Here is a 56062-nt window from a genome sequence, read left to right as displayed (position 1 = left end):
CGGCGCCGAGCCTGCTGCCCAGGCGGCGCATGCTGAGGTTGTCGGCGCCCTCCTCGTCGAGCAGGCGCACCGCCTCCGCCACGATGCTCTCGCGGGTGAGCAGCGGCTGCTGGCGCTCCTTGCGCGGGCGCGCCCATACCGAGGGGATCTGCTTGTCGTCGTCGGACATGCCCTTAGAGTACACCGTGCGCTGCGTGCGTACAGCGGACACGGCCCTTGACCGGGCCGTCCCGCGAACTAGATTCCTTGTACGGAGGTGACGCCCCCGTGGCAACGTACGCCTACCACTGCGCCGGCTGCGGCCCGTTCGAGGTGCGCAGGCCTATCGGCACCGCGGAGCCCGCCGAGCCGTGCGCCGCCTGCGGGGAGCCCGCCCCCCGCCGCTACACGCCGCCGCTGCTGGCCCGCACCCCCGCACCAGAGGCCCGCGCCCGGCAGGCGCAGGAGGCCAGCGCTCACGAACCCCAGGTGGTACGGCGGGCACCCGCCGCTCCCGAGCCGCCGCCGCCCGACCCCCGCTGGGCGGGCCTGCCCCGCCCATGACCGCCCCAAGGAGGGCCGTCCCATGCCGGAAGTCGTCTTCAGCGTCGACCAGACCCTGTCCATGGCCGCCCAGCTCGTCCCCGGGCACAACCGCTGGCACCCCGACATCCCGGCCGCCGCCACCGTGCGGCCAGGCTCGGAGTTCCGCGTCGAGTGCAGGGAGTGGACGGACGGGCAGATCGGCAACAACGACTCCGCGAACGACGTGCGCGACGTGGACCTGTCGGTCTGCCACATGCTCAGCGGCCCCATCGCGGTGGAGGGCGCAGAGCCGGGCGACCTGCTCGTCCTCGACATCCTCGACCTCGGCCCCGTGCCCCAGTCGGCCGGCGCCGCGCCAGGCGAGGGCTGGGGGTACACCGGGATCTTCGCCAGGGAGAACGGCGGCGGGTTCCTGACCGACCACTTCCCGCACGCGTACAAGGCGGTCTGGGACTTCCACGGCCAGCAGGCCACCTCCCGCCACATCCCCGGCGTGCGCTTCACCGGCATCACCCACCCCGGCCTGTTCGGCACCGCGCCGTCCGCCGGGCTGCTCGCCCGCTGGAACGCCAGGGAGCAGGCGCTCATCGACACCGACCCGGACAGGGTCCCGCCGCTGGCGCTGCCGCCGCTGCAGCAGGGCGTGCTGGCCGGCACGCTCAAGGGCCCCGAGCTGGAACGGGTCGGCAGGGAGGGCGCCCGCACCGTCCCCGCCAGGGAGAACGGCGGCAACCACGACATCAAGAACTTCACCCGAGGCGCCCGCGTCTTCTACCCGGTGCACGTGCCAGGCGCCCTGCTGTCGGGCGGCGACCTGCACTTCAGCCAGGGCGACGGCGAGATCAGCTTCTGCGGCGCCATCGAGATGGGCGGGTTCGTGGACTTCCACGTGGACCTCATCAAGGGCGGCATGGAGAAGTACGGCGTCACCACCAACCCGATCTTCATGCCGGGCAACGTCGAGCCGCGTTACACCGAGTTCCTGTCGTTCATCGGCATCTCCGTGGACCACGACACCGACACGAACCTCTACAACGACGCCACGATCGCCTACCGCAACGCGTGCCTGAACGCGATCGAGTACCTCAAGAAGTTCGGCTACAGCGGCGAGCAGGCGTACCTGCTGATCAGCGCCGCCCCTGTCGAGGGGCGGGTGAGCGGCGTGGTGGACATCCCGAACGCCTGCTGCACGCTCTACCTGCCCACCGCCGTCTTCGACTTCGACATCCGCCCCACCGCGCAGGGGCCGCGCCGCGCCGACCGGGGGTCGTGCGCGGTGAGCACCTGACTCAGTGCTTCATCCTGTGGGTCTCGGGGCCGTACCCGAGCGTGCCCATCATCCCCTGCTCCTGGTGGTAGAGGTTGTGGCAGTGGAACATCCACTCGCCGGGGTTGTCGGCCCGCACGTCGATGTTCAGCCGCTCGCGCGGCAGGATGTTCACGGTGTCCTTGCGCGGCCCCTGCGGCCCCGCCGACGTGCGCACCTGGAAGGTGTGGCCGTGCAGGTGCATCGGATGCCACATGGGCGACTGGTTGTCGAGCACGATCCTGATCGTCTCGCCGCGCTCCACCCGCAGGCGCATCGGGTCGGCGGCCAGCCGGTCGTTGAGCGTCCACTCGTTGCCGGACGGCCGCATGCCGAGCGTCACCGTGACGCTCCTCGACGGGCGCGGCAGCAGGTCCTGCCGCCGCGCCTTCAGGTCCGCGTACCTCAGCATCCGCTGCGTCAGCTCCCGCAGCCGCACGTCGCTGCTGGGCGCCGCCGCCCGGTGCGAGGTGCGCACGATCGCGAACGCCCGCGCCCCCTTCCCCTCCGCCTCCGCCACCAGCGGGAACGCCCCCTCACCCAGCCGGACGAGGAAGTCGTACCGCTCGCCCATGCCGATGAGGAACGTGTCCACGGCGACCGGCGCGCACGGGAACCCGTCGGTGTGCGTCACCGCCATCCGATGGCCGCCCAGCGCCACCCGGAACGCCGTGTCGGCCGCCGCGTTGATCACCCGGAACCTGACGAGCCGCCCCGGCTTGCTGGCGAACACCTCGGGCGCGTCCGCCGCCCTGCCGTTCACCAGATGGTACGGATGCCGCAACTCACCCACGACCCCGCCCAGCGCGGTGCTGCGCAGCGTGTCGTCGTGCGCGGTGCTGGCGTTCAGCCGCCGCAACGCCTCGTCCGGGGTGCCGATCACGCCGTCGAGCCAGTCGTCGAGCACGACCGTGAACTCCTCGTCGTACCCGAGCGGCTCGTGCGGGTCGGCCACGATGAGCGGCCCGTACAGGCCGCGGTCGTTCTGCATGCCGACGTGCGAGTGGTAGAAGTACGTGCCGGGGTCGGGCGCGGTGAACACGTAGTCGAACATGCCGCCCGGCCGCACCGCCTGCTGCGTGTAGCCGGGGGCGCCGTCCATCCGGTGGTCCAGCCTGATGCCGTGCCAGTGCACGGTGGTGTCCGCGGGCAACTCGTTGACCAGCCTGGCCCGCACCAGGCCGCCCGCCGTCGCCTCGATGCGCGGGCCGGGCAACCGGCCGTCGTAGGCCCAGGTGGAGACGGTGCGCTTGCCGATCGAGACCTTCGCGGGCCTGGCCCGCAGCACGGCACCCCGGTGCGGGCGGCCCGTCACGGCGCCCGCCGCCACGGGCGCCGCGCTGCTCAGTGCGGCGAACATGCCGGTCACGAACAACCTGCGGGACAAGCCCCGATACGAACCATTCACTGCCGATCCCCCCATTCACCTGGCAAGGTAACTGAGAGTGATCAAGAATGCGCCGCGCCACGCTGAAGATCAACCGGCTCCTGGCGGGGCGGTGGAGCCGCGCACGACCAGCGACACCGGCAGCAGCAGCGTGCGCGCCGGGCGTCCCGGGTCGTCGATGCAGTCCAGCAGCATGCGCGCCGCCTCCGCGCCCAGCTCGTGGTGCGGCACCGCGACCGTGGTCAGCGGCGGTCGCAGCTTGTCCAGGAACGGCATGTCGTTGAAGCCGATCACGCTCACGTCCCCCGGGCAGGACAGGCCGCGCTCGGCGAACACGTCGTAGCAGCCGAGCGCGATCAGGTCGTTGCCCGCCACGACAGCCGTGAACGCTGCGCCCCGCGACAGCAGGGCGCGCAGCGCGGCGGCGCCGTCGCTCTCGCTCCAGCGCGCGCACTCCGCCACCAGGTCGCCCGGCAGGCCCAGGTCGCGGACGGCGTGCCGGAACGCCTGGGCCCGCACCCGGCCGGTGGACGTGCTGAGGGGGCCCGACAGGTGGGCGATCCTGGTGTGGCCGAGGGCGGCGAGATGGCGGACGGCGGCTGTCACGCCGGTGGCGTCGTCGCCGGTGACGGCAGGGAGGCTGAGATGCTCGACCTGGCGGTTGATCAGCACCATTCGGACGCCCTGCTCGTGGAGCTGCTCCAGCAGCGGGTGCTCCAGGCGGGCGGTGGCGACGATGAGGCCCTCGACCTGCCGGGCGCGCAGCGACTCGATCTTGGCGCGTTCGCGTTCCGCGTCGTTGTCGGTGTTGACGATCCAGACGTTGTAGCCGCCGGACTCCAGCACGCTCTCCACCCCGCGCACGATCGGCGGGAACAGCGGGTTCGTCAGGTCGGGGATGACCAGGCCGACCGTGGCCGTGCGGGAGGTCTTGAGGCTGCGGGCCACCGAGTTGGGCTGGTAGCCGAGTGCCTGGGCGGCGCGCATGACGCGGCGGGCGGTCTCGGCGCTGATCTGCTGGCGGGTCTTCGGGTTGAGCGCGCGGGAGGCCGTGGCGGTGTGGACGCCGGCGGCCTCGGCGACGTCGCGGAGGGTGGGGGCGGGGTTCGGCTGGGTCATCGCGCACCCCGGTCGAGGAGGCCCCGCTCGAGGAGGCCCTGGGTGAGGAGGTCGCCGGGTGGGGCGGTGCCGTGGCGGCGGCGGAGGGTGAGGATCGTCGTCAGTGCCGCCGGGTCGGGGCGGCCGTCGGCGATCAGGCCCTCGTCGGGGTCCTTGAGGCGATTCAGGTAGCGGGCGGCGGTGTCGCGCGGCAGGTGCAGGGCCGCCATGGCCTCCTCCACGACGATGGTGTCGGCGTCACCCGCCAGGATCGCCCGCGCGGTGGCGGACAAAGCGCTTGCGAGCGCCCGCACGCCACCCCTGCCGCCGTCGCGCGTGCTGCCGTCGTGTGTGCTGCTGTCGCGCGTGGTGCTGTCGCGGGTGCCGCTCGCGGGGCCGTCCAGGGTGGGGCCCGGGGCGCACAGCACCGTTCCGAGGTACGGCCGGGGCGCCCCCGCCAGCCGCACCGCCCCCGCGTCCTCGGCCCGCAGCTCGGACCCCGCGTTCAGCATGGTCGCCGCGCACCCCCCGCCCAGCAGCGCGTCCAGGCGGCGCGGCGTGGACCCGAGCGCGACCGTGCGGTAGTCGCCGCGCGCCAGCCCCACCGCCTCCATCGCCGCGTAGAGCGCGAACGCGAACCCCGAGTCGGGCACGTCCACCCCCGCCACCTGCCCCTTCAGCTCCGCCGCCGACGCCAGCCCGGGCCGGGCGTAGAGCGCCAGCCCGAGCCCCCGGTCCACGGCGGAGACGATGCGCACGTCGAGCGGGTCCACTCGCACGAAGCGATGCGCGATGACGTTGTCCGGGCTGGTCAGGGCGGCGTCGAGGGTCCCGTCGAGCAGGGCGGCGAACTGGGCGGGCGAGGAGGCGACAGGCTGCTCGCGCACGCCGGGATCGACGAGCCCGAGCCGCCGCCCGGCGCGCAGCAGCACGCTCGGGCTGAAGACGCCCACCGTCAACGGCCCACCCGCCATCGGGTCCCTCCCGGAAGACTGCACTCGTTTGCACCGAAGTCACTTGACCCTTGACAGTAACCGCATCCCCACGGATGCTCCAGGGCAGCGCAATCGTTTGCGGGGGAAGCCCATCGAAGGAGGGCTCATGACCGCCCAACCCGCCCGCCTGTCCCTGACGATCGCGATGGTGGCCGCCCTGGCGCTGACGGCCTGCGGGCAGCGCCCCTCGCAGACGCGGGCGGGCGAGACGGCCGCGCCGCTCGTCATCGGCGTCTCGCTCCCGCTGACCGGCGACTTCGCGCAGCCGGGCAGCGAGGCCAAGCGCGGTTACGAGATCTGGCGCGACATGGTCAACCCCGCGGGCGGCGTCCTGGGCAGGCAGGTCGAGCTGAAGATCGTGGACGACGCGAGCAACCAGGACACGGTGGTCGCCGACTACACCAAGCTGATCACGCAGGACAAGGTGGACCTGGTGCTGGGCACGTTCTCCTCGCTGCTCAACTACCCGGCCTCGGCGGTGGCGGAGAAGAACCGGATGGTGTTCGTGGAGCCGGCGGGCGGCGCGCCCGACATGTTCACGCGCGGCTTCCAGTACCTGTTCTTCGCCCAGCCCGCCACCGCGCCCCGCCAGGCGGACGTGTTCGTCAACTGGGTGAAGTCGCTGCCGGAGGGCGAGCGCCCGAAGACGGCGGCCTACCCCAGCCAGGACGACCCGTTCGCGCTGCCCGTCATCGAGTCGATGCGGCAGCAGTTGGAGGCGCTCGGCGTGAAGACCGTCTACAACGAGGTCTACCCCGCCGACACCACCAACTTCCAGAGCGTCGCCAGCACGCTGGCCAGCAAGAAGCCCGACCTGGTCGCGCAGGGCGCGGTCTTCGAGGACGGCGTGGGCCTGGTGCGCTCGCTCAAGCAGCTCGGCTTCTCGCCGGAGATGTTGTTCCAGACGTCCGCGCCGAGCAACTCCAGCCAGTACAGCGAGGGCGTCGGCGAGGCGAACACCGAGGGCGTGTTCTACACGGTGAGCTGGAACGAGAAGGCGGACACGCCGCTGAACGCCGAGTTCGTGGCCGCGTACAGGAAGGCCTACGACGCGCCGCCCGCCGAGGACGCGGCCGACGCGTTCGCCGCCGCGCAGGTGCTGCAGGCCGCCGTGCAGGCGGTCGGCGTCGTCGACCAGGACAAGATCAAGGACTGGCTGCACGCGAACACCGTGCAGACCCTGCTCGGCCCGCTGAGCTGGAAGGACAACGGCGAGCCCGAGGGCAGCTTCCTGCTGGCCCAGTGGCAGGGCGGCAAGGTCGAGGTGGTCGGGCCGCCCGAGCTGGCGACCACGAAGACCGTGGTGAACCCCAAGCCCGGCTGGGAGTGAGGCGATGGCGCACTTCGTGCAGGCGGTCGCGCTGGGGCTGCTGATCGGCGGGGTCTACGCGCTCATGGCGTCCGGGCTGACGCTGATCTTCGGGGTGATGCGGATCATCAACGTGGCGCAGGGCGCGTTCCTGGTGCTGGTCGCGATGGTGACGTGGTGGTTGTGGAACAGGACGGGGATCGACCCGATCGTGGCGTCCGTGGTGACCACGCCGATGATGTTCGGGTTCGGGTGGCTGGCGTACCGGCTGCTCGTCTCGCGGATCCGGGGGGCGTCGCCGTCCATGTCGGTGCTGCTGACGTTCGGGCTGGCGCTGGTCATCGAGGGGGTGCTGAACCTCACGGCGGGCAACAAGTTCAAGTCGGCCGGGCCGTCGTACTTCGAGGAGTCGTTCAGGGCCGGCTCGATCTCGCTGCCGAAGGCGCAGGTGTTCGGGTTCGTGGCGGCGGTGGCGGTGCTGGCGGTGCTGCACGTCGTGCTGAACAGGACCTGGACGGGACGGGCGATCAGGGCGGCCACGCAGAACCCGTCGGGCGCCGCGCTGGTCGGGGTGGGCGCGGCGGGCACGGCGGCGCTGGCGTTCGCGATCGGCAGCGCGACGGCCGGGGTCGGCGGGTCCATCCTGTCGGTGCTGTATCCGTTCTTCCCCGCCTCCCACTACGAGTGGATCTCGCGGCTGCTCGGCATCGTGGTGCTCGGCGGCCTGGGCAGCCTGCCCGGCGCGGTGGTCGGGGCGATCGTCCTCGGGCTGGCGGAGACGCTGACCGCGACGTACGGCTCGCTCGGCTGGTCCACGCTCGTCTTCTACCTGGTGATCATGGCGGTGCTGCTGGTCAGGCCCCAAGGATTGTTCGGGGCGCGGCTGAGGGAGGACGCCGCGTGAAGGCCCATGCCGTCGCGGCGGCGTGCCTGGTCGTGCTGCTGGTCTATCCCGTGGTCAACCCGTGGCAGCCGTACCCGCAGGCGGTGCTGCTGCTCGGGTTCCTGCTGGCGATCCAGGCGTCGAGCTGGAACATCATCTCCGGGTACGCCGGTTACATCTCGCTCGGGCACAGCATGTTCCTCGGGCTCGGGTCGTACACGGTGGGCATCCTCGCGCTGCGCTGGGGGGTGAACCCGCTGTGGGTGGCGCCGCTCGGCGGCGTGGTGGCGACGGTGGTCGCGGTGCTCATCGGCTCGGTCGTGCTGCGCACCCGGGGCCACGCGTTCGTCATCATCACGATCGCGATGCTGCTCGCCGCGCAGATCATGGCGGTCAACCTCAGAGGGCTGACGCGCGGCTCCGACGGGATCACGCTGGAGCTGCCGTTCTGGCACCGCGACTTCCAGAACATCCCCTTCTACTACGCCTTCCTCCTGCTGCTGGTGCTCACGGTGCTGTTCAGCGCGTGGCTGCGGCGCACCAAGCTCGGCACGGGGCTGGTCGCGATCCGGCAGGACGAGGGCAAGGCCGCCTCCATCGGCGTCAACACCACCCGCTTCAAGATCGTCGCGTACGCGGCCAGCGCGTTCTTCATCGGCGTGGGCGGTGGCGTCTACGCCTACTACCTCACCTTCATCAACCCCGTCGGCTCCTTCGCCATCCTCGGCAGCGTCACGATCGTGCTGGCCGCGCTGGCCGGCGGGCGCGGCACGCTGTACGGGCCGGTCGTCGGCGCCTTCCTGGTCAACCTGGTCAGCGAGGCGGCCACCGTCTACGCGGGCGGCGTGCAGTCGCGGGTGCTGCTGTTCGGCGGGGCGCTGGTGCTGGTCGTGCTGTTCCTGCCGAACGGGCTGCTGCCGACGGCGGGGGAGTGGTGGCGGCGCAGGCATCCGGCACCGGTCGAGTACATCGAGCAGCCGGTCGTGTCCTCCGTGCGCGATCGGCTGCCCGAGAGACCCGCGAAGGGCGAGGTGCTGCTGTCGCTGCGCGGCGTCTCCAAGCGGTTCGGCGGGCTGGTCGCCGTGGAGGACGTCTCGCTCGACGTGCGGCAGGGCACGATCACGGCGCTGATCGGCCCCAACGGCTCCGGCAAGACCACCCTGTTCAACCTGATCACCGGCGGGCTGCCGGCCGACTCGGGCGAGATCCGCCTGGACGGGCGGCGCATCGACGGGCTGCGGCCCTGGCGGCGCTGCCATCTCGGGCTGGGCCGGTCGTACCAGGTGACCAGGCTGTTCCCCGACCTGACCATTCAGGAGAACGTGGTCGCCCCGCTCGCCGACTCCCGCTGGCGGACCATGCTGTCCGACGCCGTGCACGGCCACGAGGCCGAACGCGCCCGCGAGCTGCTCGACCTGGTCGGGCTCGGCCGCTTCGCCGCCCAGCCGGCGGGCGCGCTGTCGTACGGGCAGCAGAAGCTCGTCGAGCTGGCCCAGGTGCTGATGCTCGAACCCCGCCTGATCCTGCTCGACGAGCCGGCGGGCGGCGTGAACCCCGGCCTGCTCGGCCGCATCACCGAGGTGATCCGCGAGCTGAACGCGGCCGGCGTCACGTTCCTCGTCGTCGAGCACAACATTCCGCTCGTGCTCGACCTGTGCGACCCGGTCGCGGTGCTCGCGGGCGGCCGGGTGATCGCGGAAGGGACACCGGAGCGGATCAGGGAGGACCCGGCGGTGCTGGAGGCGTACCTGGGGGCCGGTTGGACGCCGGCGGTGAGATAGATGCTGCAGCTCAAGGCGGTGGTGGCGGGCTACGGCGGCGGCAGCGTGCTGCGCGGCGTGGACCTGGAGTGCGCCGAGCGCACGATCACCTGCGTGGTCGGCCCCAACGGCGCGGGCAAGTCCACGGTGCTGCGGGCGATCAGCGGCCTGATCGTCCCGACCGAGGGCGAGATCCGGCTGGACGGCGAGCCCATCGGCGGGCGCGCCCCCGACGAGATCCTGCGCAGGGGCGTCGCCCAGGTACCGCAGTCGCACGCGCTGTTCCCCGCCATGTCCGTGCAGGAGAACGTGCTGATGGGCGGCTACCTCATCCGCAAGGACAGGAAACTGCTGCGCGAACGCCTCGACCAGGTCAGGGAACGCATGCCCGTCGTCGCGCAGCGGGCCCGCGAGCACGCCGGCAACCTCAGCGGCGGCCAGCGGCGCATGGTCGAGATCGCCCGCTGTCTCATGCTCGACCCGCGCCTCATCCTGCTCGACGAGCCGTCGCTGGGCCTCGACCCGCGCGGGCTGGCCGGCGTCGCCGAGGTCGTCCAGCGGCTCAGCCAGGCCGGCACCACCGTGCTGCTCGTCGAGCAGAACGTCCGGCTCGGGCTGGGGCTGGCCACGCACGGCGTGGTGATGGAGGGCGGCCGGGTCCGCCTGACCGGCACGGCCGCCGCCGTCCGCGACAACCCCGAGATCGCGTCGCTCTACCTGGGAGGAGGTACACGGTGGACGAGCGAGTCGCCTCCGCCATCGCGCACTGGGGACCCCGGTTCACCGCCAACGGCGTGACCGTCTCCGACCTCGAGCGCATCACCCGCGACCTGGACTCCTGGGACGGCTGGTGCTCCGCCTGGTGGGCCGTCGCCGCCGAGCACGAACGGCTCGGCAGGCAGGCGCTGGCCACCGGGCGGCTGCTGTCGGCCGGCCGGCACCTGGCGCAGGCCGCGCTCTACTTCCACTTCGCCAAGTTCGTCTACACCGCCGACCTCGGCCAGGCCCGCCGCGCCCACCAGCGGGCCGTCACCTGCCTGGACGACGCCCTGCCCCACCTGTCGCCGCCCGGCAGGCGGATCGAGATCGACTTCGAGGGCGGCGCGCTCGTCGGCGTCCTCCGCCTGCCGCCGGGCCCCGGGCCGCATCCCGCCGTGCTCCTGCTGTCCGGGCTGGACTCGGCCAAGGAGGAGCACCGGGTCGTCGAGCAGCTCTTCCTCGAACGCGGGCTGGCCACCTTCACCGTGGACGGGCCGGGGCAGGGCGAGGCCGAGTACGACCTGCCCATCAGGGCCGACTGGTCGGGGCCGGGCAAGGCGCTGCTCGACACGCTGGCCGCCGAACCGCGCGTGGACGCCGCCCGGCTCGGCGTCTGGGGGGTCAGCCTCGGCGGCTACTACGCCCCCAGGGTGGCGGCGGCCGAGGCCGGCCGGGTTCAGGCGTGCGTGGCGCTGGCGGGGCCGTACGACTTCGGCGACTGCTGGGGCTGCCTGCCCGAGCTGACCAGGGAGACCTTCCGCGTACGGTCGGGAGCCCCCACCCAGGAGGAGGCCCGCCGCATCGCCGCCACCCTCACCCTGGAGGACACCGCGCCCGCGATCACCGCGCCACTGCTCGTCGTGTTCGGCCGCAAGGACCGGCTCATCCCCTGGCGGCAGGCCGAACGGCTGGCCGCCGCGACGGGCGGCGACAGCGAGCTGCTGATGCTCGAAGAGGGCAACCACGGCTGCGCCAACCTCACCCCCTGGCACCGTCCCTACACCGCCGACTGGCTGGCCCAGCGGCTCGCGAAAGGCACCCAGCGATGACTCGACACAGGGCCGGCTGGATCGGCACCGGCCGCATGGGCTATGCCATGGCCGAACGGCTGGCGGCGGCCGGGGTGGACCTGGCCGTGTGGAACAGGACCAGGGCCAAGGCGGAGCCGCTGCGCGCGCACGGCATCCAGGTGGTCGGCGACGTCGCCGCCCTGCGCGACCGCGACGTCGTCTTCACCACCGTCGCCGCCTCAGGCGACCTCACGGAGGTCCTGGACGAGCTGTTCGCCGACGGGGCGGGGCCCGGCGTCGTGGTGGACTGCTCCACCGTGTCCGCCGAGGCGTCGGCCGCCGCCCGCGCCACCTGCGCCAGGAACGGCAGCGGCTTCCTGGCCGCGCCGGTCAGCGGCAACGCCAAGGCCGTCAAGGCGGGGCTGATCAGCTTCGTCTGCTCGGGGCCGCGCGAGACGTACGAGCGGGTGTCGGAGCTGCTGGCGCACCTGGGCAGGTCGGCCACGTACGCGGGCGAGGGCGAGATCGCCCGCCTGGTGAAGATCGCGCACAACCTGCTGCTCGGCGTCGTCGCCCAGACGCTCGCCGAGGCCACCGTGCTGGCCGAGAAGGGCGGCGTGCCCCGGCACGCCTTCCTGGAGTTCCTGAACGACAGCGTCGTCGGCTCGCCGTTCACCCGCTACAAGTCGCCGGCGTTCGTGCACCTCGACTACACCCCCACCTTCACCCCCGTGCTGCTGCGCAAGGACTTCGACCTGGGCCTGGCCGCCGCCCGCGAGCTGGGCGTGCCCATGCCGGTCACCGCGCTGACCGCGCAGCTCGTGCAGGCCGCCATCGGCACCGGCAGGACCGGCGAGGACTTCGCCATCCTGCTCGACCTCCAGGCCGCCGCCTCCGGGCTGGAGCTCAAGCCCGAGGACGTGCCCGTGGACGACGGGCTCGGCTCATGAACACGCCGCTGCCCGCCCCCGGCCACATGGGCGTCGACTACGAGCAGCGCGTCGACTTCGGCCGCCTGCGCGCCCACCGCCTCGACCGGGCCCGCGCCGCGCTGGCCGGCAGCGCGTGCGGCGCGTTCCTGCTGTTCGACTTCTACAACATCAGGTACGTCACCCAGACCTGGATCGGCGGCGCCCTCGGCGACAAGATGACCAGGTACGCCCTGCTCACCCGGGGCGGCTCGCCCAAGCTGTGGGACTTCGGCTCCGCCGCCCGCCACCACCGCCTGCACAGCCCGTGGCTGGACCCGGCCGACTGCCACGCGGGCATGCTGGGCCTGCGCGGCGCCATCGCCCCGACCGCGGGCCTCATGGAGGACGCCGTCCGCCGCATCAAGGGCATCCTCACCGACGCCGGGCTCGACGGCGAGCCCGTCGGCGTGGACCTCGTCGAGCCGCCGTTCCTGTTCGAGATGCAGCGCCAGGGGCTGCGCGTCGTCGACTGCCAGCAGCTCATGCTGGACGCCCGCGTCATCAAGTCCACCGACGAGATCATGCTGCTCACGCAGGCCGCCGCCATGGTGGACGGCGTCTACCAGGACGTCGTCGAGGCGCTCAGACCCGGCATCCGCGAGAACGAGATCGTCGCCCTGGTCAACAAGCGCCTCTACGAGATGGGCTCCGACCAGGTCGAGGCCGTCAACGCGGTGAGCGGCGAACGCTGCAACCCGCACCCGCACAACTTCTCCGACCGCCTGATCAGGCCCGGCGACCAGGCGTTCTTCGACATCATCCACTCCTACAACGGCTACCGGACCTGCTACTACCGCACGTTCGGCGTGGGCAGCGCGACCGCGTCGCAGCGGGAGGCCTACGTCAAGGCCCGCGAGTGGATGGACGCCTCCATCGCGATGATCAAACCCGGGGTGGGCACCGACCAGGTGGCGGCCGTGTGGCCCCGGGCCACCGAGTTCGGGTTCGAGGACGAGATGGCGGCCTTCGGGCTGCAGTTCGGGCACGGCCTGGGGCTGGGGCTGCACGAGCGGCCGATCATCTCGCGGCTCAACAGCATGCGGGAGCCGATCGAGTTGCGGGCCGGGATGGTGTTCGCGCTGGAGACGTACTGTCCGGCCAGCGACGGGTTCTCGGCGGCGCGGATCGAGGAGGAGGTCGTGGTGACGCCGGAGGGGTGCCGGGTGCTGACGCTGTTCCCGGCCAAGGAGCTGATCGTCGCCAGCGCCTACTGAAACGATCACTGGATGGCCTTCAGCACCGCCTCGCGGTCCAGCGGGAGGTCACGGACGCGGACGCCGAGCGTCGCGGCGAGCGCGTTGGCGATGGCCGCCGCCACCGGCCCCTGCGCCGCCTCACCCGCGCCCACCGACGGCGTGCCCGGATGTTCGACCAGCTCCACCACCACCTCCGGCGCCTCGGAGAACCGCAGGATCGGGTAGCTCTCCCAGTCGCCGCTGGTGATCGCCCGCCGGTCGAACCGCACCCGCTCCTTCAGCGTCCAGCTCGTCGCCTGGGTGGCGCCGCCCTCGATCTGGTTGCGCACGCCGTCGGGGTTGACGACCTGGCCGACGTCCACGGCGATCGTCAGGCGGCGCACCCGCACGTCCTGCTCGGCCGCCACCTCCGCCACCGCCGCGCAGTACGCGCCGGTCCCCTTGTACCTGGCGAACCCCAGGCCCAGGCCTGGCGCGCCCCAGCCCGCCGCGTCGGCCGCGCGCTCCACGACCGCCCTGGCGCGGGGGTCGCTCAGGTGGGCCAGCCGGTACGCGAGCGGGTCCATGCCCGCGGCGGACGCCAGCTCGTCCATGAACGACTCGATGGCGAAGACGTTCATGAACGCGCCCAGCGAGCGCAGCGCCGACGACCGGATCGGCGTCTCCAGCACGCGGTGGCCGGTGACCTCCAGCCACGGGAAGTCGTAGCCCGGCACCGCGTTGCGCGCCATGCCCAGGCCCGACTGCGGCGACGGGTCCACGGCCGGCGGGTACGCCCAGGGCCGCTCCAGGTGGGCGCCGGCGAGCAGGCCGGGCACGCCGCCCGCGTAACCGGGGCGGCTGAGGTGGCCCTGGCTCCACACGTCGTGCCGCCAGGAGCGCACCAGCCCCGCCTCGTCCACGGTCGCCGCCACGTCCACCGACATGGCCGAGCCGAACGGGGCCCAGGTCAGCTCGTCCCGCCTGCTCCAGCGCACCTGCACCGGCCTGCCGCCGGCCTCGCGGGCCAGCAGGGCCGCGTCGAGCGCCACGTCGTCGGCGGCGTTGTGGCCGTAGCAGCCCGCGCCCTCGACGTGGTGCACCTCGACCTCCGCCGCCAGCAGCTCGGCGAGGGCTCTGCGCAGGGGGTGGACGCCCTGGGTGTGGCTCCAGACCTCCAGGCTCCCGCCGGAATTCCAGCGGGCGGCGGCGCAGCTCGGGGCGATCGAGGCGTGCGCGATGAACGGCCTGCTGTAGGTGGCCGCGTGCCGCTCTCCGTCGGGTGGAGGGCCGGTGGGGGTGCGCACGGTGATCGTCTCGTGCGGGCCCCGGCGGAGGAAGGTGTGCAGGTCGTGCTCGTCGGGGAGCGTGTCGTGGTCGGCCCACTCGGCGGCGCGGGCGAGGGCGGCCAGCGCCCGGTCGGCTTCGGCCTCCGTCTCGGCCAGGACGCCGACGAACGAGCCGTCGCGTACGACGTGCAGGCCCGGGGCAGGGGTGAGGCGGGTCAGGCGGGCGGCGGGGGAGGGCGGGCGCAGGACCCGGCCGTAGAGCTGGCCGGGTAGGCGCAGGTCGTGGATGAAGCGGGGGCGGCCCGCGACCTTGTCGGGAAGGTCCAGCCGGGGCACGCTCACCCCGACGAACCTCCCCGCCCCAGCACCCCCAGCCTGATCACGTACGCGCTCGCACGTCTCCCGCAGCGCCGCCCCCGCGACGGCCACGGACATGCTGCCCGCCGTGAACCCCTGATCGGGCCCCGCACCGGTAGAGGCGGGAAGCATCCGCACCCGGGACAGCTCGACCCCCAGCGCGTCGGCGGCGATCTGGGCCAGCGCCGTGAGCACCCCCTGCCCCAGCTCCGCCTTCCCGGCCCGCACGAAGACCACGCCGTCGTCCCGCACCGACACCACGCCGTCGTCCGAGACGAACACCATCTCCCGCCTCATCACTCGGCCGCCTTCAGCACCGCGCGCACGACCCGCCGCTGCACCCCGCACCGGCACAGATGCCGATCCAGCGCCGCCACCACCGCCGGCTCATCCGGTCGCGGCTCGCGCGCCAGCAGGGCGGCAGCGCTGACGAGCATCCCCGACAAGCAGTACCCGCACTGCCCCGCCTGCTCCTCCAGCACCGCCCGCTGCACCGCGTGCAGTTCGTCCCCGGGCGCGAGCCCTTCGACCGTCACCACGGCCCGCCCCTCCGCGGCCGACAAAGGCGTGTCGCAGGCGGCGGTCACCACCCCGTCGAGCAGCACGAAGCACGCCCCGCACAACCCGGCCCCGCACCCGAACCGGGTCCCGACCAGCCCCAGCTCGCCGCGCAGCACGTCGAGCAGCGGCGTGCCGGGTTCGGCGGTCACCTCGGCGGCGGCCCCGTTGACGGTCAGCCGGATCACGTGAACACCTCGGGATGCCGGGACAGCTCCATCCGCGTCCGCCGGATGTGCCCGCGCAGGCACCGTTCCGCGTCCTCGACGTCGCGCCGTTCGATGGCGTCGAGCAGCAGCCGGTGCTCGGCGTTGACGACCCACCGCCGCGCCGGCCCCGTCAGCCGCATGAAGGCCCGCCGGTGGTGCTGGGTGGCGTTCCACATCCTGACGACCATGCCGGAGAGCTGCTCGATCGCGCACCCGCTGTACGTCAGCAGGTGGAACTCGCGGTCGAGCGCGAGGAACTCGCCGAGGTCGGTGTTGGCCTCGATCTTGTCCTGGACGGCCGCCAGCCGCCGGTGGTCGCCGGCGGTCAGGTGGGGGATGCTCTCGGCCAGGGCGAGGGGTTCGAGCCGCTCGCGCATCCGGTACATCACCTCCACCTCGTGCATGCCCGGTTTGGGCACCCGCGCGCCCCTGCGCGGATGGTGCTCGGTGAGCCCCTCCGCCGCCAGCATGCGCAGCGCCTCGCGGACCGGCAGCCGGCTGGCGCCGAGCCGCTCGGCCAGCTCCTCCTGCCTGATCCGCTCGCCGGGCGCGATCGCCCCGCTCAGGATGGCCTCCCGCAGGTGGTCGGCCACCCGCTGGCTCTCAGGCGCCCGCACGGTCGAACGCCCCCGGGTACGACACCAGCTCGAACTGCATGCCCCAGGGCGCCAGGAAGTACACCCACCGCTTCCCCGGGACCGGCCCCATGCTGGCCGACGGCTCCCCGAGCACCCGGACGCCCCGGCCGCGCAGGTAGCCGACGGCCGCGTCGAGGTCCTCCACGCACAGCGCCACGTGGTGCCCGCCGACGTCGCTGTTGCGCGGCGGCTCGCGGCGCTGCCCGGGCGCCGCGTACTGGAACACCTCGAACAGCGTCCGCTCGCCGAAGCGGAAGAAGTGCAGCCGCTCCATCACCGCCCGGGGGTGCACGTTGAGCCGCTCCCGCATCCACGCGGTGTCGTCGTGGCGGAACGGGCCGATCGAGTACAGGTACTCGCAGCCGAGCACGTCCACCAGGAACGCCCTGGCCTGTTCCAGGTCCGGCACCGTGAAGCCGATGTGATCAAGGCGGCTCAACCCGGGAAGTCCGCTCATCGACCCTCCTTTGGATCCAAAACAGCCTATGCCCGCCCGTGCAGGCCGCCTAGGGCTGTTTTCTGGATCCATTCCGTGTAACGCTGAGGAATGCCCCAGCATCACAGGCTCGAACCGCCGGCGCCCTGGGTCGAGGTGACCGCCACCGGCGACGACTGGGACGCCGCCGACCCGCACCTGCTGACCACGATGCTCGGCCACCTGCTGCTGATCAGGACGTTCGAGGAGTACGTGCTCGACCTGGCCAGGGCGGGCCTGGTGCACGGCCCGGCGCACTCCAGCATCGGCCAGGAGGGCGGCGCGGCCGGCTCGATCCTGGCGCTGGCCCCCGGCGACACGGTCAACGGCTCCCACCGGGGGCACCACCAGTTCCTGGCCAAGGCGCTGGCGCACGTCGAGCCGAAGGGCCTCGACCCGGCGGGGGAGTTCTCGCCGGAGGTGCGCGAGGTGCTGCTGCGTACGCTCGCCGAGATCTGCGGCCTGGACCGCGGCTTCAGTCACGGCCGCGGCGGCTCCATGCACCTGCGCTGGAAGGAGGCGGGCGCCATCGGCACGAACGCGATCGTGGGCGGCGGCGTGCCGTTCGCGGCGGGGTCGGCGTGGGCGCACCGGCGGGCGGGCACCGGGGCGGTCGCGGTGACGTACTTCGGCGACGGGGCCGCCAACATCGGCTCCACCCTGGAGACGCTGAACCTGGCCGCCGCGTGGAAGCTGCCGCTCTGCTTCTTCGTGGAGAACAACCGCTACGCCGTCTCCACCGGCGTGGCCGAGGCGACCGCCGAGCCGAGGCTGTCGGCGCGCGGGCCTGGGTTCGGCGTACCGAGCTGGAAGGTGGACGGCATGGACCCGCTGGCCGTCTGGCTGGTCATGCGCGAGGCGGTCGCGCACCTGCGTTCCGGCGAGGGCCCTGTCCTCGTCGAGGCGGACGTCTACCGCTACTTCCACCAGAACGGCCCCTTCCCGGGCAGCGCGTTCGGCTACCGCAGCAAGCAGGAGGAGCAGGAGTGGCGGGCGCGCGACCCGATCGAGCGGCTCGCGGGCCACCTCGCCCGCCGCGGCATCCTCGCCCGCGCCGAGGTGGAGGCCGCCACCGTACGGGCGAAGGACCTGATGGCGGACGTCGGCGGCGAGCTGCTCGAACCCCTGCCCGGCGGCACGCCCGGCAGGCGCAGGATCAGGCCCGGCCAGTGGCCCGACCCCGGCTTCGCGCACGTGGGCGTGCGCGGCGACCTCGCGGAGTTCGGCGGCGCGCGGCTGGCCGACCGCGACACGTTCACCGGGGAGCTGACCGAGCGGAAGTTCATCGACGCCGTGTCGGGGGTGATGGCGCGGCGGATGCGCGCCGACCCGTCGATCGTCGTGCTCGGCGAGGACGTGCACCGGCTCAACGGCGGCACCAACGGCGCCACCAGAGGGCTCAAGGAGGCCTTCCCCGACCGCGTGCTCGGCACCCCCATCAGCGAGAACGCGTTCACGGGCCTGGCCGGCGGCATCGCCTCCGACGGGCGCTGCACGCCCGTGGTGGAGCTCATGTACGCCGACTTCATGTGGGTCGCCGCCGACCAGCTCTTCAACCAGATCGCCAAGGCCAGGCACATGTACGGCGGCGGCGACGCCATGCCGCTGGTCCTGCGCAGCAAGGTCGCGATGGGCACCGGCTACGGCTCCCAGCACTCGATGGACCCGGCGGGCCTGTTCGCCACCGCGCCCGGTTGGCGCATCGCCGCGCCGTCCACGCCGTTCGACTACGTCGGCCTGATGAACAGCGCGCTGCGCTGCCGCGACCCGGTCGTGCTGCTGGAGCACGTCGATCTGTACGGCTCCACGGGGGAGTGCCCGGTGGACGACCTGGACTACTGCATCCCCGTCGGGCGGGCCAGGGTGCGGCGGGCGGGCTCGAAGGTGACGGTGCTGACGTACCTGGCGATGACCGCGTACGCGCTGCGCGCCGTCGAGTCGGCGGGGGTGGACGCCGAGGTGATCGACCTGCGCTGGCTGGACCGGGCGAGCTTCGACTGGGAGACGGTCGGGGCGAGCGTGAGGAAGACGAACAACGTGCTGATCGCCGAGCAGGGCCCGATGGGCGCGTCGTACGGCGGGTGGCTGGCGGACGAGATCCAGCGGCGGCTGTTCGACTGGCTGGACGGGCCGGTGCAGCGGGTGACCGGCGGGGAGGCGTCGCCGAGCATCAGCAAGGTGCTGGAGCGGGCGGCCATCGCGCAGGAGGAGGAAGTGGCGGCCAAGCTGGTGGAGATGGCGAGGTGGTGGTGAGCGCCGCCCCGGTCGCGCGGATCCCGGCGAGCCCGCTGGCGCGGCGGCTGGCCAGGGAGGCGGGCCTGCCGCTCGACGGGATCACCGGCACCGGCCCGGACGGCCGCGTGATCCGCCGCGATGTGGAGGCGGCGGTGCGGGACCCGGTAGTGACGCCGTACTTCTCCGTGCGCGGCACCGCCCGCGTCGGCAAGCTGCTCAAACTCCTGCGCCGCCTCGAAGACAGCGGCGTCGCGATGACCGTCCTGCCTGTCGTGCTCAAGGCCGCCGCCCACGCCTCCCGGCAGACACTCGCGGTGACCGTGGACCTCTCCGTCACCCTCCACGGCGGCACCCTGGTGCTCCGCGAGGCGGACCGCCGATCGCTCACCTCGATCGCCGCCGCCCTGGACGCCCCGGACGCGTCCGAGCCGGTGGGCGGCGTCATGACGGTGCTGGCCCTGGACGCCGAGGAGTTCACCGCGCCGGTCGTCCCGCCCCAGCGGGCGGCCCTGGCCGTCGGCGCCGTGCGCAGGGAGCCGGTGGTGGGCGGGGACGGCAGGCTCAAGGCACGTCATGTGATGCGCGTGACGCTGTCGGCCGACCCCCGCGCGATCGACGTCACGGCGGCCACCGCCTGGATGGCGGCGTTCTTGGCGCTGCTCGCCGACCCCGTGCGCGTCCTGGCCTAGCGAAATTCACCCCTTGCTCCGGCGGCACGTGAGGATTACGGTGTTAATCGTTTAACACCGGCCGAGGGCCGACCGATGACAACTTCCCTTCCGCGCTCCATAACCCGAGATCCAGGCACCCGATTACCCTATAAGCCTGTAGGGAATGCTAGGTTATTCGACTAACATGAGACCAACAGCACGACAAGTGGCCGAGCTGGCGAACGTGTCAGTGGCGACCGTCTCCTACGTCCTCAGCGGCAAGGACCGTCCTGTCGCCGCCGAGACCAGGCAGCGGGTGCTCGACGCCGCCAGGCAGCTCGGCTACACCCCCAATCAGGCGGCCAGAAGCCTGCGCAAACGCCGTACCCAGCGCGTCTGCCTGGTGCTCAGCTCGTTCGGCGGGGTCCCCGCCGACGTGCGGCTGGCGACGGACCTGCACGAGATGGCCGACGCGCGCGGCTACTCGGTGGTCACGCTGTCCGTCTACGACGAGGCACGCGCTCAGGCGGCGGTCGAGGTGCTGCGCGGCGGCATCGCCGACGGGGCGCTGATCCACGTCGTCGGCGATCACCTCGCTCACGACCTGCTCGCCGGGCTGGCAGCCACCGGGCTGCCGATGGTGGTGCTGGGCAACGAGAGCGGGCTGAAGGGCTGCGACCTCGTCCGCACGCCGGAGGCCGAGGCGTGCGCCGAGGCCGTCGAGCACCTGCTCCAGACGGGGCGGCGGCGCATCGCCTACATGGCGCACCGGTTCGAGGTCTACCGCGACAAGCCCATGGGGCGGCTGCTCGGCTACACCACCGCCCTGGATCGGCACGGCGTCAAGGAGCGCATCGTCACCGGGGGAGCGGACGACCGCGTGGCCGCGTACCAGACGGCGACCGAGCTGCTCAGCTCACCCGACAGGCCCGACGCGATCTTCGCCGCGTCCGACCGGGCGGCGATCAGCGCCATCTGGGCCGCCAGGGACCTCGGGCTGAGCGTGCCTGGCGACGTCGCCGTCGTCGGCGTCGGCAACATCGACGAGGGTCTCATCAGCAATCCCCAGCTCAGCACCGTCGGTCCGCTCCGCCACGACTACACCGACGTCGTACGCCTGCTCTTCGACCGCCTCCAGGCCGAGGAGCCGCCACCCGCCCGCGAGATCGTCCGTTCGTGGACCTTCGTGCGGCGGGGTTCGTCCTAGAAGGGAAATCTCGACATGCCCTCCCACCCCTCACGCCGTGACCTGCTCCGCCTCGCCGGGGCCGCCGCCGCCATCCCCGTCCTGTCGTCCTGCGCGGGAGCGCCCGCCACGCAGAGCGCCGCGCCGGGCACCTTCACGGTCTACTGGAACGCGGGCCACGACTACCAGGCCTACCGCAAGGTGATCGCCGAGTTCGAGCAGGCCAACAAGGTCAAGGTCAACCTGCAGAAGTACCAGTGGCCCGACCTGCGCACCAGGCTGCTGGCCGACTTCGCCTCCGGCACCGTGCCCGACCTGGTGGAGGAGCCCGGCGGGTGGGTGCAGGAGTTCGCCGTGTCCGGCAACGCCCGCTCGCTGCAGGACTTCGTCGACCGCGACGGCCAGGCCATGGGCTTCCCGTCCGACTGGCAGCCGGTGACGGTCGAGCGCAACTCCTACCAGGGCAAGGTCTACGGGGTGCAGCTCCACCTGACCTGCAACACGCTGCTCTACAACCAGGCCATGCTCCGCGAGGCGGGCGTCGAGGTGCCGACGACCTGGGAGGAGTTCCTCGACGCGGCCAGGAAGCTGACCAAGGACGGCGTGTACGGCGTCGCGCTCAACCAGGACTACACCTACCTGTGGCCGTGGATGGTGCAGGCCGGCGTCACCCCCTACGACCTGGAGACCAAGGCGATCATGGAGCCGCGCGCCGACGCGGTCGCCGCCCTGCAGTTCCAGGCCGACCTCGTGCACAAGCACAAGGTGGCCCCGGTGCCCGTGGCGGGCACCGACTACTCCGGCCCGCAGAAGCTGTTCTCCGCCAAGCGCGCCGCGATGATCCTCACCGGCCCGTGGGACCTCGACCCCATCAGGAAGACCAGCCCCGACCTCGAGCTGGGCGTCGCGCCGCCGCTGAAGAACAAGACGGCGGCCACCCAGGCGGCGGGCGTCAGCATGTTCGTGCCCGCCAAGGCCACCAGGCCCGAGCTGTCGTGGGACTTCATCAAGCGCATCACCGCCCTCCAGGTCGAGCAGGCCGCCACCAAGGAGACCGGCATGCTCATGCCGCGCAAGTCCTGGGTGGACCTGCCCGAGGTGCAGTCCGACGCCGCCACCAAGGTCTTCGCCGACGCGCTGCCCACGGCCAGGGACTCCTCCCAGGAGGTGCGCCTGACCGGCCAGCTCGGCAAGTGGGAGGAGCAGCTCAAGGTCATGTACCAGCAGGTGCTCATCCAGAACAAGCCGGCGGCCGAGGCGCTCGACAGCTTCGTCAAGACCGCGGAGGGCTTCCTGAAGTGAGGCCGCGCACGTTGTACGGCCGCTACGCCAGGACCGCCTACCTGTTCCTGCTCCCGGCGATCCTGTTCTTCGCGGCGTTCTTCTACCTGCCCATCGGCAACGTGGTGGCCACCAGCTTCCGCACCGGGCCGATGGCCGACCAGTGGACCGGCCTGGGCAACTACGCCCAGGCCGTGACGGACCCCGCCGTGCGGCACTCGTTCCTGGTGACGGCGATCTTCTCGGTGCTCGTGGTGCTCGGCTCGATCGTGCTCGGGCTGGCGCTGGCCCTGGCCATCGACCAGCCGCTCAAGGGGCGGGTGGTGTTCCGGGTGGTGCTGCTGGTGCCGTACCTGACCTCCGTCGCCATCGTCGGCCTGCTGTGGCGCAACATCCTCGACCCCGAGCTGGGCGTGCTGAACCGGGCGCTGATGGCGATCGGGCTGCCCACCCAGCAGTGGCTCAACACCGCGCCGCTGCTCACGATCGCCGCCGTCACGCTCTGGCAGAGCGTCGGCTACACGATGGTGCTGTTCCTGGCCGGGCTGCAGGGCATCCCCGAGACCTACCACGAGGCCGCCAAGATCGACGGGGCGGACGCCTGGCGCCGCTTCTGGCGGATCACGCTGCCGCTGCTCGCGCCCACCACGCTGTTCGTGTCGGTGATGGCGGTCATCTCGGGGCTGCAGGCGTTCGGGCAGGCGTACATCATCACCGGCGGCGGCCCGGGCGACGCCACCGACCTGTCCGTCTTCCACATCTTCAACGTCGCCTTCCGCACCAGGGACTTCGGCTACTCCTCGGCCCAGTCGGTGCTGCTGCTCATCGTGATCGTGCTGTTCACGCTGGTCCAGCTCAGGGCCGGGCGGCGCTCGGAGGTCACGTACTGATGCGCAAGTGGCTGCTCTACACCCTGCTCGGGCTCGCCTCGCTGATCACGGTCGTGCCGCTGCTCTACATGCTGTCGCTGTCGCTGCAGACGGAGGCCGAGACCCTGGCGGCCGACGCCGTGCTGGTGCCCGCGTCGCCGCAGTGGGGCAACTACGCCGAGCTGTTCACCCGGGCGCCGTTCGGCAACTTCATCGTCAACAGCCTGATCGTGGCCGGCGCGATCACGCTGGCGCACCTGGTGTTCGACCCGCTCGTCGGGTACGTCTTCGCCAAGTTCCGCTTCCCGCTGCGCAACACGCTGTTCGTGGCGCTGCTCGCCACGCTGATGGTGCCGTTCTTCGTGCGGATGATCCCGCTGTACGTGCTGATGTCCAACCTGGGATGGCTGGACACCTACCAGGGGCTGATCACGCCGTTCCTGATGGACGCGTTCGGCATCTTCCTGATGCGGCAGTTCATCCAGCCCATCCCCGACGACCTGATCAACGCCGCCCGCATCGACGGCGCCTCCGAGCTGCGCGTCTACCGCAGCGTCATCCTGCCGCAGACGCGGCCGGCGCTGGCCGTGCTCGGGCTGTTCACGTTCGTCTTCCAGTGGAACGAGTTCCTCTGGCCGCTGGTCGCCACGTCCACGCCCGAGATGCGCACCATCCCGGTCGGGCTCACCCTGTTCAACCAGGAGTACTTCACGCTGTGGCACCTCACGGCCGCCGGCTCGGTGATCCTCTTCGTGCCCACCGCCGTCCTGTTCGTCCTCACCCAGAGATACTTCGTCAGGGGCATCGCCCTGACCGGTCTCAAATAAGGAGTCTGCAGTTTTGCGCCCGAACGTGATCGTCGTCTTCACCGACCAGCAGCGGTGGGACACCGTCGGCCCCCTCACCCCGAACCTCGACGCCATGGCCAGGCGCGGCACGCAGGCCACGGTCGCGCTCACCCCGCAGCCGGTGTGCGCCCCCGCCCGCGCGGCGCTCCAGACGGGCCGCTACCCGACCACGACCGGCGTCTACCGCAACGGCCGCGTGCTGCCCCCCGAGGAGCGCACGCTGGCCCACCACTTCGGCGCGGCCGGCTACGCCACCGGCTACATCGGCAAGTGGCACCTGGCCGGCACCGAGCCGGTGCCCGAGGACCGGCGCGGCGGCTACCAGTCGTGGCTGGCGGCCAACGCGCTGGAGCACACCTCCGACGCCTACCGCACCATCGTCTACGACGAGGCGAACGAGCCCGTCCTGCTGCCCGGCTACCGCTCCGACGCGCTCATGGACGCGGCCGTCCGTTTCGTCGCCGACCACGCCGACGAGCCGTTCTACCTGTTCCTGTCGCTCCTGGAGCCGCACCACCAGAACGAGGTGGACAACTACCCGGCCCCCGACGGCTACGAGGAGCGCTACCAGGGCCGCTGGATGCCGCCGGACCTCGCCGCCCTCGGCGGCACCGCCCACCAGCACCTGGGCGGCTACCTCGGCCAGGTCAAACGCCTCGACGAAGGCCTCGGCCGGCTGCTCGACGCGCTGCGCAGCATGGACCTGCTGGACGACACGATCGTCGCCTACACCTCCGACCACGGCAACCACTTCAAGACGCGCAACGGCGAGTACAAGCGCTCCTGCCACGACGCGTCCCTGCGCGTGCCGCTCGCGCTGCGCGGCCCCGGCTTCGACGGCGGCGGCGCCATCTCCCGGCCGGTCAGCACCCTCGACCTGCCGCCCACGCTGCTGGAGGCCGCCGGCTTGCCGGTGCCCTCCGACATGCAGGGGCGCTCGTTCCTGCCGCTGGTGCGCGACCCGCGTGGCGCCTCCTGGCCCGAGGAGGTGTTCTTCCAGGTGAGCGAGTCGGAAGTGGGGCGCGGCATCCGTACGTCGCGGTGGAAGTACTACGCGGTCGCCGAGGGCGCGCACCCCTGGGACGACGCGTCCGCGCCGTCGTATCGGGAGCAGGCGCTGTACGACCTGGAGAACGACCCGTACGAGCTGGTCAACCTGGCGGGGTACGCCTCGCACGCCGGGGTGGCGGCCGGGCTGCGGGAACGGCTGGTGCGGCGGATCGCCGAGGCCGAGGGGGCCGCGCCGGTGGTCGAGCCGGCGGTGGTGCGGGAGGGGCGTGAGCAGGCCATGCCCGACCCTGAGGTCCGCCTGCGCGGCCCCAAGCCCGTCCGCTACGGCCACCAGCCCCGCCCCACCTCCTGATCGACCCGCCCGGCCGCCGGTCGCGCGCCGCCCCCGGGGGCGCCTCCGCACCATGAGGAAGGTACGGGGCGTGCTGCCCCGGGGGCCGGCCCCCGAGCCCTGAGCAGGGCGCGGGGGCCGGAGCGAGGGTCAGCTCGCGGAGTCCGCGGGGTGGTGCGGGTGCGCCTGCGCGGCGCGGGACGCCGTCGCCGGTGCGGGGGCGGTGCCGATGGTGCCCGTGTCGAACGCGTACGTGCCCGCCAGCGTGGCGATCGCGTCCGAGTTCACGTCCAGCGCCTTGTCGTTGATGTTGCGGATGGTGTCGCAGACGCTGTGGTAGCAGGGGTCGAGCGGGATCCCGGCGGTGCCGCCGAAGATCGCGGCCTCCTCCTCGGTCTTGAGCACCTCGGCCCCGGTGAACAGCCCGCCGGACGGGATGCCGACCGCGATGAACGGCCCGTAGTCGGAGCGCCCGGTGAACGCCGTCGCGGTGAACGGCAGGCCGCGCCCGGCGAAGAACTTCTCGAAGTCCTCCTCGATCACGTCGGACCCGGGAGGCCCGGCGGTGCCGAAGGCGTCGCCGTCACCGTCGTAGATGCCGAACGTGTAGTTCGGCGAGGCGATCATGTCGAAGTTGAGGTACAGGCTGATCCTGGCCCGCTCCTCGGCGGTCAGCGCGCTCACGTAGTGCTGCGAGCCGAGCAGCCCGAACTCCTCGGCCCCCCAGAACGCGAACCTGAGCTGGTTCTTCGGCTTGAGCTTGGCCATCTGCAGCGCCACTTCGAGGGTGCCCGCGCTGCCCGAGCCGTTGTCGTTGATGCCCGGCCCCTCCTGGACGCTGTCCAGGTGGGCGCCCAGCATGACGACGTTGTCCGGGTCGCCCTTCCTGCTCTGCGCGATCACGTTGTAGGTGGTCCTGGTCTCCACGATGGGGTCCCAGTTCAGCTGCACGGTGGTGCCCGCCGTGGCGGCCAGCTCGTTGCCGGCCGCGAAGCTGGTGAAGAAGGAGGGGATGGTGACGCCCGGCCCGCCGAGTGTCGGGTTCAGGTCCACCTCGGTACGGCCGGGCTGCCCCTCGTTGAACACGACGGCGGCGCTGGCTCCGGCGGCGATGGCGTTGTCCACCTTGATCCGGAAGCTGCAGGTGCCGCGCTGCATCAACGCGATGTTGCCGGCCGTGAACCCGGCGAAGTCGCTCGCCTCGCACCCCGAGCTGGAGGTGTTGGCCGCGGGCCCCGGCGGCAGCACCAGGTCCACCGCCTGGAGCGTGCCGCTGACGGCGCCGGCGGGGGAGTCCTGCATGGCGACGTAGTCGGCGAAGAACCCGTAGGTGTACGTCTTCTGCTCGCCGCTGGTCCGCTTGAGCACGGGCGGCGTGATGTAGCCGTCGAAGGTGAACTCGAACGGCTGGATCGTCACGTCGTACCCGGCGCGGCGCAGCTTGGCGGCCACGTAGTCGCGGGAGGCGTCGAAGCCGGGGGTGCCGGAGACGCGGGTGCCGCCGTTGGCGTTCGCGATGGCCTGCAGCGCCCGCAGGTGTTTCTTGACGTTCTTGCCGGAGACGGCCTTGACGAGCTTCTGCACGTCGTTCTTGCCCCCGTGGGCCGCGGCGGGCCCCGCGAGGGCGATCGGTGACAGGATCAGGGCCGCGCTGGTGACGGCACCTACGACCCCTCGGCGTAAGCGTGATCTCATGCTGCTCCTCGAGACGTGAACCGGGTCAAAAAGCGCAGATGTCCCGAAACGTATTCATGGGTCACGTGGTAGGGAAGAGTGAGCACGTATCCGTTGCATCACGGACCTGGAACGTCGCAAGTCGAGGTGAGGAACCGCATGTCCATATCGCTCCCGTCCGTCGGCACGCTGGCCATCGGCGGCAAGACCGTGCACCGCCTGGGCTACGGGGCCATGAGCCTGACGGGGCCGGGCGTCTGGGGGCCGCCAGCCGACCGCGACGCGGCCGTCCGGGTGCTGCGCCGGGTCGTCGAGCTGGGCGTGAACTTCATCGACACGGCCGACTCCTACGGCCCGTACGTCAACGAGGAGCTCATCCGCGAGGCCCTGCACCCGTACCCGGAGGGTCTGCTGATCGCCACCAAGGCCGGGTTCGTCCGCACAGGGCCGAGCCAGTGGCACCCGGTGGGGCGGCCCGCGTACCTGCGGCAGGAGGTCGAGATGAGCCTGCGCAGGCTCGGCGTCGAGCGGCTCGACCTGCTGCAGCTCCACCGCATCGACCCGCACGTCCCGCTGGAGGACCAGGTCGGCGAGCTGAACGCGCTGCGCGACGAAGGCAAGATCGCCGAGATCGGGCTGTCGGAGGTGAGCGTCGAGGAGCTGGAGCGGGCGCGCCGCGTCACCGGCATCGTCTCCGTCCAGAACCGCTACAACCTCACCAACCGCTTCTCCGAGCCGGTCCTCGACCACTGCACCGAGCAGGGCATCGTCTTCATCCCCTACAGCCCCGTCGCCAAGGGCGCGCTGACGGGGCCCGGCAGCCCGGTGGAGCACGTGGCCAAGGTGCTCGGCGCCACGCCGTCGCAGGTCAGCCTGGCGTGGCTGCTGGCCAGGTCGCCGATGGTGCTGCCGATTCCCGGCACGTCGTCGATCGCGCACCTGGAGGAGAACCTGGGAGCCTCGACGGTGGAGCTGACGGCCGAGCAACTGAGCGAGCTGGGCTGAGACAAGGGGGCCGGCCCCCAGGCGCGGAGGGCCGGCCCCGGTTTATCAGCGGGGTCTGTCAGCGGATCACCCCAGGCCGCTCTTCATGGCCGTGATCAGCTCCCCGTTCGTCGTGTCGCCGCTGAGCTCCCAGAAGAACGCGCCGCCGAGGCCCTGGTTCTTCGAGTAGCTCATCTTGCCGCCGATCGTGGCCGGCGTGTCGTAGCTCCACCACTGGCCGCCGCAGTACGCGTAAGCCGTGCCCGCGACTGTGCCCGTGGCCGGGCAGCGTGTCTTGAGCACCTTGTAGTCCTCGATGCCCTGCTCGTACGTGCCCGGCGCGGGCCCCGTGGCCGTGCCGCCCGGCGCGGCCTGGGTGACGCCGGTCCAGCCGCGGCCGTAGAAGCCGATGCCGAGCAGCAGCTTGCTCGCCGGCACGCCCTTGCTCTTGAGCTTCTGGATCGCGCTGTCGGAGTGGAAGCCGGCGATCGGGATGCCGGTGTAGGAGTTGAGCGGTGAGTGCGGGGCCGTGGGGCCCTGCGCCGCCCAGGCGCCGAAGAAGTCGTAGGTCATGACGTTGTACCAGTCGACGTACTGCGCCGCGCCGCCGTAGTCGGCGGCGTCGATCTTGCCGCCGTCGGTGCCGTCGGCGGTGATGGCGGCGGTGACCAGGTTGCCGGAGCCGAAGCGGGTGCGCAGCGCCGACATCACGTTCCTGAACGCGGCCGGGCCGCTGGTGTCGCAGGTCAGGCCGCAGGCGTTCGGGTACTCCCAGTCGATGTCGATGCCGTCGAAGACGTCCGCCCAGCGCGGGTCCTCGACCAGGTTGTAGCAGGAGTTGGCGAAGGCGGTGGGGTTCTGGGCGGCCTGGCCGAAGCCGCCGGACCAGGTCCAGCCGCCGAAGGAGAAGAGCACCTTCAGGTTCGGGTACTTCTTCTTGAGCTTGCGGAGCTGGTTGAAGTTGCCGCGCAGCGCGCCGGCGTCCCAGGTGTCGGCGACGCCGTCCACGCTCTCGCCCGCCTGGTAGAAGCGGTCGTAGTCGGCGTAGCTGTCGCCGATCGTGCACTGGCCGTTCTGCACGTTGCCGAAGGCGTAGTTGATGTGCGTCAGCTTGGCGGCCGAGCCGCTGGTGTCGATGTTCTTGACGTGGTAGGCGCGCTGGTAGACGCCCCACTGCACGAAGTAGCCGAGCACCTTGTTGCCGCCGCCCCCGGGGCCGCCCGTGGTCGTGGCGGTGGCGGTGTTGCTGTTGGCGGAGCGGTTGCCTGCGGCGTCGCGGGCGCGGACGGTGTAGCTGTAGGCGGTGTTCGCCGCGAGCCCCGTGTCCGTGTGGGACGTGCCGGTGACGGTGGTGACGAGGGTGCCGCCGCGGTAGATCTCGTAGCCGGTGACGCCGACGTTGTCGGTGGCGGCGTCCCAGGCGAGGGAGACGCTGCTGCTGGAGACGCCGGTCGAGCGCAGGTTGCCCGGCACGGTTGGCGCGGTGGTGTCCGTGCCGCCGCCGCCCGTCGTGGTGGCGGTGGCGGTGTTGCTGTTGGCGGAGCGGTTGCCTGCGGCGTCGCGGGCGCGGACGGTGTAGCTGTAGGCGGTGCTGGCGGTCAGGCCCGTGTCGGTGTGGGTGGTGCCGGTGACGGTGGTGACGAGGGTGCCGCCGCGGTAGATCTCGTAGCCGGTGACGCCGACGTTGTCGGTGGCGGCGTCCCAGGCGAGGGTGACGCTGGTGTTGGTGACGCCGGTCGAGCGCAGGTTGCCCGGCACGCTGGGGGCGGTGGTGTCGGTGCCGCCGCCGGTCGCGACCTTCCACAGGGCGGGCACGTTCGGCGGCTCCCAGCCGGGCTGGGAGGTGTGGGCCTGGAGGCATTCGTACTCGACGCCGTTGTAGGTGACGCGCGCGCCCGTCGCGTACGCCGTCCAGGCCGCCCAGTCGGCCGCGAGGACGCGCACGGCCGAGGCGGACGCGGCCGGGGTGGCGACGACGACCGCGGTGAGCGGCAGCGCTAACGCCGCCAGCCCGGCGAGGACCTTGCTCAGGATGGTGTGTCTCATGACGCTCCGACATCCGGTTGGGGGGTGTACAGGGGGTGGGATGTCCAGGAAACTATTAGGAAAGTTTCCTTTTAGTTATGGGCCGACGGTAACCCCAACCTGCGGAACGAGTCAATACATGTCGCTCAGATCGTGAAATCGCGCAGTAAACCGGAGTAGCGTTTGGGGAGCGGCCTGGCGTACTCGCCGCGCGTGCTCGTCCGCAGGCCGAGCGCCACCAGCGACTCGGCGAAGCGGGTCGCCGCGCCCACCCCGTCGATCACCGGCACGCCCGTGGCGCGCGACGCCTCGGCGCAGAAGTCCGCCATGCCCGCGCAGCCCAGCACGATCGCGTCGCTCCCGTCACGGTCGAGCGCCGCCGCGCACAGCTCGATCACCGCCTTCCTGGCGGGCGGCTCCTCCAGGGCCAGCACCGGGATGTCGCAGGCGTGCACACCTTTGCAGGCCGCGGCGAAGCCGTACCGATGCGCCAGCTCCCACGCCCTGCCGGCCGTCCTGGACAGCGTGGTCACCACGCTGAAACCCCGGCCGACCAGCGTGGCGGCGTGCATCGCGGCCTCCGCGACACCGACCACCGGGCCGCCCGCCAGCTCGCGGGCGGCGTCCAGGCCGGGGTCGCCGAAGCAGGCGATCACGTACGCGTCCACCCCCTCCCGCTCGCCCGCCGCGATCTCGGCCAGCACCCCCGGCACGGCCAGCGCCTCGTCGTAGTGACTCTCGATCGACTCCGGCCCCATGGCCGGGCTCACGGCCGTCACGGTCGTCCCCGGGGACGCCACCGCCCTGGCGCAACGACCGATGGAGGCGGTCATGGCCAGGGCGGTGTTCGGATTGATGACGCGGACGTGGGTCATGCGGGGACGATCCGGGGCGTACGGCGCTCCAGCGCGACCATCGCCACGAACCCGAGCCCGCAGCCCAGGAACCAGCTGTAGTCGGCGATCCACATCAGGTCGGCGGCCGTGACCAGCTTCGGCACCAGGACCGAGGCGATGGCGGGCACCCCGCTGAGCAGCGTCGCCCAGACGGCGTTGCGGTTGTAGCCCCGGTCGAACCAGTACCGGCCGCGCGGGTCCATCGTGAACAGTTCGTCCACCGACACGCGCTGCCGCGCGCAGACGTAGTAGCCGGCGATCAGGATGCCGAACAGCGGCCCGATCAGCGCTCCCAGCAGGCCGAGCGTGTAGTGGATGGCGTCCGGGTTGCCGTACCAGTTCCAGGGCGTCAGCAGCACGGAGCCGACCGCGGCGATCATGCCGCCGGTGCGCCAGCTGATGCGCTGCGGGCTGACGTTGGAGAAGTCGAAGGCCGGCGAGATGAAGTTGGCCACGATGTTGATGCCGACCGTGGCGATCACGAAGGTCAGGCCGCCGAGCAGGATCGCGAACGGCGTGTCGATGCGCTGCACCGTCTGGATCGGGTCGGTGATCAGCTCGCCGAACACCGGCACCGTGGCCGACGCCGTGATCACCGTCAGCAGCGAGAAGAACAGGAAGTTGATCGGCAGGCCGAGGAAGTTGCCGCGCTTGACGGCCTCGAACGAGCGCCCGTAGCGGGAGAAGTCGCCGAAGTTCAGCATCGGGCCGGAGAAGTACGACACGACCAGCGCGATCGCGCCCAGCATCACCGGGATCGACTCGGCGAACCCGAGGCTCTCGCCCTGCGACAGGTCCAGGCTGAGGTTCTCCCAGCCCGCCTGGCTCACCAGGTAGACCGCCAGCACGACCATGACCACGTACACGGCGGGCCCGGCGAAGTCGACGAACCGGCGGATCGCGTCCATGCCGCGCCAGAACACCGCCGCCTGCGCCACCCACAGGATGGCGTAGCAGATGTAGCCGAGCACGGACAGGCCGAGGAAGCGCGGCTCGTTCAGCGCGGCGGTGGCGGGCCAGAACTTGAGGAAGATGATGATCAGCGACTGTGAGGCCAGGTACGTCTGCACGCCGTACCAGGCGATCGCGATCGCGCCGCGCACGATGGCCGGGATGTTCGCGCCCAGCACCCCGAACACGGCCCGGTTGATCACCGGGTACGGCACCCCGGTGACCTGGCTGGGCTTGGCCACCAGGTTGCAGAAGACGTTGACGATGACGATGCCGGCCAGCAGCGCGAACAGCACCTGCCAGCTCGCCAGGCCCAGCGCGAACAGGCTGCCCGCGGTGACGTAGCCGCCGACGCTGTGCACGTCGGACATCCAGAAGGCGAAGATGTTGTAGGAGGACCAGGTCTGCTTGCGCAGCGGGGCGAGGTCCTCGTTGGTGAGGCGGGGGTCGTAGGCGGGGGCTGGGGCGACGGTGGGCTGGGTCATCTGCGGCATCCTTGGGGGGTGCGGTCGCTCTCTCAGGTGTTAAGTCATCACTTAACACCTGAGAGAGCGATCCCCTGATTGCGCCCGTGTTAAAGCCCTGTGACGGAGGTTATGGACGACCTGGAAGCGGTCAGCAGCGAGCGGCTCGGCCGGCGGCTGCGGGAGCTGCGTACGCGTTCCGGCAAGTCGCTGCGGGCGGTGGCCCGTGAGCTGGGCATCTCGGCCAGCGCGGTGTCCCAGATCGAGCGCGGCACCATGCGGCCCTCGGTGAGCAGGCTGATCGCGTACGTGTCGGCCATCGGCGTGCCACTGGCGGCCGTCTTCGACTCCGACGAGCGGCAGGAACCGCCCGAATTGGCCGTCAGCCGGGCGGGTGAGGTCGCGCCCATCCGGCTCGGCGGGGGAGTGACGTTCCGGCGGCTGTCGCCGGGCCCCACCCCCGACGTGGAGTTCTTCGAGTCCACCTACCCGCCGCACGCCGTCTCCACCGCCCACGGCCGCTTCCTCAGACACGAGGGGTACGAGGTCGGCACCGTCACGGCGGGAGAGCTGACCATCGAGTTCGAGTCCGAGGTCGTCACCCTGGCGGAGGGCGACTCGATCACGTTCCCGTGCAGCCGCCCGCACATCATCGGCAACCGCTCCGCCACCGTCACGGCCGTCGCCGTGTGGCTGATCGTGCACGCCGGATAACGGTTGCGGAACGGACACTGACGGCACGGACCCGCATACCCCAGCATGGAGGTGTGGCAGGGATGACCGCCTGGCGGCGGGAGGCTGAACGCCGAGGGCCGTACGTGGCCAGAGCGGTGGCGGAGCTGAGGTCGTGGCCCGCGCTGGCGGTGAGCGACGGGCGGCGCGGCACCACGTTCGCGGTGAGCGGCACCGAGATCATCCGGCTCACCGGCTCCGACGAGGTGCGCGTGCGCCTGACCGCCCCGGCCATCGACCGGCTGCGGCCCTACCTGAGCACGTGCGAGCAGGTGCAGGCGTGCGAGGACCAGGCCTGGGTGGCCGTCTACGTGGACGCCGAGCCCGACCTGGAGCTGCTGCTCGCCCTGACCAGCGTGGCGATCAAGGCTCACGTGCACTGAGAGGCGTGACGGGCCGTCCGGCGGGGGAGGCTGCTGCTGGGGCAGCCGACTCGGAGGAGGATCCGTCATGGCCGTGTTACTGCTCGGGACCCTCGACACCAAGGGCGCGGAGTACGCCTACGTACGCGACCTCGTCACGGCGGCCGGGCAGGAGGTCGTGCTGCTCGACGCGGGCGTCATGGGCACCCCGGCCCCGACCGCGGGCGCTGTGGGTTCGGCGGTGCGTGTCGGTGGTCTGGCGCCGGACGTCGGGGCGGAGGCCGTCGCCGAGGCGGGCGGCAGCAGCCTCGCGCGGCTCAGGAGCGACGCCGACCGCGGCGCGGCCCTGAGCACCATGGCCGCCGGAGCCGCCAAGATCACCAGAGACCTGTGGGAAGCGGGCAGGGTGAGCGGCGTGCTGGCGCTGGGCGGCAGCGGCGGCTCCTCGATCGCCGCGGCAGCCATGGCCGCCCTGCCCATAGGGGTGCCCAAACTGCTGGTCTCCACCATGGCCGGCGGCGACGTCTCCCCGTACGTAGGCCAGAGCGACGTGACGCTCATGCACAGCGTCGTGGACGTGGCCGGACTGAACGCCATCTCCCGCCCGATCCTGGGCAACGCGGCGGCGGCGATCGCCGCGATGGCCGCCGCCTACGACGCACGCCGAAGCCAAGGCGAGCAGCCCCAGCAGGACAGGCCCCTCATCGCCGCCACCATGTTCGGCGTGACCACCCCCGCCGTGAACGCCGCCCGCGCCCGGCTGGAGGAACTCGGCTACGAGGTGGTGGTCTTCCACGCCACCGGCTCGGGCGGGCGCGCCATGGAGGCCCTGATCAGGGACGGCTACTTCGCCGGCGTCCTGGACCTCACCACCACGGAGCTGGCGGACGAGCTGGTGGGCGGCGTCCTGTCGGCGGGCAGGGAACGCCTGACCGCCGCCGGGGCGGCCGGTGTGCCGCAGGTGGTCAGCCTGGGCGCGGTGGACATGGTGAACTTCGGCCCGATGGACGGCGTTCCCGAGCGCTTCAGGCAGCGGCTGCTGCTGGTGCACAACCCCACCGTGACGCTGATGCGCACCACGGCGGAGGAGTGCGCCGCGATCGGCACGGAGATCGGCGCGAAGCTGGCCGCCGCCACCGGCCCCGTGGCGCTGTTCGTGCCGCGCGGCGGCGTCTCGGCCGTGGACGTCGAGGGCGGCCCGTTCCACGACCCCGGTGCCGACGCCGCCTGCTTCGAGGCCGTGCTGGCGGCGGTGGCGGGCGGCGACGTCCAGGTGGTGGAGAGCGAGGACGACATCAACCAGCCCCGGTTCGCGGTCGCCGCCGCCGACCGGTTGCACGAGCTGATCCAGAAAGGGGCGGCATGAACCGCGACGAGGCGCTCAGCAGGCTCAGGGCCGAGCGGAAGGCCGGCCGGCTGGTCATCGGGGCGGGCGCGGGCACCGGGCTGTCCGCCAAGGCGGCCGAGGCCGGCGGCGTGGACCTGATCATCATCTACAACTCCGGCCGGTTCAGGATGGCCGGGCGCGGCTCGCTGGCCGGGCTGCTGCCGTACGGGGACGCGAACGCCATCGTGGTCGAGATGGCGGGCGAGGTGCTGCCCGTCGTCAGGGACACCCCGGTGCTGGCCGGGGTCTGCGGCACCGACCCGTTCCGGCTGATGCCGCAGTTCCTCGACCAGCTCAAGGCGATGGGCTTCGCGGGCGTGCAGAACTTCCCCACCGTCGGCCTCATCGACGGCGTCTTCCGGGCGAACCTGGAGGAGACCGGCATGGGCTTCGACCTGGAGGTCGAGATGATCCGGCTGGCCGCCGAGCGCGGCCTGCTCACCGCCCCGTACGTCTTCACCGCCGGGCAGGCCACGGCCATGGCCGAGGCGGGAGCCGACGTCGTCGTGCCGCACATGGGCCTGACGACCAAGGGCAGCATCGGCGCCAGGACCGCGCTCACGCTCGACGAGTCGGCCGCGCGCGTCCAGGAGATGCACGACGCCGCCGTGGCCGTGAACCCCGACGTCATCGTCCTGTGCCACGGCGGCCCGATCGCCGAGCCCGACGACGTCGCCTACGTCCTGCGGCGCACGACCGGCGTCGCGGGCTTCTTCGGCGCCTCCTCCATGGAGCGCCTGCCCGCCGAGCGGGCCATCGCCGACCAGCTGCGCACCTTCAAGAGCCTTTAGGAGCCCTCATGCACCGCAGACCAGACGACGTGCCCACCATGGTGTTCGACTGGGGCTCCATCAAGTGGCACATCACGCCGGGCACCGTGCCGGGCGCGTCCTCCACCTTCGGCGAGGTCGTGATCAACCCGAACAAGGGGCACGACCGCCACCAGCACCCCTTCTCCGACGAGGTGCTCTACATCATCGAAGGCGAGGGGCGCCAGACGGTGGGGGACGGGCCCGAGTTCGACGTCAAGGCCGGCGACGCCGTCCACATCCCGATGGGGACGTTGCACTCGACGTTCAACACCGGGTGGCGTCCCCTGCGGATCATCGCCACGTACACGCCGGGCGGCGCCGAGGACGCGCTGCGCGACCTGCCCGATTTCGCCGAGCTGGCGCCCGGCGAGCAGCCCACCTGGGAGGCCGTCAAGCAGGGCTGACCGGCGGCGTCCCGTGGGTGTGAAAGGAGGCGATCGTCTTCAGTCCCCACGCCTGGCCCTTGGCGCGCTCGGCCTCCGTCCACGTGATGGTCCGCCAGTCGGGGGCCAGGATGAGCCTGGTCAGCGGGTTGCACAGCTCGATGCGGTTGCCGCCGGGCTCGTAGACGTACAGGAAGAAGGTCTGCTGGATGGCGTGCTTGTGCGGGCCCGTCTCGATGAAGACGTCGTTGTCCAGGCAGATGTCGGCCGCCCGCAGGATGTCCTCGCGCGAGTTCGTGGCGAACGCGATGTGGTGCAGCCGGCCGGAGGAGCCCGACCAGTCGTCGGTGTAGACGAGGTCGTAGGACTTGTTGCCGAAGTGCAGCCACTGGGCGGAGATCCGGCCGGAGTCCAGCATGATCTGCTCGGTGACGCGCGCGCCGAGCACGTCGCGGACGAACGCGCCGTTCGCCGCGGCCTCGGCGGCCAGGAAGTTGATGTGGTCGAGGCGGCGCACGCCGACGCCGTGCCCGGGGAAGGCCTGCGGCTGGTTCTTCAGCGCGGGGCGCAGCTCCTCGGGGGCCTCGTACCACTCCGACTCCCAGTACAGCCGCAGCTCGTGGCCGTCCGGGTCGTGGAAGGCGTACGTCGGGCCGCGGCCCGGCTCGCCGTCGCGCCAGCCGATGCCCAGCCCCGCCTCCTTGATCGCCAGCACCCTGCGGTCGAGCGCCTCCTGGCTGCTCGCCCGCAGGCCGGTCGCGCGCAGGCCCGGGGTGTGGTGCGCGGTCAGCGTCAGGCTGTGGTGCTCGTAGTCGTCGTAGGTGCGCAGGTAGACCGAGTCGCCGTCCTGGCCCGCGGCCGTCATGCCGAGGATCTCGGTGAAGAACCACAGGCTCCGCTCGGGCTGAGGGGTGAGCAGTTCGACGTGGCCGAGGTGGGCGACGTCGTGCAGCAGGGCGTTCACGGCTTTCCTTCCCGTGGGTAGACCGTACCGTCGAAGAGCTTGCGCGCGGTACGCACGTTGGCCGCCCGCAGCGCGGTCGGCGGGTCGGTGGACAGGTCGAGCTCCACCTCGACCTCCAGGTGGCCGGTGGGGTGCTCGACGTCGAACCGGCTGCCCCCGGGCAGGCGGGCGTGCCGCCGCGCCACGCCGTCAGGCAGCAGCGCGGCCGTGACGGCGCTGATCGCGCCCAGCACCCCGATCGCGGTGTGCGGGCGGACCGGGATGAACGTACGGGTGCACAGCGCCCCGCCGTCCCTGGGCGGGGCGACGAGCGTGGTCTTCGGCACCGACTCGGCGCTCACGTCGCCCAGCCCCATCAGCTCGCCCGCCTGGAGCCGCAGCGACTGGATCCGGTCGAGCAGGGCGCGGTCCTCCGCCAGCTCCTGGTGCGACTCGTAGCCGGTGACGCCCAGGTCCGTGGCCGCCGCGACGACGACGGGCATGCCGTTGTCGACGCAGGTCACCTCGATGCCGTCGATCACGTCCACGACCCGGCCGGTGGGCAGCAGGCTGCCGGTGGTGGAGCCCGCGGTGTCCGCGAAGCCCAGCACCACGGCGGCGGCCGTGCCCGGCACGCCCGAGATGGCGGTGCCGCCCCGGTAGTCGACCCGGCCGCCCGGTGTCGGGAAGCTCGCGGTGGCCGAGCCGCCGGTGTTGACCAGGCGGATGCGCACCTCCGTCCGGTCGCCGGTGGGCGCGACGAGCCCGCGTTCGACGGCGAACGGGCCCACGCCCGCCAGGATGTTGCCGCAGTTCTGGCGGCTGGAGACGACCGGCTCGTCCACGGCTACCTGGAGGAAGAGGTAGTCCACGTCGGCGGACGGGTCAGTGCTGGCCGAGACGACGGCGACCTTGCTGGTCAGCAGGTGCGCGCCGCCGACGCCGTCGATCTGGCGCGGGTCGGGGCTGCCCAGGACGCGCAGCAGCAGGTCGTCGCGCTCCGCCGGGTCGCCGGGCAGGTCGCTCGCCAGGAAGTAGGCGCCCTTGGAGGTGCCGCCGCGCATGAGCATGCAGCGCACCCCGTCATCGGTCACCGTCGTACTCCTCGTAGGTGATGCCCAGCCCGGGCAGGCGCTCGCGCAGGCCGTACCGGTCGAGGCCCAGCTCGCCCTTCAGGAAGGCGGCGCGCGTGGTGGCCTCCTTGTCCGCGCGGGCGGCGGACGCGGCGATGGCCCGGTCGAGGTCCTCGCGCGGGCACACGAGCACGCCGTCGTCGTCGGCGAGAATCGTGTCGCCCGGCCTGATGAGCTGCCCGCCGATCGTGATCGGCACGTTCACCGCGCCGGGGGTCGCCTTCACGGTGCCCTGCGCGCTGACGGCCGCGCTCCAGGCGGGGAAGCCCATGGCGCGCAGCTCGGCCACGTCGCGCACGCCCGCGTTGATCACCACGCCGCGCACCCCGCGATGGGCCAGCGCCGTCGCGAACAGCTCGCCGAACATGCCGTCCGTGGACGGCGACGTCGTGGTGACCACCAGGATGTCGCCTATCTGGCACTGCTCGACCGCGACGTGGATCATCAGGTTGTCGCCCGGCCAGGACAACACGGTGACCGCGTTCCCGCCCGTCCTGGCGCCCGGCCAGGCGGGACGCAGGCCGGGGCCGAGGTAGCCGGTGCGGCCCAGCGCCTCGTGCACGGTCGCGACGCCGTACCCGGCCAGGGTGCCGATCTTGGCCGGGTCGGCGCGCGGGATGCCGGTGACGACCACGTTCCTCACGACAGCACGTCCGTGACCTGCGGGTACAGCCGCATGTACGCCTCGCCCATCGTGTCGTGCGCCAGCCCCAGGTTCGGGCCCGCGTTGCGCTTGAGCTGCACGCCGCGGCGCTTGGCCAGGTCGGTGTAGTAGTCCCACATGTGCTGCTGCGCGGGCAGGCACTCCATCGCCTTGCGCTTCTTGTCGAACACCGGGGTGATGTCGAGCAGCACCTCCGGCTTGAAGTCGCACTGCTCGGGCTGGTGCGGCTCGAAGAAGAACACGGGCGGCGCGCCCAGCGGCTCGCCGGGCGCCTCGTAGCCGATCGCCTGCGCCAGCACCCGCGCCTGCAGCGCCATGCGGGCCGCCGCCGGGTGGTCGCCGTTGTACGGGTCGGCCAGCGGGTGCGTCAGCACCACGTCGGGCACCACGTCGCGGTAGACGCGGACCAGCCGGTCCACCAGCTCCTGGCTCTCCACCAGGGGGTAGTCGCCGGCGTCGAGGAACTCGATCTCGGCGCCCAGCTCCGCGGCGGCGTTCTCCGCCTCCTCGCGCCGGATCGCCTTGATCTCCTCCAGCGTCTTGCCCGCGCGCCACGCCTTCGCGGACTCGCCGCGCTCGCCGTAGCTCAGGCACACCACCTTGGCGCGCTCGCCGCGGCTAGTGGCCAGAGCTATCGCGCCGCCCGCGCGCCAGACGAAGTCGCCGGCGTGGGCACTGATCACCAACAGGGTACGAGAAGAGGTCACGCCGCTGACGCTAGGAGCCTGGTGGGCGGATTGTCAACATTATTGGGGTTGGTGTCGCTTCTTTGGTGGGTTTGGTGGGGGTTTGGCGTGGATATCGGACAACATTGTCAACGATATGGCTTTGGGTGAGGGAGGATGGGCGGTATGGACACACCTCAGGTGGCGCTGCTCGGGTACGGCGAGGTCGGTCATATTCTCGCCGCAGGACTGGCGGGGAAGGTACGGCTGCGCGTGTACGACCCCGCGTACCCGCCAGGCGACACGGTCGCCGCCTCCAACGCCGACGCCGCGGCCTCTGAGGCCGACGCCGTGGTCGTGGGCTCCGAGGCCGATGCCGTGGTCGTCGGCCCGGAGGCCGACGCGGTTCTCGTCGCCTCCAACGCCGAAGCCGTGCGCGGGGCCGATGTCGTCATCGCCGTGACCACCGGGGCCGACAGCCTCGCCGCCTGCGCCGAGTCCCGCCCTCACCTCGGGTCCGGCGTGCTCTACGCCGACCTGTCCACCGGCGCGCCCGGCGACAAGCGGCGGATCGCCGAGCTGCTGGAGCCCTCGGGGGCGGCCGTCGTGGACGGGGCGATCATGGCGCCGATCCCGCTGCGCGGCCTTGCCACCCCCATCCTGGCCAGCGGCCCCTCCGCGGACCGGTTCGCCGCCTTCGCGGGCGGGCTCGGCATGTCCGTGACGCCCATCGGCGGGTCGCCCGGTGACGCCGCCGCCCGCAAGCTGCTGCGCAGTGTGCTGGTCAAGGGGCTGAGCGCGCTCGCCATCGAGTCGCAGCGGGCCGCGCGGGAGGCTGGGCTGGAGGGGTGGTTCTGGGAGCACCTGCTGGAGACGGTCACCGCCGCCGACGAGGAGTTCGTGGTGCGGCTGATCAAGGGCGCCGGGCAGCACGGTGTGCGGCGGGTGCACGAGATGGAGGCCGCCACCCGGATGCTGGACGAACTGGGCGTGCCCAGCACCATGACCCGGGCCACGACCGCCACCCTCGACGAGGTAACCCGCACCGGCATCCCACCCATCCCGGGCACCTGACCCGCGTCCAGCCCGCGTCCGGGGCGTGGCGCGCGTCCGGGTGCGTGGCGCGTGGCGTGGGCTTGTGGGGTGTCAGTCGGGGGTGACCTCCAGCGCCTTGGCCACGCTGCGCAGGTGCTGCTGCATGGCCGTCTGCGCCGCCTCCGGATCGCGGGCCACGATGGCCGCCACGATCAGCTCGTGCTGTGGAAGAGACACCGCCGCCCGTCCCGGCTGCCGGGCCAGCCGGAACTTGTGCCGCACCACCTGCGCCCCCAGCCGCTCGATGATCGCCGCGGAGGTGCCGTGCTCGGCGATCTGGCGGACCTTGGCGTGCAGCGCGGCGTTCAGCTCGGAGTACCGGTCGAGGTCGTTGCGCTCCACCGCCGCCCGCATGTCGGCGACGATCTCCCTAAGCTGCGCGGCCTGCTCGGGCGTCACCCGCTCGGCGGCCTTGGCGGCGGACAGGCCCTCCAGCACCATCCGCACCTCCGTGATCTCGATGGCCTCCGCCTTCGAGATCGCCCGGACACGGGCGCCCTTGTTGCGTAGGATCTCGACGAGCCCCTCGCCGGCGAGCTCCTTGAACGTCTCGCGCACCGCGGCGCGCGGGGCGCCGAACTGCTCGCACACGTCCGCTTCGACCAGCCGCTGGTTGGGCACGAAGTCCCCGCCGAGTATGGCTGCTCTGACCCGGTCGGTCAGCGTCCGCGCGTCCGGGGTCCCTGAGCTCACGGGATCCTCCTCCAGTTCATGGTTGACAATATTATGGACAACCACCCCGCGATGGCGCGCGTCCGGACCCGCCTGGCGCTTTGATCGTTTTCCTCAGATCTGTCGGTGGCCTCCGGTAAGTTCCCGGATCAATTGATCAGCCGGCCGCGTGGGCGCGGGCACTTCCGCCTGCGCTGCGGGCCGGCGGGGCGGGAGGTTCTGAGGTCGTGGACGCGGACAGTACCGCGTGGGAGCGGCGCAGCGTGGTCCGGGTGGTCCCACCCGTGGAGCCGCGCAAGCTCGCCAAGGTGCCCTTCGTCGAGCTGGCCGACGGCCGGCTCCAGGGAGTCGTGTCGAGCGGATCCGACATCGAGCGGGTCTACGTCTCGTCGATCACGGCGGGCACGCACGCGCTGAGCTGCAGCACCAACAACAACCGGCCGTGCGGGGCCCTGCACGGTTACGCGTGCAAGCACATCCGCATGCTGGCCGACGAGGCCGTCGTCCAGTACGGGCTGGACCGGGTGGCCCGCTACCTGCGGGTCGAGGTGCCCGAGGGCGGCAACCTGATGCACGAGATCACCGGGCACGTCGAGCGCACCCCGGCGGCCGTCGTGTTCAGCCGCTTCCTGCGCCACCTGGCCTACCTGGAGGTGCCCGACAGCACCGAGCCGCTGGCCGAGCTGCACTGGTTCCCGGCTACGGGGGCGGTGCGCTGATGCGCAAGACGTACGAGGCGATGCGGAACACGTACGAGGCGATGCCGATCACCCACGAGTCGGACAAGGCGGTGTGCTGATGCTCGACGTACAGCTCAGTGAGCTGCTCGGCGATGCCCCGGCAGGGGTCGGCGAGGCGCTCGACCTGGTGGCGGGGTTAGACGACGCGCTCACCCTCGGGCTGGCCAGGCTCGGCGAGGAGCCGGCGGCGGCGCTGGCCGCCCTGGCGGGCGCGCTGGCCGGCACCCCCATCGGCGAGCGGGTTGGGGAGGCCGTGGAGAAGGTGAGCGCCGGTTCCGTGGCCGACGAGCACCTCGCGGCGCTGGCCGGCGCCCGTGCCGCGCTGTTCGGCGCGGTGCACGACGCGCTGCTCGCCCGCCTCGACGGGGCGCTGGGCCGCACCCGCGCCACCTGGGAGGCGGGCGCGGGCAAGGGCGAGGTGGCCGACAACCTGCTGGCCGGCTGCCGGGTCTGGCTGCGCGAGCTGGCCATCGTCGGCTGGCGCGGCGTCGATCACGACCTGGTCTCCTCGGCCGACCAGACGATCGAGGCGCTGCTGGCCGTGCCCGAGCTGCGCGGGCTGGCGGTGCTGCTCGACGGGCTGGCGACGGAGCTGCGGGCGTCGAGCCCGGTCGCCACGATGGACCGGCTGCCCGCCCGCCGGTGGGCCGACCTGTGGACGCGCGCCATGCTGCTGTCTCAGCACGGTCCCTGGCACGGCGGCGGCGCGGATGAGGTGTCGGGGCGGCTGCTGGTTCTGGGCGCCGACGTGCACGAGCACGCCACCGTCGTACGCGTCCAGGTGCACGCGATCCTGGAGCGGGGCGGCGAGCCCGGCAGGCTGGTGCGCACGAGCGTGGCCGCCGCGAAGGTCGACACCATCGTCGGCCCGACCGTGTGGCGGCTGCTCGGTGGCCACCCGGTGCTGCTGGCCGCGCTGGCCGAGCACCGCAGCGTGGACATCACGGACATGCCGCTGCTGCCCGGCGGCGACCTGGTGTGGCACGACGATCGGGCCCGCACGGGGGAGGAGGCCGACCCGTTCGCGATCGCGCGGGTTCAGCTCGCCGCCGCGACGCCGCCGGCGGTGACCCCGCTCGACCGGCACCCCGTGCGCATCGCCGAGCCCGTCCTCGTCGAGGGCTACAAGAGCGACGGCCAGACGATCGACCTGGGCGGCAACAAGGTTCCGCTCGACCTCGACCGGCTGCCGTCCTGCGGCCCGCTCACCCCCGCGCTGGTCAAGGCGTCCACGGGGTGCATCGGGCTGGTGCGCTGGGACGGCGGGCGCTGGTCGCTGCAGCCGCTCGCCCTGCAGTCGGCGGTCAAGAAGCAGCCGGTCACGGTGCACAACGGCGACTGGGCGCTCGGCCCCACCGACCCCAAGGCGGCCAAGGCCGAGACCAGGAACGGCGACGTGGTCGCGGTGCTGCGCGAGCGAGCGGGACGGCTGCTGCGGAAATGACCGAGACACCTGCCACGCAAGCCACGCAGACCGCCGACGAGACCCGGCGCCAGGTGCTCTACTGGCGCCTGATGTCCCGGCTGTTCAGCCCCGACGAGCAGCCCGCGCTGGAGACCGCCAGCCTCGGCATCGTCGGCGACCTCGACCTGCCGCTCGCCCTGCTCGACCCGGGCGTGTCGGTCGACAACCTGGTGCAGCGCTTCCCTGACCTGGCTGCCGAGTTCGACGGCCTGATGGCCGACAAGGAGCACGAGGCGGGCGACGAGGTCCGCCGCGCGGCCCTGGTCTCCAAGCTGCTGCTGAACGTGTTCGCGACGGGCTCGGGCAACGTCAGCGCCGCTCAGCTCGAGAGCTGGAAGCAGGACGCGGCCTGGTTCGAGCGCGGCATGGGCTGCGAGCCCGGCGGCCTGCGCCACAGCCAGGGCAACGAGGAGCTGGCCAAGGTGCTGGCCGGCCTGGAGGGCGACCTCGTCAAGCGCATGCACCTGCGCGAGGTGCTCGCCGACCCGGCCCTGGCCGCGCAGCTCACGCCGAGCATGTCGCTGATCGAGCAGCTCCTGCGCGACAAGTCCAACCTGTCGGGCGTCGCGCTGGCCAACGCCAAGGCGCTGATCCGCAAGTACGTGGACGAGGTCGCCGAGGTGCTGCGTACCCAGGTGGAGAAGACCAGCGCCGGCGTCATCGACCGGTCGGTGCCGCCCAAGCGGGTCTTCCGCAACCTCGACATCCAGCGGACGATCTGGAAGAACCTCACCAACTGGAACGCTGAGGACCAGCGCCTCTACGTGGACCGGCTGTTCTACAAGCAGACGGCCCACCGCACCACCCCGGCCCGCCTGATCGTGGTCGTCGACCAGTCGGGCTCGATGACGGACTCGATGGTCAACTGCACCATCCTGGCCTCCATCTTCGCGGGGCTGCCGAAGGTCGACGTGCACCTGATCGCCTACGACACCCGGGCGATCGACCTGACGCCGTGGGTGCACGACCCGTTCGAGGTGCTGATGCGCACCAACCTCGGCGGCGGCAACAACGGGCCGGTGGCGATGGCCATGGCCCGTCCCAAGATCAGCGACCCGCGCAACACCGTGATGGTGTGGATCTCCGACTTCTACGAGTTCGGCGCCTCCCAGCCGCTCTACGAGGGCATCGAGGCCGTCTACCGGTCGGGCGTGAAGTTCATCCCCGTCGGCTCGGTCAACAGCTCCGGCGTGCAGAGCGTCGAGCCGTGGTTCCGCAAGAAATTCAAGGACCTGGGCACCCCCGTGCTCTCGGGTCACATCCACAAGCTCGTCTTCGAGCTCAAGAACTTCCTCACTTAGGAGACTGGCGAATGAGTGACATGCTGCGCGCCCCCGCAGAGGTGAAGTACGCGGAGGAGCTCGACTACCTGGAGTCGATCGACACCTCGCCCAAGCCGTTCTCCTGGCGGCTCAGCCCCCGCATGATCCGGGTGTTCGTGCTCGGCTCCGAGCGCGCCGACGGCATCGAGCGGGAGATCCCGCAGAAGTGGTTCGGCGACCGCAGCTTCGTCGAGCGCGCCATCGTGACGCTGGCCTCCGACCGCGGCCTGCTGCTGATCGGCGACCCGGGCACCGGCAAGAGCTGGCTGGCCGAGCTGCTCGCCGCCGCGATCTGCCGCAACTCGACCCTCGTGGTGCAGGGCACGGCCGGCACCACGGAAGACCACATCAAGTACTCGTGGAACGTCTCGATGGTCATCGCCAAGGGCCAGTCCCGCGCGTCGATGATCCCCTCGCCGATCATGACGGCGATGGAGCGCGGCGTGATCGGCCGCTTCGAGGAGCTGACCCGCTCCACCAGCGACGTGCAGGACGCGCTCATCTCGATCCTGTCCGAGAAGTACGTCTCCATCCCCGAGCTCGACGACGACAACATCGTCTTCGCCCAGCCCGGCTTCTCCATCATCGCCACCGCCAACAGCCGCGACCGGGGCGTCAACGACCTGTCCTCGGCGCTCAAGCGGCGCTTCAACTTCGTCCGCATCCCCGTCGTGACGAACAAGAAGAGCGAGGCGGAGATCGTCCGCTTCCGTACCGAGGAGCTGCTGCGCAGGCACCAGATCGAGCTGGACCTGCCGCCCACGCTGCTCGACATCCTGCTGCAGAGCTTCGCCGACCTGCGGTCGGCGGCGGCCTCGGCCACCAGCGACGACGAGAAGCTGGAGTCGGCGCTGTCCACGGCCGAGCAGATCGGCGTACTGGAGGACGCCATCCTGCACAGCCACTTCTTCGGCGACCGGGTGCTGCGCGCCCAGACGCTGGCCGGGTCGCTGGTCGGCTCGCTGGCCCGGCGCAGCCCCGAAGACCTGGCCATCCTCAACAAGTACTGGCACGGCGTCGTCGAGCCGCGCAGCAAGAAGGCCGGCGGTGAGTGGCCGGAGTTCCTCGAGGGCGGCCGCGAGGCCATCGCCACCCTGTCATGACCGGACGAACGAGCGAGCGGGCGGACGCCCGCACCGGCCCCTTCGACGCGCTGCGCGGGCAGCTCCTCGACGCCGCCGAGCAGTTCGCCGGCAGCCCCGTCGCCGTGTCCGGCATCCTGTCGGGCCTGGTGGAGGACGTGGACCGGGCGCTGCGCGAGGAGCTGGAGATCTTCCCGGTCTGCCACCACTCGCCGGCCTCCGCGCTGGCGATGCTGCGCAGGCTGCGCGAGAAGCAGCCGAAGGTCATCTACCTGGAGCTGTGCGAGGACCTCCAGCCGCTGCTGACCGAGCTGCGCAACTGCCGCCTGCCGGTGGCGCTGCAGGCGTTCGCGACCGACCTCGACGGCTTCCCGAAGGAGTCGGCGCCGCTGTCCGTGGTGGCGCCCATCACGGAGGCGTCGGCCGAGTACCAGGCCATCGCGTACGCGCTGGAGACCCCCGGCGTCGAGCTGGTGCTGGTCGACCGCTCGACCGACCACGTCTTCCAGTGGGCGCCGAAGGAGGAGGAGCCCGCCACCCCGAAGGACGAGGAGGCGGCGCTGCACGGCGACGCCGTCGGCGTCGAGATCGGCGACCTGCGGCCCGGCTTCGCCGAGCTGGAGGAGCACCTGCTGCACCACGGCAAGGTGCGTCACTGGTCGGAGTGGTGGGACCAGTACGTCGAGCAGCCCCTGTCCGGCGCAGACTACGACACCTACCGCCAGGTCATGGTGCTGATCGGCAGCCTGTTCCGCCGGCTGCGCCCCGACGGCGGCCGGCTGGCCGTGGACGAGGAGCGCGAGCGCTACATGTGGACCAGGATGCGCGAGCACCTGGCCGCCTCCGGCGCCGACCCGGCCGACTGCCTGTACGTGTGCGGCGCCTTCCACGCCGCCAGCCACGTCGAGCAGTTCGGCCTGAGGTCCGAGGCGCCGTACGAGATCAGCCCGCGCACCGGCACCAAGTGGCTGTACGGCCTCATCCCGTCCAGCCACTCGGCCATCGAGGCGCAGTTCGGGCTGGCCTCCGGCTCGGTGTCGATCGCGGCGGCCACCTGGGCCAAGGCGCTCACGCGCGGCAAGCTGACGCCGTTCCAGCTCGAAGGGCAGAAGGGCGCGCGCAAGCGGGCGGCCAAGCTGCCCGCGCCCGCCGCGCCCCAGGGCGAGGTGGCCGACAAGCTGACCGGGTTCCTGTCCAGGCCGCCCGCGCTCGACCCGCTCGACGACGCAGAGCTGGTCGGCTGGTCGGTGGACATCGTCCGGCTGGCCCGCCGCAACGGCTACCTGGCCAGCACCGCCGACGCGATCGCGGTCTACGAGACCTCGATCCTGCTCGCCGGCATGCGCAACCGCGCCCGGCCCACCCCGTACGACTTCCAGGACGCCGCCGTCACGTGCATCGAGAAGGACGCCGTGCCGGGCAGGCGCGACATCCGGCGGCTGTGCGAGATCCTGCTCGGCGGCGACCGCGTCGGCGAGGTCGGCTACGACGCGATGCCGCCGCTGGCCAGGAACGTCTACGACCGGCTCGCGCCGCTCGGCCTGGACCTGGAGAAGCGCACGATCCAGCGGGCGCTGCTCGACCTGAACGCCGAGCCCGACCTGGTGCCCTGCTCCGACCTGCTGTGGATGCTGCGCTATCTGCTGCCGTCCGACGCGGTGCGGCCCATCATGGGCGAGCGCAGGCTGGGCGAACGCTCGATCCAGGAGAGCTGGGACCTGGCGTTCGGCAAGCACCAGCGCTCGATCATCGAGCTGGGCTACGAGGGCGTCACCATCGAGCAGGTGCTGGAGCAGCGGCTGCGGCGTTCGGTGCACGACCCGAAGGCCACGGCGGCGGTCGCGCTGGCGGCGGTCGAGGACTCCATCCTGTTCCTCGGCAGCCGCCGCTTCGCCGACGAGCTGGGGGCGCGCGCGGTGGAGCTGCTGTCCGCCGAGCGCACCGTGGACGACGCGCCCGAGGTGCTGCGCCGCATCCGGCGGCTGCTCGCCTACTACCGGGCCAACGAGCCCGAGCTGCCCGCCTGGTGCGAGTCGTTCGTGACGACCGGCTACGCGCACTACTGCACGCTGCTGCCGACGGCCTTCGTGGACGACGACACCGGCGTCCGGCAGGTGGCGGCCATGCTGGGCTTCCTGTTCACCATGGAGAGCCTGGCGCTGGCGCTCGGCTGCGACAGGGCGCAGCTCGAACTGGCGGTGCAGCAGTCGCACCCCGAGTCGCCCGACAAGGTGGCGCTGCTGTGGGCGGCGCACCACCAGCTCGGCCTCCTGCCCATCGCCGACCTGCGGGCCCGCTGCGACGAGCTGCTCGCCAACCCGCTGGTCGTGCCGTCGTTCCCGCGCTACATCATGGGGTTCGTGCAGGCCATGGAGCCCGCTCCTGGGCTGTCCGGGTTCGTGGTGGAGGTGATCTCGAAGGCGTTCGGGCGGCTGCCCGACAACGTGCTGCTGCCGTGGCTGCCCAAACTGATCACCACGCTGCGGGACGGGGCGGCGGAGCTGGTGCCGGTGCTGATCCGCGAGGCGGGGCGCACCTTCCCCGGCTCGCTGACGGCGGTGGACGCGTGGGTGCCGCCGTGGACGGCCCGCCCCAAGCCTCCCGCCACGTCCGCGCCGGCGGCCTCCGGGCCCGTGGCGTCGCTGCTCCTGGCGCATCCGGACGCTTGCGACGCGGTGGCGTCGTTGCTCGGGTGCTCGGGAGCGTGGGTTGCGGCCGGGGGCGATGAGCATCGGGAGGTGAGCGCGCTGCTGGCCGGGCATCCTGAGCCGGTGCTGGCGGTGGCGGGGCTGCTGGGCTGACGGATCGCCGGCCGGGTCACGTGCCGAGGTGGCCCGGCCGGCGCGGTGATTGAGAGGATTTGTCATGAGATTTGATGACTCGGGCGAGATGCTGCGGGTCTGTGTTGAACGGCTCGGCGAGAAGGCCGGTCGGCAGCTCGTGGCCATGGCCCGGCGCGGCTTCCTGCTGGACCGCCCGACGGCCGCCGCGCCTGCCACCGGCCGGTGTCGGCTGGGTGGGCCCGCGTTGCTCGAACCCGGCACTGCCTGGCCCGAGGCGGGCGGCTTGCCCCTGTCCCTGCACGCCGTGCTCGACACCGACGCCCTCGCCCCCTGGCTCGGTGACGAGCTGCCCACGCGGCCCGGCCTGCTCAACTTCTTCTACCTCGACCCCGACGTGCCGTACGAGGTGTACAAAGACCTGGACCTGTTCGACCCCGAGGCGTGCCGCGTGATCCCCGCCGACCCGGCGCGCGCCGTAGAGACGCCCGCACCGGAACCGGCTAGAAGCTACCCGGCCACCCCCGTCCACGCGGCCCCGGTGACCATGCTCCCCGACTGCTGGGACCTCGAGGAGGGCGACCTCGACTACGACAGCGACGAGCACTGGGGCGTCCCGTCGCTCGTCCTCAACACCATGGACGGCCTCGACGCCAACACCGCGGGCCACCACTGCGCCTTCGGCTGGCCCGACACCTCCTACGCCTCCCCGGTCACCGGCCGCGACGCCGACGGGCCCGCGATCCACCTGCTCCAGCTCGCGGAGGACGCCGAGCTCGGGTGGGGCTGGGGGGACGCCGGCACGATGTACTTCACGATCCCGGCGAAGGCGTTCCTGGCGGGCGACTACAGCCAGGCACGGGCGGACATGCGCTGCTGCTGACCTTCCAGCGGTCAGCCGGTCGGCGTCGCGGGGCGGCAGGTCGTGCCGGGCGCGGGGAGGCGCAGGTCCATCAGGTACGCGTTCGCGTGCGCGATCGTGCAGGCGTCCCCCGACAGGTACAGCCCGTGGCCGTGCCCGTCGTAGCGGACCGTCGCCGAGCCGGGCACCCGCCGCACGATGTCGGCCGTGTTCGCGTAGTCCTCCCACGTGCCCGCGCCGAGGAACGGCGGCAGCCCGGCGGGCAGGGGATCGCCCGGGTTCTTCACCGGGACGGGCCAGCCCACGCAGCCGAGCCGATGCCACACCCCCGCGCTGGCCAGGTTCGGCGACAGCTTCTCGCCCAGCGCCCGGACCGCCTGGTACTGGCGGTAGTCGCGGAAGCGGAGCCCGTCCGCGCAGTGGGTCATGTTCATGGCCACGGTCGACATCAGCTTCGCGCTGCCGGTGCCCGCCTTGATGTACTTCGCGAACCCGCCCGCGTCCCCGGCCTCGGCCTGCCTGATGGCCTGAGCGAGGCGCCGCCAGCCCGGATGTTCGGGCGCGGGGCCAGGCGTGCGCAGGTTCGGCATCGCGGCCGTCTGCAGGTCGAACCCGGTGTACGTGGCCGCCTCGCCCTCGACGGGCAGCGGCGTGCGGTCGGCGGCGGCCACCAGCTTCCGCCAGCGCGCGCCCACGTCGCCGGGCCCGCAGACGTCCCGCGCCGACGCGCACCACTCCACGAACCGGCCGAACTGCTCCTCGCTGACCTCGAACCGTGCCCGGGCGTCCGCCACGGGGTCCCGGAGCTGGTTGATGGCCCCGTCGAAGTACGCGGCCCTGAGCCGCTGGGGGAACAGGCGGGCGTACGTGACGGCCGTGACGCCTCCGTACGAGGTGGCCAGCATGCTCAGCCGCCGCTCGCCGAGCGCGGCCCTGATCGCGTCGATGTCGCGCGCCACGGACGCCGAGTTGAAGTTGTCGAAGAACGCCGGATCGGCGTTCCTGCACTTCAGCGCGCCCTCGCGGATCGTCGCACCAAGACGCCGGTACTCGGCGCGGGTGCGCGGCGAGGTGATCCACGGGCCGGTCGTGAAGCACTCGCGGGGCAGCAGTCCGTACGTGGCGGCGTTGCGCGGCTCGAGGCTGACCACGTCGAACCGCTCACGCAGCTTGGTGAAGTCGTCGCGGTCGCCGGTGAGGTCGTCGATCCCGGAGACGCCGGGGCCGCCGGGCACGTTGAACACCGTGCCCTCCGACCGTCCGGTGGCGGGCAGCTTGGCGACCTTGATGGTGATCTTGCGCCCGTCCGGCCTCGCCCAGTCGACCGGCACCTGGACGGTCGAACATCGCAGGTCCTGCGGCCGTTCGGGACCCTCGCAGGGGCCCCAGCGGAGTGTGTCCTGGGCCGCTGCGGGGGTTGTCACGAAGGTGCCGGCCAGGGCGATGATCGCAAAAAGTCTCATGCCTCCCAGGCTCGTCTTTCCCGCCCCGGCCCTCGATCGTGGTACGGCCCGTCTTCGAGGTAGTGCCAGGACTAGCTCATGCGACGACCTCAGAAGGGGCCGCTCTCCGGATAACCCGCCTTGATGACGGCCTTGCGGGTCTTGGCGTCCAGCTTCTTCTCGCTGACGACCTTGCCTGCCGCCGGCGGGGTGATCTTCACCTTGGCGCCCCAGCCCGAGAACCTGGTGTCGGTGTGGAAGGCCATCTGGTCATAGGCCGTGGAGTCGTCGTCCGGGGAGGTCGTCGTGTCCACGATCGCGCGGGTGAGCCGGTTCCGGCCGTCGAAGTACAGGCGGAATTCCACGTTTCCCTCGCCGGCCGACTTGTCGTTGCTGAAGTCGGCGAGCGAGGAGGTGCCCGCATATTCGCCGGTCGCCACTTCCGAGGCGTTCTTCAGCATGAATTGCAGGCTCGCCGGAGTGACGCCCATGTCGAGAACGCTGTTTTCCCGCGCCGAGGTCTTCGCGTGCACCCAGCAACGGACGCCGGGCAGCGCCTTGGCGATGCCTGCATTGGTCACGTAGGCGTTTCCGCCCTCGGCGACGACGCGGTAGGCGGGGCTGGCGCCTTTCTGCCGCGTGGACATGCGGACCCGCAGGTCGGCGCCGCGCACGCTGCCCTTGCCGAAGGCCAGGGTGCCAGACGTGCGGGTGTTCACCTGCACCTGCATGGCCTGGTCGTCGACCGTGAAATCGAGGGTGATGCTGCTCGATTCGGTGACCTTCACGCCTTTACCCGGGACGAGTTGGGCCTTCAGTACTTTCACCGGGTCCGCCGCCGCGGCGATCTGCGCGGATGCCGCCTGGGCGGGTAAAGCCATCGCGCACACGGCGGCGAGGCCTGCGAAGAAGAGTTTCATCAGAGTCCCTGTCTCGGTGGTACGGCAGGGAAAAGAGTAAGAGGGTGGTGCCGGCGAGATAAGCGAAATTCTGTAACGATAAGGATTGGCGGGCTGAGGTGACGTCCGCCGCGCGCGTACCGGCTTCCCGCCGATGACGCGCGCGGGCCGGGCGCCGTCGTCAGCCGAAGACGCGGGCGAGCCGTGGAATGCGCCGCACCACCAGCCAGTCCACCAGCAGCACCGCCGCCATCGTGACCCCCGCCAGCGGGAACAGCACTCCCAGCACCCCCATGACGGCCATCACCCCATAAGCGGTCCGCCGATCCGTGGGCCGGGCCGGGGCGCCGGCGCGTCCGCGGGGGCGGCGCTTCCACCACATCCACGCCCCGGTGACCACCAGCGTGACGATGGTCAGGCAGGCGCCCAGCATCACGACCAGGTTGGCGGTGCCGTAGCGGCGTCCCTCGTGCAGGGCGACGCCCTGCTCGACGGCCTTGGCCAGCACCCCGTACTCCGCCCACCCGTACGACACCAGCACTCGCCCGCTGTACTGATCGACGTGCAGCGTCTGGGCGGCGGACGGGTCGCGGCGCGGGTCGGTCACGATCGTGTAGACCCCCTGCGGGCCGTCCGGCAGCAGGACCTTGAGGTCGCACTCGCTCGGCGGGCAGGACCGGATCGCGGGCCTGGCGGCGGCCAGGGCGTTCTCGATGGGCAGCGCGCCGGGCTGCAGGACGCCGTGCGCGGCGTGGTGGCCCGCGTGCCCGTCCTGGGAGGGCGGGACGGGCAGGCGCTCGGCCGCCCACGGCACCTTGGCGTCCGGGTTGGCGGACAGGTCGCCGGACAGGCGCGGGTCGGAGGTGTGCGGGAAGTCGCCGGCGCTGGGGTAGGTCGAGCCCGTACGCTCCTGGACGCGTTGCAGGGCGTCGCCCCACACGCCCGACCACGGCAGGCCGGACAGGACGAGGAAGACGACCACCGCGCCGCCGCCCAAACCGGTGAGGATGTGCAGCCGCCGCAGCCGCCCGCGTCCAGGGCGGGTGGGCTTCCTGCGGGTACGCCGGCCGCGCCACCACAGGTAGGCGCCGGTGGCGACGAGGATCAGCGCCCAGCAGGCGGCGGTCTCCACGACGCGGTCCCCGACCGTGCCGGACATCAGCTCGCCGTGGATGGTCCGGACGACGCGCATGAACGTGGCCCCGTCGTCGATCTGCCCGACCACGGTGGCCGTGCCCGGATCGACGTACACGGAGACGCCCTGCGCCCAGGGGCCCGTCTCGGCGCCCTGGAGGATGACGCGGGTGGTGCGGTCGGCGGACGTGGGCGGGATGACGGACATGACGGGAGAGCCCGGGCGGGCCTGCTGGGCGGCGGCGATCTGCTCCGACAGGGGGCGGGCGGCGGTGACGGGTTGGGCGAGCGTGCGCACGTCCTGGTAGCGCCACTCCTCGAAGGGCTCCTTGAACAGGTAGACGCCGCCGGTGACGGCCAGGACGAGCAGGACGGGGGCGACGAAGAGCCCGGCGTAGAAGTGCCAGCGCCAGACGGTGCGGTAGCGCTGGGACGGGGCTTTCGCCGTCGGGGGCGGGGTGGTTGTTTCCGGGCGCGTTTCGACAGAGGTCATGGGGGGCTCCGTTCCGGAGGCGCGCGGGTGCGGGGACGGGCGCGCACCGCGTTCAGGCAGGGGAAAGGCAGGCGTGGGGACGTCCGCACGCTCGTAGTCACGAAATGCCGGTTTCGATCCCCTGCCGAGGTGGTCCGCGCCGGCACAGAGCCCAGGCCAGCACTTGTGAGGTGAGAACGTCGCCGTAGCCGACGGTCAGTGGTGTCTTCGACCTGCGTGGCGGGGTGGGGCGTGCGGTCAGCAGGGCCCACAGGCCGGGGAGTGAGCAGGCCAGCAACCGCAGCAGCAGGGCGAGCGCCGTCTCGCCGCGATCCAGCCACCACGCCGACACGGCCGCGACCAGCACGTGCGCGATCAGCATCCCGAGCCCGCCGTAGAGCCCGCCGCCGTGGTGATCCACGTGGGATGGGTGATGGACCGGGGAGGAAGCCGCGAAGAGCTGGTGGATGCCGTACTCGACGGCGGAGGAGGAGGTGAAGAGCTGGTGCATGCCGTACTGGGCCGCGAACGACGCGGCGAGCAGCGTACCCGTGGATCGCCGCCGGCGGGCCAGCGCGAACGCGCCCGCACCCGTCGCGGCCGTCGCCACGACCACCGTGCCCAGGCCCGCGACGGGCCCTCCGGCCAGGACGTGCATCCCGAGGGCGGCGAGCACGCACACGACCGCGAACACCGACGCCCGCAGCCCGCGCAGGCCGGGCCGCCCGGCCTGCGCGGTGTCCCTGCTGCCGGTGCCGCGTCCTTTCTGGTCGGAGTTCATGCGCGATCACCGCTCACACGGACAGATACGGCGGCCCGGCGGACGCGGTTCAACCCATGTGAGAGAAGTTCGTGACTAGCCCCGGCTGTAGACGAGCCGTGGCGGGCTGCCCCCGAAGAGCCGGCTGACCGTGACGAACCGGTAGCCCCGCTTGGACAGCGCCTTCAGCACCTTCGGGATGGCCCGCACGGTCGTGGGGTGGATGTCGTGGAACAGGATGACGCTGCCCGGCCGGACCGCCTTGACCGCCTTGCGGGCCACCCTGGCGCTGTCGCGGTAGCGCCAGTCCAGGGTGTCCACGCTCCACATGACCACCGGGCGTCCGGCCTGCCGCCGCACCGTCGCGTCGAACGCGCCGTACGGCGGGCGGACGAGCTTCGGCCTGATCCCGATCGCCGCCTTGATCGCCCGGTCGGTGCGGGTGAACTGCGAGCGGACCGACGCGGCGGACAGCCTCGTCAGGTCGGGGTGCGACCAGCTGTGGTTGCCGATCTCGTGCCCGGCCGCGTACGTCCTGCGCAGGGCGCCCGGGTAGGCGGCGACGTTCTGGCCGACGACGAAGAACGTGGCCCGCGCGTCGTAGGCCGCCAGGGTGCGCAGCAGCGTGTCCGTGTACTTGCCGGGGCCGTCGTCGAAGGTGAGCGCCACGCACTTCACTCGACGGCAGTCGACCGGCTTGGCCGCCGGCGCCTCGGCGGCGGTGCCCACGGATAAGGCCACCTCCACCGCGATGGCCGCCTGCGCGGTGCTTGTGGTGGCCTGCGCGGGTTCAGGCGTGGTGGCGAGCGTGCCCGCGCCGCCCAGCCCCGCCGTCAGGACGACCGCGGCGATCGCTCGCGAGGTCCCCCGTCTCATGCCGATGTTCATGTTTCCCCCTGTACGAGCACCGCCCCCGGTGCATGTCCCCCATAAGACGACCCCGCAGGGATCGTTCCAAATGGTTGGACTCCCGGCCACCGCTCCTGGTTCGCGCAGAATCGGGTCCCGGATGAGTAACAGGGCTCAGGCGTGCCCGACCGACCGCAGCCCCGCCAGCGCCGCCTCGGCGAAGGCGCTGACGACCTCCCCGCCCTGCACGGGAGGCCAAACGGCGGAGGTGGACCAGGTCAGCCTGGGTTCGTCGATCGGCCGCCACACCAGCCCGGCGGGCAGCTCGTCGTACGGCTCCTCGTTGAGGTGCGCCCCCAGCCCCGACATGACCAGCCCGTGGACGAAGTGCGGGTTGCGGGCGTGCCGGATGGCGCTGGGCAGGAAGCCGTTGTCGCGGCAGGCCTCCAGGACGTGGTCGTAGAGGTGCGGCGCCATCTCCCTGGGGAAGATCACCAGGGCTGAGCCGTCGAGGGTGCGCAGCCGTACGACGTCCTGTTCGGCGGCGCGGTGGCCGGCGGGGAGCACCACGCCGAGCCGCCGGTGCACGACCTCGCTGGACTCCAGGCCGACGGTGTCGCAGGGGTGCCGCACGAGGCCCGCGTCCAGCTCCTCGGCGCGGAGTTGGGCGAGCTGGCTGGCCGTGGTCAGCTCGTGCAGTTGCAGCAGCACGTCGGGGACGCGTTCGGTGAAGCGCGCCACCAGGGTGCGCAGCGCCATCGGGGTGGTGTCGGGTGGCACGCCGGCCCGCAGGACGCCGGAGGCGCCGGGGCGGATGCGGCGCATGGCCTCGCGGGCGGCGTCGGCGTGGTCGAGCACGCCGCGGGCGTGTTCGAGGAGCAGCGCGCCCGCCTCGGTGAGCGAGACGCGGTGCGGGTTGCGGTCGAAGAGCCGCACGCCCAGCTCCCGTTCCAGGTCGCGGATGCGCTGGGACAGCGGCGGCTGGGCCATGTGCAGCCGTTCGGCGGCCCGGCCGAAGTGCAGCTCCTCGGCCACGGCGACGAAATAGCGCAGGTGACGCAGCTCCATCCGCCTCACCATATCGCTCTGATATCGCCAAGGGACTCCATTGATGTTGGCCACGGCCCCGTCACACCTGGTTGTATCCCGGCAAGCCCGTTGACCTGCGAAGGGACGATTGTGACTGTGCTGCTGGACCGTGACGGACCCGTCGCGGTGATCACCCTGAACCGGCCGGAGAAGCTCAACGCCTGGACCGCCGACATGCGTGAGCGGCTGATCGCGCTGCTGGCCGAGGC

General features: G+C 71.9%; 53 protein-coding genes (2 of these 53 cut by a window edge). 30 read left to right on the top strand and 23 right to left on the bottom strand.

The window, feature by feature from the left end:
• Window positions 1–169: the start of a TetR/AcrR family transcriptional regulator gene (locus ABD331_RS04620; RefSeq protein WP_344470980.1), read on the bottom strand. The gene continues 548 nt to the left of window position 1, outside the view; 169 of the gene's 717 nt are visible here — the first part of the coding sequence; its start codon is at window positions 167–169; its stop codon lies beyond the left edge, outside the window.
• A gap of 98 nt (window positions 170–267) precedes the next feature.
• Here ABD331_RS04620 and ABD331_RS04615 point away from each other — a divergent pair, with 98 nt between their 5' ends.
• Both ABD331_RS04615 and fmdA read left to right on the top strand, forming a co-directional pair.
• Entirely contained in the window at window positions 268–543 is a 276-nt protein-coding gene (locus tag ABD331_RS04615; RefSeq protein ID WP_344470979.1) for an FmdB family zinc ribbon protein, read from the top strand.
• A gap of 22 nt (window positions 544–565) precedes the next feature.
• On the top strand, window positions 566–1813 hold the full coding sequence (fmdA, locus tag ABD331_RS04610; RefSeq protein ID WP_344470978.1) for a formamidase: 1248 nt from the start codon (window positions 566–568) through the stop codon (window positions 1811–1813).
• A gap of 1 nt (window position 1814) precedes the next feature.
• Here the strand turns inward: fmdA and ABD331_RS04605 are convergent, their stop codons facing one another.
• From ABD331_RS04605 to ABD331_RS04595, 3 genes are all read right to left on the bottom strand, one after another.
• On the bottom strand, window positions 1815–3218 hold the full coding sequence (locus ABD331_RS04605) for a multicopper oxidase family protein (RefSeq protein ID WP_344470977.1): 1404 nt from the start codon (window positions 3216–3218) through the stop codon (window positions 1815–1817).
• Window positions 3219–3308: 90 nt separating this feature from the next.
• Window positions 3309–4337 (bottom strand): LacI family DNA-binding transcriptional regulator, encoded by a 1029-nt coding sequence (locus ABD331_RS04600; RefSeq protein WP_344470976.1) that lies wholly within the window; start codon window positions 4335–4337, stop codon window positions 3309–3311.
• A complete protein-coding gene (locus ABD331_RS04595; protein WP_344470975.1) occupies window positions 4334–5290 on the bottom strand; it encodes a substrate-binding domain-containing protein in 957 nt (318 codons plus the stop codon). The genes ABD331_RS04600 and ABD331_RS04595 overlap by 4 nt, the downstream gene beginning before the upstream one ends.
• Window positions 5291–5417: 127 nt before the next feature.
• Here ABD331_RS04595 and ABD331_RS04590 point away from each other — a divergent pair, with 127 nt between their 5' ends.
• The 7 genes from ABD331_RS04590 to ABD331_RS04560 are packed head-to-tail and all read left to right on the top strand — an operon-like array spanning window position 5418 to window position 13217.
• On the top strand, window positions 5418–6641 hold the full coding sequence (locus tag ABD331_RS04590; RefSeq protein WP_344470974.1) for an amino acid ABC transporter substrate-binding protein: 1224 nt from the start codon (window positions 5418–5420) through the stop codon (window positions 6639–6641).
• A 4-nt stretch (window positions 6642–6645) separates the two neighbouring features.
• A complete protein-coding gene (locus ABD331_RS04585) occupies window positions 6646–7524 on the top strand; it encodes a branched-chain amino acid ABC transporter permease (RefSeq protein WP_344470973.1) in 879 nt (292 codons plus the stop codon).
• Complete coding sequence (locus ABD331_RS04580; protein WP_344470972.1) at window positions 7521–9284, top strand: branched-chain amino acid ABC transporter ATP-binding protein/permease; 1764 nt, start codon at window positions 7521–7523, stop codon at window positions 9282–9284. The genes ABD331_RS04585 and ABD331_RS04580 overlap by 4 nt, the downstream gene beginning before the upstream one ends.
• Window positions 9285–10061, top strand: a complete 777-nt coding sequence (locus ABD331_RS04575; RefSeq protein ID WP_344470971.1) for an ABC transporter ATP-binding protein — start codon at window positions 9285–9287, stop codon at window positions 10059–10061.
• Window positions 9998–11071, top strand: coding sequence for an alpha/beta hydrolase family protein (locus tag ABD331_RS04570; RefSeq protein WP_344470970.1), 1074 nt, complete (start codon window positions 9998–10000; stop codon window positions 11069–11071). The genes ABD331_RS04575 and ABD331_RS04570 overlap by 64 nt, the downstream gene beginning before the upstream one ends.
• Complete coding sequence (locus ABD331_RS04565; RefSeq protein ID WP_344470969.1) at window positions 11068–11982, top strand: NAD(P)-dependent oxidoreductase; 915 nt, start codon at window positions 11068–11070, stop codon at window positions 11980–11982. Before ABD331_RS04570 ends, ABD331_RS04565 begins: the two co-directional genes overlap by 4 nt.
• Window positions 11979–13217, top strand: a complete 1239-nt coding sequence (locus tag ABD331_RS04560; protein ID WP_344470968.1) for a M24 family metallopeptidase — start codon at window positions 11979–11981, stop codon at window positions 13215–13217. The genes ABD331_RS04565 and ABD331_RS04560 overlap by 4 nt, the downstream gene beginning before the upstream one ends.
• 5 nt (window positions 13218–13222) lie before the next feature.
• Here the strand turns inward: ABD331_RS04560 and ABD331_RS04555 are convergent, their stop codons facing one another.
• Genes ABD331_RS04555 through ABD331_RS04540 form a run of 4 tightly spaced genes read right to left on the bottom strand, consistent with a single transcriptional unit; the run spans window position 13223 to window position 16686 of the window.
• Entirely contained in the window at window positions 13223–15121 is a 1899-nt protein-coding gene (locus tag ABD331_RS04555; protein WP_344470967.1) for a molybdopterin cofactor-binding domain-containing protein, read from the bottom strand.
• Window positions 15121–15570 carry a (2Fe-2S)-binding protein gene (locus ABD331_RS04550; RefSeq protein WP_344470966.1) on the bottom strand — a complete coding sequence of 150 codons (450 nt, stop codon included), beginning with the start codon at window positions 15568–15570 and terminating at the stop codon, window positions 15121–15123. Before ABD331_RS04550 ends, ABD331_RS04555 begins: the two co-directional genes overlap by 1 nt.
• Entirely contained in the window at window positions 15567–16208 is a 642-nt protein-coding gene (locus ABD331_RS04545; RefSeq protein WP_344470965.1) for a GntR family transcriptional regulator, read from the bottom strand. Before ABD331_RS04545 ends, ABD331_RS04550 begins: the two co-directional genes overlap by 4 nt.
• Window positions 16195–16686 (bottom strand): VOC family protein, encoded by a 492-nt coding sequence (locus ABD331_RS04540; protein ID WP_344470964.1) that lies wholly within the window; start codon window positions 16684–16686, stop codon window positions 16195–16197. The genes ABD331_RS04545 and ABD331_RS04540 overlap by 14 nt, the downstream gene beginning before the upstream one ends.
• 90 nt (window positions 16687–16776) lie before the next feature.
• Here ABD331_RS04540 and ABD331_RS04535 point away from each other — a divergent pair, with 90 nt between their 5' ends.
• The 7 genes from ABD331_RS04535 (at window position 16777) to ABD331_RS04505 (ending at window position 25136) form a co-directional block, all read left to right on the top strand.
• Window positions 16777–18957, top strand: a complete 2181-nt coding sequence (locus ABD331_RS04535; RefSeq protein ID WP_344470963.1) for an alpha-ketoacid dehydrogenase subunit alpha/beta — start codon at window positions 16777–16779, stop codon at window positions 18955–18957.
• Window positions 18954–19628, top strand: coding sequence for a 2-oxo acid dehydrogenase subunit E2 (locus ABD331_RS04530; RefSeq protein ID WP_344470962.1), 675 nt, complete (start codon window positions 18954–18956; stop codon window positions 19626–19628). Before ABD331_RS04535 ends, ABD331_RS04530 begins: the two co-directional genes overlap by 4 nt.
• A 145-nt stretch (window positions 19629–19773) precedes the next feature.
• On the top strand, window positions 19774–20796 hold the full coding sequence (locus ABD331_RS04525) for a LacI family DNA-binding transcriptional regulator (RefSeq protein ID WP_344470961.1): 1023 nt from the start codon (window positions 19774–19776) through the stop codon (window positions 20794–20796).
• 15 nt (window positions 20797–20811) lie between these two features.
• Complete coding sequence (locus ABD331_RS04520) at window positions 20812–22077, top strand: ABC transporter substrate-binding protein (protein WP_344470960.1); 1266 nt, start codon at window positions 20812–20814, stop codon at window positions 22075–22077.
• A complete protein-coding gene (locus tag ABD331_RS04515) occupies window positions 22074–22946 on the top strand; it encodes a carbohydrate ABC transporter permease (protein ID WP_344470959.1) in 873 nt (290 codons plus the stop codon). Before ABD331_RS04520 ends, ABD331_RS04515 begins: the two co-directional genes overlap by 4 nt.
• Complete coding sequence (locus tag ABD331_RS04510) at window positions 22946–23752, top strand: carbohydrate ABC transporter permease (RefSeq protein WP_344470958.1); 807 nt, start codon at window positions 22946–22948, stop codon at window positions 23750–23752. The genes ABD331_RS04515 and ABD331_RS04510 overlap by 1 nt, the downstream gene beginning before the upstream one ends.
• A gap of 13 nt (window positions 23753–23765) precedes the next feature.
• Window positions 23766–25136 (top strand): sulfatase family protein, encoded by a 1371-nt coding sequence (locus tag ABD331_RS04505; RefSeq protein ID WP_344470957.1) that lies wholly within the window; start codon window positions 23766–23768, stop codon window positions 25134–25136.
• Between the two features lie 129 nt (window positions 25137–25265).
• On the opposite strand, the gene ABD331_RS04500 is transcribed toward ABD331_RS04505, so the two are convergent.
• The gene (locus tag ABD331_RS04500; protein WP_344470956.1) at window positions 25266–26810 is read right to left on the bottom strand and encodes a M28 family metallopeptidase; all 1545 of its coding nucleotides are present in this window, start codon (window positions 26808–26810) and stop codon (window positions 25266–25268) included.
• Window positions 26811–26948: 138 nt separating this feature from the next.
• On the opposite strand from ABD331_RS04500, the gene ABD331_RS04495 reads away from it, so the two are divergent.
• Window positions 26949–27794, top strand: a complete 846-nt coding sequence (locus ABD331_RS04495; protein ID WP_344470955.1) for an aldo/keto reductase — start codon at window positions 26949–26951, stop codon at window positions 27792–27794.
• A 66-nt stretch (window positions 27795–27860) separates the two neighbouring features.
• On the opposite strand, the gene ABD331_RS04490 is transcribed toward ABD331_RS04495, so the two are convergent.
• The 3 genes from ABD331_RS04490 to ABD331_RS04480 all read right to left on the bottom strand — a co-directional run bounded on the left by ABD331_RS04490 (window position 27861) and on the right by ABD331_RS04480 (window position 32130).
• A complete protein-coding gene (locus ABD331_RS04490) occupies window positions 27861–29819 on the bottom strand; it encodes a glycosyl hydrolase family 18 protein (RefSeq protein ID WP_344470954.1) in 1959 nt (652 codons plus the stop codon).
• Between the two features lie 125 nt (window positions 29820–29944).
• A complete protein-coding gene (locus ABD331_RS04485; protein WP_344470953.1) occupies window positions 29945–30673 on the bottom strand; it encodes an aspartate/glutamate racemase family protein in 729 nt (242 codons plus the stop codon).
• Window positions 30670–32130 carry an NCS1 family nucleobase:cation symporter-1 gene (locus ABD331_RS04480; RefSeq protein ID WP_344470952.1) on the bottom strand — a complete coding sequence of 487 codons (1461 nt, stop codon included), beginning with the start codon at window positions 32128–32130 and terminating at the stop codon, window positions 30670–30672. Before ABD331_RS04480 ends, ABD331_RS04485 begins: the two co-directional genes overlap by 4 nt.
• Before the next feature lie 111 nt (window positions 32131–32241).
• On the opposite strand from ABD331_RS04480, the gene ABD331_RS04475 reads away from it, so the two are divergent.
• From ABD331_RS04475 to ABD331_RS04455, 5 genes are all read left to right on the top strand, one after another.
• Window positions 32242–32823 carry a helix-turn-helix domain-containing protein gene (locus tag ABD331_RS04475; RefSeq protein WP_344470951.1) on the top strand — a complete coding sequence of 194 codons (582 nt, stop codon included), beginning with the start codon at window positions 32242–32244 and terminating at the stop codon, window positions 32821–32823.
• Window positions 32824–32885: 62 nt separating this feature from the next.
• The gene (locus tag ABD331_RS04470; protein WP_344471521.1) at window positions 32886–33224 is read left to right on the top strand and encodes a luciferase domain-containing protein; all 339 of its coding nucleotides are present in this window, start codon (window positions 32886–32888) and stop codon (window positions 33222–33224) included.
• A gap of 67 nt (window positions 33225–33291) precedes the next feature.
• Window positions 33292–34569 (top strand): Tm-1-like ATP-binding domain-containing protein, encoded by a 1278-nt coding sequence (locus ABD331_RS04465; RefSeq protein ID WP_344470950.1) that lies wholly within the window; start codon window positions 33292–33294, stop codon window positions 34567–34569.
• The gene (locus ABD331_RS04460) at window positions 34566–35381 is read left to right on the top strand and encodes a phosphoenolpyruvate hydrolase family protein (protein WP_344470949.1); all 816 of its coding nucleotides are present in this window, start codon (window positions 34566–34568) and stop codon (window positions 35379–35381) included. The genes ABD331_RS04465 and ABD331_RS04460 overlap by 4 nt, the downstream gene beginning before the upstream one ends.
• An 8-nt stretch (window positions 35382–35389) precedes the next feature.
• Window positions 35390–35806, top strand: coding sequence for a cupin domain-containing protein (locus ABD331_RS04455; RefSeq protein ID WP_344470948.1), 417 nt, complete (start codon window positions 35390–35392; stop codon window positions 35804–35806).
• Here ABD331_RS04455 and ABD331_RS04450 read toward each other — a convergent pair.
• The 4 genes from ABD331_RS04450 to ABD331_RS04435 are packed head-to-tail and all read right to left on the bottom strand — an operon-like array spanning window position 35793 to window position 39232.
• A complete protein-coding gene (locus ABD331_RS04450; protein ID WP_344470947.1) occupies window positions 35793–36749 on the bottom strand; it encodes a catechol 2,3-dioxygenase in 957 nt (318 codons plus the stop codon). The two genes, ABD331_RS04455 and ABD331_RS04450, sit on opposite strands and share 14 nt — an antisense overlap.
• Window positions 36746–37822: a 4-oxalomesaconate tautomerase gene (locus ABD331_RS04445; protein ID WP_344470946.1), complete on the bottom strand. Its 1077-nt coding sequence runs from the start codon at window positions 37820–37822 to the stop codon at window positions 36746–36748. Before ABD331_RS04445 ends, ABD331_RS04450 begins: the two co-directional genes overlap by 4 nt.
• A complete protein-coding gene (locus ABD331_RS04440; protein ID WP_344470945.1) occupies window positions 37812–38504 on the bottom strand; it encodes a 4-carboxy-4-hydroxy-2-oxoadipate aldolase/oxaloacetate decarboxylase in 693 nt (230 codons plus the stop codon). The genes ABD331_RS04445 and ABD331_RS04440 overlap by 11 nt, the downstream gene beginning before the upstream one ends.
• Entirely contained in the window at window positions 38501–39232 is a 732-nt protein-coding gene (locus ABD331_RS04435; protein ID WP_344470944.1) for a PIG-L deacetylase family protein, read from the bottom strand. The genes ABD331_RS04440 and ABD331_RS04435 overlap by 4 nt, the downstream gene beginning before the upstream one ends.
• Before the next feature lie 144 nt (window positions 39233–39376).
• On the opposite strand from ABD331_RS04435, the gene ABD331_RS04430 reads away from it, so the two are divergent.
• Window positions 39377–40264 carry an NAD(P)-dependent oxidoreductase gene (locus ABD331_RS04430; protein ID WP_344470943.1) on the top strand — a complete coding sequence of 296 codons (888 nt, stop codon included), beginning with the start codon at window positions 39377–39379 and terminating at the stop codon, window positions 40262–40264.
• Window positions 40265–40336: 72 nt separating this feature from the next.
• Here ABD331_RS04430 and ABD331_RS04425 read toward each other — a convergent pair whose 3' ends face one another.
• The gene (locus ABD331_RS04425; RefSeq protein WP_344470942.1) at window positions 40337–40978 is read right to left on the bottom strand and encodes a GntR family transcriptional regulator; all 642 of its coding nucleotides are present in this window, start codon (window positions 40976–40978) and stop codon (window positions 40337–40339) included.
• A 206-nt stretch (window positions 40979–41184) separates the two neighbouring features.
• Here ABD331_RS04425 and ABD331_RS04420 point away from each other — a divergent pair, with 206 nt between their 5' ends.
• The 6 genes from ABD331_RS04420 (at window position 41185) to ABD331_RS04395 (ending at window position 49229) form a co-directional block, all read left to right on the top strand.
• Complete coding sequence (locus ABD331_RS04420) at window positions 41185–41676, top strand: hypothetical protein (protein ID WP_148435549.1); 492 nt, start codon at window positions 41185–41187, stop codon at window positions 41674–41676.
• 79 nt (window positions 41677–41755) lie between these two features.
• The gene (locus ABD331_RS04415; protein WP_344470941.1) at window positions 41756–43141 is read left to right on the top strand and encodes a hypothetical protein; all 1386 of its coding nucleotides are present in this window, start codon (window positions 41756–41758) and stop codon (window positions 43139–43141) included.
• Window positions 43138–44463 (top strand): vWA domain-containing protein, encoded by a 1326-nt coding sequence (locus tag ABD331_RS04410; protein WP_344470940.1) that lies wholly within the window; start codon window positions 43138–43140, stop codon window positions 44461–44463. Before ABD331_RS04415 ends, ABD331_RS04410 begins: the two co-directional genes overlap by 4 nt.
• An 11-nt stretch (window positions 44464–44474) precedes the next feature.
• On the top strand, window positions 44475–45587 hold the full coding sequence (locus ABD331_RS04405; protein ID WP_148435546.1) for an ATP-binding protein: 1113 nt from the start codon (window positions 44475–44477) through the stop codon (window positions 45585–45587).
• A complete protein-coding gene (locus ABD331_RS04400; protein ID WP_344470939.1) occupies window positions 45584–48367 on the top strand; it encodes a DUF5682 family protein in 2784 nt (927 codons plus the stop codon). The genes ABD331_RS04405 and ABD331_RS04400 overlap by 4 nt, the downstream gene beginning before the upstream one ends.
• 64 nt (window positions 48368–48431) lie before the next feature.
• Window positions 48432–49229: a DUF1963 domain-containing protein gene (locus ABD331_RS04395; protein WP_344470938.1), complete on the top strand. Its 798-nt coding sequence runs from the start codon at window positions 48432–48434 to the stop codon at window positions 49227–49229.
• 11 nt (window positions 49230–49240) lie between these two features.
• Here ABD331_RS04395 and ABD331_RS04390 read toward each other — a convergent pair whose 3' ends face one another.
• The 6 genes from ABD331_RS04390 to ABD331_RS04365 all read right to left on the bottom strand — a co-directional run bounded on the left by ABD331_RS04390 (window position 49241) and on the right by ABD331_RS04365 (window position 55832).
• The gene (locus ABD331_RS04390) at window positions 49241–50671 is read right to left on the bottom strand and encodes an alpha/beta fold hydrolase (RefSeq protein WP_344470937.1); all 1431 of its coding nucleotides are present in this window, start codon (window positions 50669–50671) and stop codon (window positions 49241–49243) included.
• 89 nt (window positions 50672–50760) lie between these two features.
• Window positions 50761–51570, bottom strand: a complete 810-nt coding sequence (locus tag ABD331_RS04385) for a hypothetical protein (protein WP_344470936.1) — start codon at window positions 51568–51570, stop codon at window positions 50761–50763.
• Window positions 51571–51730: 160 nt separating this feature from the next.
• Window positions 51731–53176 (bottom strand): PepSY-associated TM helix domain-containing protein, encoded by a 1446-nt coding sequence (locus ABD331_RS04380; protein ID WP_344470935.1) that lies wholly within the window; start codon window positions 53174–53176, stop codon window positions 51731–51733.
• Window positions 53177–53273: 97 nt separating this feature from the next.
• Complete coding sequence (locus tag ABD331_RS04375) at window positions 53274–53936, bottom strand: hypothetical protein (RefSeq protein WP_344470934.1); 663 nt, start codon at window positions 53934–53936, stop codon at window positions 53274–53276.
• 75 nt (window positions 53937–54011) lie between these two features.
• Window positions 54012–54791 carry a polysaccharide deacetylase family protein gene (locus ABD331_RS04370; RefSeq protein WP_344470933.1) on the bottom strand — a complete coding sequence of 260 codons (780 nt, stop codon included), beginning with the start codon at window positions 54789–54791 and terminating at the stop codon, window positions 54012–54014.
• A 147-nt stretch (window positions 54792–54938) separates the two neighbouring features.
• Entirely contained in the window at window positions 54939–55832 is an 894-nt protein-coding gene (locus tag ABD331_RS04365) for a LysR substrate-binding domain-containing protein (RefSeq protein ID WP_344470932.1), read from the bottom strand.
• Between the two features lie 111 nt (window positions 55833–55943).
• Between ABD331_RS04365 and ABD331_RS04360 the strand changes: the two genes are divergently transcribed.
• Window positions 55944–56062: the 5' portion of an enoyl-CoA hydratase/isomerase family protein gene (locus tag ABD331_RS04360; RefSeq protein WP_344470931.1), read on the top strand. The gene runs 643 nt beyond the window's last position; only the first 119 of its 762 coding nucleotides appear in the window; it begins with the start codon at window positions 55944–55946; its stop codon lies off the right edge, out of view.

Source organism: Nonomuraea monospora (genome assembly GCF_039531895.1).
Lineage (GTDB): Bacteria > Actinomycetota > Actinomycetes > Streptosporangiales > Streptosporangiaceae > Nonomuraea > Nonomuraea monospora.
The sequence above is the reverse complement of the archived record's forward strand: the minus strand, read 5'-3'. Positions and strand labels throughout refer to the sequence as shown.

Excerpts from the sequence above, each read along its gene's own strand:
- fmdA (WP_344470978.1), top strand. The coding sequence starts at position 566 with ATGCCGGAAGTCGTCTTCAGCGTCGACCAGACCCTGTCCATGGCCGCC.
- ABD331_RS04600 (WP_344470976.1), bottom strand. The coding sequence starts at position 4,337 with ATGACCCAGCCGAACCCCGCCCCCACCCTCCGCGACGTCGCCGAGGCC.
- ABD331_RS04595 (WP_344470975.1), bottom strand. The coding sequence starts at position 5,290 with ATGGCGGGTGGGCCGTTGACGGTGGGCGTCTTCAGCCCGAGCGTGCTG.
- ABD331_RS04590 (WP_344470974.1), top strand. The coding sequence starts at position 5,418 with ATGACCGCCCAACCCGCCCGCCTGTCCCTGACGATCGCGATGGTGGCC.
- ABD331_RS04585 (WP_344470973.1), top strand. The coding sequence starts at position 6,646 with ATGGCGCACTTCGTGCAGGCGGTCGCGCTGGGGCTGCTGATCGGCGGG.
- ABD331_RS04575 (WP_344470971.1), top strand. The coding sequence starts at position 9,285 with ATGCTGCAGCTCAAGGCGGTGGTGGCGGGCTACGGCGGCGGCAGCGTG.
- ABD331_RS04565 (WP_344470969.1), top strand. The coding sequence starts at position 11,068 with ATGACTCGACACAGGGCCGGCTGGATCGGCACCGGCCGCATGGGCTAT.
- ABD331_RS04560 (WP_344470968.1), top strand. The coding sequence starts at position 11,979 with ATGAACACGCCGCTGCCCGCCCCCGGCCACATGGGCGTCGACTACGAG.
- ABD331_RS04555 (WP_344470967.1), bottom strand. The coding sequence starts at position 15,121 with ATGAGGCGGGAGATGGTGTTCGTCTCGGACGACGGCGTGGTGTCGGTG.
- ABD331_RS04540 (WP_344470964.1), bottom strand. The coding sequence starts at position 16,686 with ATGAGCGGACTTCCCGGGTTGAGCCGCCTTGATCACATCGGCTTCACG.
- ABD331_RS04535 (WP_344470963.1), top strand. The coding sequence starts at position 16,777 with ATGCCCCAGCATCACAGGCTCGAACCGCCGGCGCCCTGGGTCGAGGTG.
- ABD331_RS04525 (WP_344470961.1), top strand. The coding sequence starts at position 19,774 with ATGCTAGGTTATTCGACTAACATGAGACCAACAGCACGACAAGTGGCC.
- ABD331_RS04520 (WP_344470960.1), top strand. The coding sequence starts at position 20,812 with ATGCCCTCCCACCCCTCACGCCGTGACCTGCTCCGCCTCGCCGGGGCC.
- ABD331_RS04510 (WP_344470958.1), top strand. The coding sequence starts at position 22,946 with ATGCGCAAGTGGCTGCTCTACACCCTGCTCGGGCTCGCCTCGCTGATC.
- ABD331_RS04500 (WP_344470956.1), bottom strand. The coding sequence starts at position 26,810 with ATGAGATCACGCTTACGCCGAGGGGTCGTAGGTGCCGTCACCAGCGCG.
- ABD331_RS04495 (WP_344470955.1), top strand. The coding sequence starts at position 26,949 with ATGTCCATATCGCTCCCGTCCGTCGGCACGCTGGCCATCGGCGGCAAG.
- ABD331_RS04490 (WP_344470954.1), bottom strand. The coding sequence starts at position 29,819 with ATGAGACACACCATCCTGAGCAAGGTCCTCGCCGGGCTGGCGGCGTTA.
- ABD331_RS04485 (WP_344470953.1), bottom strand. The coding sequence starts at position 30,673 with ATGACCCACGTCCGCGTCATCAATCCGAACACCGCCCTGGCCATGACC.
- ABD331_RS04480 (WP_344470952.1), bottom strand. The coding sequence starts at position 32,130 with ATGACCCAGCCCACCGTCGCCCCAGCCCCCGCCTACGACCCCCGCCTC.
- ABD331_RS04475 (WP_344470951.1), top strand. The coding sequence starts at position 32,242 with ATGGACGACCTGGAAGCGGTCAGCAGCGAGCGGCTCGGCCGGCGGCTG.
- ABD331_RS04470 (WP_344471521.1), top strand. The coding sequence starts at position 32,886 with ATGACCGCCTGGCGGCGGGAGGCTGAACGCCGAGGGCCGTACGTGGCC.
- ABD331_RS04465 (WP_344470950.1), top strand. The coding sequence starts at position 33,292 with ATGGCCGTGTTACTGCTCGGGACCCTCGACACCAAGGGCGCGGAGTAC.
- ABD331_RS04460 (WP_344470949.1), top strand. The coding sequence starts at position 34,566 with ATGAACCGCGACGAGGCGCTCAGCAGGCTCAGGGCCGAGCGGAAGGCC.
- ABD331_RS04455 (WP_344470948.1), top strand. The coding sequence starts at position 35,390 with ATGCACCGCAGACCAGACGACGTGCCCACCATGGTGTTCGACTGGGGC.
- ABD331_RS04430 (WP_344470943.1), top strand. The coding sequence starts at position 39,377 with ATGGACACACCTCAGGTGGCGCTGCTCGGGTACGGCGAGGTCGGTCAT.
- ABD331_RS04415 (WP_344470941.1), top strand. The coding sequence starts at position 41,756 with ATGCTCGACGTACAGCTCAGTGAGCTGCTCGGCGATGCCCCGGCAGGG.
- ABD331_RS04410 (WP_344470940.1), top strand. The coding sequence starts at position 43,138 with ATGACCGAGACACCTGCCACGCAAGCCACGCAGACCGCCGACGAGACC.
- ABD331_RS04405 (WP_148435546.1), top strand. The coding sequence starts at position 44,475 with ATGAGTGACATGCTGCGCGCCCCCGCAGAGGTGAAGTACGCGGAGGAG.
- ABD331_RS04400 (WP_344470939.1), top strand. The coding sequence starts at position 45,584 with ATGACCGGACGAACGAGCGAGCGGGCGGACGCCCGCACCGGCCCCTTC.
- ABD331_RS04395 (WP_344470938.1), top strand. The coding sequence starts at position 48,432 with ATGAGATTTGATGACTCGGGCGAGATGCTGCGGGTCTGTGTTGAACGG.
- ABD331_RS04390 (WP_344470937.1), bottom strand. The coding sequence starts at position 50,671 with ATGAGACTTTTTGCGATCATCGCCCTGGCCGGCACCTTCGTGACAACC.
- ABD331_RS04385 (WP_344470936.1), bottom strand. The coding sequence starts at position 51,570 with ATGAAACTCTTCTTCGCAGGCCTCGCCGCCGTGTGCGCGATGGCTTTA.
- ABD331_RS04380 (WP_344470935.1), bottom strand. The coding sequence starts at position 53,176 with ATGACCTCTGTCGAAACGCGCCCGGAAACAACCACCCCGCCCCCGACG.
- ABD331_RS04375 (WP_344470934.1), bottom strand. The coding sequence starts at position 53,936 with ATGAACTCCGACCAGAAAGGACGCGGCACCGGCAGCAGGGACACCGCG.
- ABD331_RS04370 (WP_344470933.1), bottom strand. The coding sequence starts at position 54,791 with ATGAGACGGGGGACCTCGCGAGCGATCGCCGCGGTCGTCCTGACGGCG.
- ABD331_RS04365 (WP_344470932.1), bottom strand. The coding sequence starts at position 55,832 with ATGGAGCTGCGTCACCTGCGCTATTTCGTCGCCGTGGCCGAGGAGCTG.